The sequence below is a fragment of the Pseudogulbenkiania sp. AW2-16 genome (assembly GCF_056824575.1).
The window spans coordinates 1806420-1862522 of record NZ_CP157668.1 but is presented as its reverse complement, the minus strand read 5'-3'; the positions used below and the strand labels follow the sequence as shown (position 1 = coordinate 1862522).

The window sequence follows — 56103 nt, the reverse complement described above, 5'->3', positions numbered from 1 at the left end:
CCCTCAGCGGAGTGAAGAGCAGCCCGGACACCGCCATGCGCCGATCAGCGCAGCAGGATTCGAGTCGCGCTCCGCCCCGGTCAGGGACGCGCCGCCAGTTCGTGAGCAGGTTCCCACAAGGTGCGCTGGCATGGCACCCGGCCGCGATACAGCCACAATACGCAGAGGAGCTTCCTCATGGAAAACCAATACCCGTTCCTGCCCACCATTGCGCTGCCGTCCACCACCGACCTCATCCGGCTCGACGCGCGTCCGCGACGCTCGGTCACCCTGGACAGCGCCGCGCTCGAGGTGATGACCGACCTGAAATTGGTCGATCCGGTCAGCGTGCACGAAGACACCCCGCTCGACGACGCCCACCGCGCCATGATCGGCCGCGGCATCCGCCTGCTGTTCGTCACCGACGCCGCCGGCCACCTCACCGGCCTGGTCACGGCCACCGACCTGCTGGGCGAGCGGCCGATGCAGTGCATGCTCGGCCACGGCAAGCGCCGCGCCGACCTGCTGGTGCGCGACGTGATGACACCCCGTACCGAGCTCGAGGCGCTGAAGCTGGAAGACGTCGCCTCGGCCAAGGTCGGCCAGATGGTCGCCACCATGAAACAGCACGGCCGCCAGCACGCGCTGGTGGTGGAGCTCAACCCGGAGACCGGTCACTACGAGGTGTGCGGCCTGTTCTCGACCTCGCACATGGCGCGCCGCCTCGGCATCTCGCTCAACTTCATCCGCGTCCCGCAGGCGTTCTCCGAAATCCAGCACTCGCTGCTGCACGAAAGCTGAGCCGGCGATACACCTCCTACCCAGGCAGCCGCGAGCTGCCTTTTTCATGCCCGGTGCGCCGCCGCAGTGTGGCGCCGGCGCGGGTGCCCCCCTCCGCACTTCCCCAAAACCGCCCGGATCGCGCCCGCCAGCGTGCCGGACATAGGGCTAATCGGCATGAATTTATCTCATGCCCCAATGGCCATAAATCATTTGTTCCCGCGGACGAGCGTCCCTTAGCCTAACTGCATCGGCTGACACCGCCGACGACCAAGGGAGAAAACGATGTCCTGCAAAAAAGTACTCACGCTGACCCTGCTGTGCGCCCTGCCCTGGCTGGCCCAGGCCCAGACCGTGCGCATCGTGACCGACGCCAGCTACCCACCGTTCTCCAAGATGAACCCGGACGGCAGCATCACCGGCTTCGACCCGGACATCACCCGCGCGCTGTGCGCCGAAGCCAAGCTCGAGTGCGAGCTGAAGGCGATGGATTTCGACGGCATCATCCCGGCGCTGCAGGCCAAGAAGTTCGACGCGGCGATCGCCTCGATGAGCATCACGCCGGAGCGCGCCAAGGTGGTCGACTTCAGCGACATGTACTTCAAGATTCCCGGCCGCCTGATGGCCAAGGAAGGCACCCAGATCAACGACGCCTGGTTCAAGGGCAAGAAGATCGGCGTGCTGCGCAGCTCGACCCAGATGCAGGAAGCCAACGCCAAGTGGGCGCCGAAGGGCAGCCAGATCAAGGTTTACAGCAAGATCACCGACGCCTTCCTCGACCTGACCGGCCAGCGCCTCGACGCCGTCTACCTCGACGCCACCATCGGCGAGTCGGACTTCCTGCAAAAGCCGATGGGCAAGGGTTTCGCCTTCGTCGGCCCGGTCTACAACGACCCCAAGTACTACATGGGCGCGGCGATGGCGGTCGGCAAGGGCAACAAGGAACTGCGTACCAAGTTGAATGCGGCGCTGAAGCAGATTCTCGGCAACGGCACCTACAAGCAGATCCAGGCCAAGTACTTCAGCTACGACATCTACCCCTTCAAGTAATCCCGGGTTCCGTTCTTGACCTTGCGGCCGACGCCTGACCCGCGCCGGCCGCCGAAAGCCCTGCCATGACCAAGACCGCTTACGTTGAAATCCACCTGCCCGCGCTGCGCCGCAATTACGCCCTGGCCAAGACGCTGGCCGGCGCGGCGCGGGTCTGGGCCGTGCTCAAGTCGGACGCCTACGGCCACGGTCTGACGCGCGTGGCGCTGGCGCTGCCCGAGGCCGACGGCTTCGCCCTGATCCAGCCGGACGACGCCGTGACGCTGCGCCACGCCGGCATCGGCGCGCCGATCCTGCTGCTGGAAGGGGCGCTGGAGGAAGGCGATGTCGACATCGCCGCGCAGCACCGTCTCGAGCTGGTGCTGCGCTCGGAACACCAGCTGCAGTGGCTGCGCCAGAAGGCGCGGCCGGTCACGGTCTGGGTCAAGGTCAATACCGGCATGAACCGCTTCGGCTTCACCCCGGAGCGGGCGCTGGCGGTGGTGCGCCAGTTGCAGGCGACGCCGTTCTGCCGCGTCGCCGGGCTGATGACCCACTTCGCCTGCGCCGACCAGCTCGGCACGCCGCTGGACGAGCCGTGGCGGCGCTTCCTGCAGGTGGTCGAGGCCACCGGCCTGCCCTACACCGCCGCCAACAGCGCGGCGCTGCTGCGCGAAGCGCGCACCCACGGCGCGGTAGCCCGCGTCGGCGGGCTGCTCTACAACAACAACCCGTTCTACCCCGACACCCGGCTGTGGCCGATGGCGGCCGAGCCGGTGATGCGCTTCGCCGCGCGCATCGTGCACGTCAGCACGCTCCAGGCCGGCGACAGCATCGGCTACGGCGCCGCCTTCACCGCCCGCCACGACATGCGCATCGGCATCGTCGGCGCCGGCTACGGCGACGGCTACCCGCGCGCCGCCCCCAGCGGCACCCCGGTGCTGGTGGACGGCCGACGTGCCGCGCTGGTGGGCCGGGTGGCGATGAACGTGCTGGCAATCGACCTCTCCGCCCTGCCGGAGGCGCAGGTCGGCGACGAGGTCACGCTGTGGGGCGCGCCGGGGCTGAGTTGCGACGAGATCGCCTGGCGCTGCGGCACCATCAGCGAAGAACTGCAATGCGCATTGACGAGCCGGGTGCCGATCCGGCAGATTGTGGCGGACTCCATCGTATCCGCCATCCCTGATGAACAAACTGCCCCCGCTCAATGCCTTGCGCATCTTTGAAGCGGTCGCCCGTCTGCAAAGCTTCACCAAGGCCGCCGAGGCCCTCTACCTGACACAAAGCGCGGTCAGCCACCAGATCCGCAAGCTGGAAGAACACTTCGGCTTCCCGCTGCTGGTGCGCGGCCAGCGCGGCATCGACCTGACGCCGGAAGGCGCGATCCTGCAGCACAGCGTGCACGACGCCCTGCTGCAGATCGACCACACCTGCGACCAGCTCAGCCAGCGCCACCACGCCATCCGCATCAAGTCGCCGCCGTCGATCGCGGTGCGCTGGCTGGTGCCGCATCTGCAAGCCTTCAAGCAGCAGTTTCCCGATCTCGACATCAGCGTCAGCACGGTATGGGAGGAAAAGCCGGCGTTCGACTGGGGCCTGTTCGACCTCGCCATCCAGTACGGCATCGGCGACTGGCCCGGCGTCACGGTCGAGCTGCTGCACCGCGAGCGGCTGATCCCGGTCGCCGCGCCGGCGCTGCTGCAGGGCCGCCAGACCCTGACGCCGGACGATCTGGCCACGCAGACGCTGATCCACTCGACGCGCGACCGCCACGATTGGCGGCTGTGGCTGGGGCTGTCCGCGGGCGAGTGGCCCAAGGGGCAGAAGGAATTGCTGTTCGACGCCGACGTGATGGCGGTGGAAGCCGCCCGCTGCGGACTGGGCGTGGCGCTGATCGACCCCTTCCTGGTGCAGGATGCGCTGGACGACGGCAGCCTGCTGACGCCGCTGCAGCGCACCGTCCAGACCGGCAAGGCCTACTACCTGGTGCGCCCCCGCACCACCGCCACTCGCGCCGCCTGCAGCCGCTGGTGGAGTGGCTGCAGAACGCCGCCTGAGCCTGCCCGGCCCCGCCGCATATTGTGCTGCCGGCGCCGCCCCGGCTTGGTAAAATGCGCGCCAACCCGCCTTATTCTCAGGATTCCAGCGTGAGCGCCATCCCCGACATCAAGCCCGGGCAGTCGATCGAACTGCTCAAGGAACTGCACATCCTCACCCGCGACGGCAAGCTCAACCAGGACAGCCGCCGCAAGCTGAAACAGGTCTACCACCTCTACCAGTTCATCGAGCCTCTGCTGGCCGACGTACTGGCCGAGGGCGGGGAACTGACGCTGGCCGACCACGGCGCCGGCAAGTCCTACCTCGGTTTCATCCTGTACGACCTGTTCCTCAAGGAGAAGAACGCCGGCCACGTCTACGGCATCGAGACCCGCGCCGAGCTGGTGGCGCGCTCGCGCGAACTGGCCGAGCGCCTGGACTTCCCGCGCATGTCCTTCCTCGACCTGACGGTGGAGCAGTCGATCACCTCGCCGCTGCTGCCGGAGCGCATCGACGTGGTCACCGCGCTGCACGCTTGCAACACCGCCACCGACGACGCCATCAAGTTCGCGCTGGCCAAGCAGGCCCGCTTCATCGTGCTGGTGCCGTGCTGCCAGGCCGAGGTGGCCACGGTGCTGCGCAAGAACAAGAACCAGAGCTTCGGCCTGACGCCGCTGTCGGAAATCTGGCGCCACCCGATCCACACCCGCGAATTCGGCAGCCAGCTCACCAACGTGCTGCGCTGCCTGCAACTGGAGGCGCACGGCTACCAGCTGACGGTGACCGAACTGGTGGGCTGGGAACATTCGATGAAGAACGAGCTGATCATCGCCCGCTACACCGGCGCGCCACGCAAGAACGCCGAGCAACGCCTGGAAAGCATCCTGCACGAGCTGAACCTGGACGAGCTGCGCGAACGTTTCGTCTACTGAGACCGCCCCCCGTTCTTCGGCCAACCTTGAGCACGACCGACAAGGTTGGCCGAAGAACGTCCTCGCACGTCAAGGGTGCGCATCCTCCTGCGGCCCGCCCACCCTCTGCTTCAACACGCCCCCCACCCGAAACCCATGCACGATCGCCTCGCCAGCGTCAGTCCCTCCTGGCCATCGCGATGGTGTTGGACCTCCCCACGCCAGCTGCCATCCTCTCCGACAAAAAAATGGCCATCCGTGTGGATGGCCCAGTCTAGAGAGGAGGAGAAAACCCGGGGGGACACTCGCCTGTGCGCCGCGTCCCGAAATCGGTCGGGGTTACCGCTGCCAGTAGCGGTTCTGATCGTCGTGGCGCTGGTAGCGGATCGCCTCCGACAGCGCCTGTTCGCTGCGTTCCAGGTCGCGCTGCTCAGGGCGCGACAGATAACCGTCGGCCAGATAATCGCGCCGCTTGGCCCGCAGATCGTCCAGTTGGCGTTGCAGACGGCGTGCCTCCCAGCGCGTCAGCGAGCCATCCTGCACGCCACGCTCGATGCGTACCTGGTAAGGACGGTAAGACGGATAAGACTGGTAGTAGCCATGATCGGGCTGATTCCAGCGATCCCCCGCGCCATCCCTGGCAAACGCCGCCAGCGGCAACAGGGACAAAGCAACAAGCAAGGCACGTTTCATGATGGGGTTCCTTGGTAGTGAGAACGTGCTTGCAGTGTAGGAGGCAAGTTTGTCGGATCTGTGTCGCCCCGCGCCGTGCTTGTTAAAAGATGTTAAACATCCTCGCGCGATCCACAACGCCCGAACGGGCCCAGATCGACACCGCCGCCGGAGGAAAAGGAACGCAGGAGAATCCGCCTAACAGGCGTACGCCGCGGCAGCGGCACAGGGGAGAAGTACGGCGCCCTCATCCCGCGCACCGCGGCATGGCGAAGGGAAGGAAGGGCGCGACAAGAAGCGGCAGCAGGCGCGGACGCCCCCGCCAGCCTCAGCGCCGCCAGACCAGCCGACTGACGGTGCGCGAGACGTGGATGCTGGTATCGTCGACCCAGCGCGCGTAGGGCAGCGAGCACAGATAGATCGCCGCCACCGACGCCGCCAGGCTCGACAGCGAGGCGCCGGTGTAGGACAAGGTCGGGCGCAGGGCGTTGAACACCAGCGGCGCCACCGTGGCCAGCACCAGCATGTGCAGCAGGTAGGCCGAGAACGACATGCGGCCGAGCCAGGCCATGGCGCGCCCGGAAAGACGCTGCCCCAGCCACGGGCTCTTCAGCACCGCGCCGACGATCAGCATGCCGCCCAGCTCATTCGCCAGATCGTAATTGGCCAGCGACTCGCCGCGCCAGGACAGATCCAGGTTGCGCTCGATGAAATTGTAGGAACTGCTCGCTTCGTGATACCCCACGAGATACAGCCCGGCCAGCAGCGCCGACAGCGCCAGCACGCGGTTATCGACGGTCCACTCGCTCGCCGCCAGCCAGAGGCCGAACACGAACAGCGCGTAGTACACGCCATTGCCCGGCACCAGCAACAGGCAGCCCAGCGCCGCGACCGGCAACAGCCAGTCCGGACGCGGCCAGCGATCGAGCAGTGCGGCCAAGGCGTACACCAGCAGCGAACCGAAGAACTCGATGCGCATCGTCCACAACGCCCAGTTGTAGTCCGCCGCCCCCCACAGGATGGTATCCACCGAGCCCTGCTCCACGGCGTTCCCCAGCGAGAAATCAAAGGCGCCGAACAGGCGGATCCACTCGCCCAGCGCATGCCGGTCGACCCGCGGCAAGGCGAAGGCGAACACCGCCCAGGCCAGCAGGCAACTGATCAGGATCGGCAGCATCAAGCGGAAGTAGCGGCGCACCACCATGCCGGGTAGGGCCTGCAGCAGCCCGTCCCGGCCCAGCACGCTGCGCCCCAGCACGAAGCCGCTCAGGACGAAGAACACGCACACCGCGCCCGAGCCGGAATACACGAAGCCGAAAGGCGAATTGAACACCCAGCGCTCAAAACCCGAGCGCAGCTGGTCGAAATCACCGTGCAGGTAAGGCCAGAAAGTCAGGGATGCGTGGGAAAAAATCACTGCCAGCGCCGCCAAGCCTCGAACAGCCTCGACGGCCAAATTCTTGTTGCTCATGGATACAGAACGATCGGAGACATAAACAAAACAACACATTATAAGGCCTGCGCCCGCAAGCCACAGCGTAAACTTGATGCGACGGTGTCTGGCGTGGGGCCGGCACTTGCCCTGACCCGAGCATTACCCTACTCTTGCGCCAGTTCTCCAGCCTTACGAGTTCCTCATCGTGCCGAAACGCCGCTACGCCCTGTCCCTGCTGTTCACCGTCAGCCTGGCCGGTTGCGCCAGCCCCACCACTCCGGTGAGCCAGCCTTCCTCCGCCCCCATCGTCGTGCCACCGGATGGCTACCCGCAGCCGGACAACACGGCATCGGCACCGGTGGAACTGCCGCCAGTGGAAACCCCGCTGACCATCACGCCCCCGCTCATTGGCAAGCCGATCACGGTGCTACCGCGCGTGCCGCCGATCAGCGCAGCGCAAGGCCGCGCCACCCTGGACAAGGTCCTGCCCGCCAAGATACGCGACCGCGCCGGCTGGGCCGAAGACATCTTCGACGCCTTCACCGCCCTGAAGTTGCCTTATACCGCCGAAAACTTCTGCGCCGCCGCCGCCGTCATCGAGCAGGAATCGAGCTGGCAGTCCGACCCGACGGTGCCGGGGCTGCCCAAGATCGTCTGGGGCAAGATCGGGGAAAAGGCCGCCGGCTACCACATCCCCCTGCCGCTGGTGAAGACCGCCCTGCTCAAGCCCTCGCCCAACGGCCGCAGCTACAAGGAGCGCATCGACACGCTGCGCACCGAAAAGCAGATGAACGAACTGTACGAAGACATGTCGGCGGAGGCGGAGAAGATCGGCTTTCCCACCATCATGAAGAAGAACCCGATCCGCACCGGCGGACCGATGCAGGTCAGCGTGGAGTTTGCCGAAGCCCACGTCCGCGCCTGGCCCTACCCTTACTCGCGCAAGACCAGCCTGCGCAATGAAGTGTTCAGCCGCCGCGGCGGCGTGTATTTCGGCAGCGCCATCCTGCTGCAATACCCGGCCCCGTACAAGGACATGCTGTACCGCTTCGCCGATTTCAACGCCGGCCGCTACAGCAGCCGCAACGCGGCCTTCCAGGCGGTCATCAGCCGGCTCAGCGGGCGGCGCCTGGCGCGCGATGGCGACCTGCTGAGCTATGAAAACGGCCAAGCCAGCGGCGGCAGCACCTTGAACGCCCTGCAGGCACTCGACAACCGGCTGGGCATGAGCGACAACGCCATCATGCGCGATCTGAAACAGGAAAAACTGGCAACCTTCGGCCAGACCGAGCTGTACCGCAAAGTATATGCCTTGGCCGACCCGCTCTACGGCGGCCAGGCACCGCGCGAGCAGTTGCCGCAGATCGACCTGAAAAGCCCCAAGATCACCCGCAAGCTGACCACCGAGTGGTTTGCCGAGCGAGTGAACGGGCGCTATCAGACCTGCCTGCAGCGCGCTGCACATTAAGTGTCAGGAATACCGGGGCGCTAACGCGCCCTGGCTTGGTAGCGCACTCGATACCGGGTAAGACGCCCGGCCGCTGGCCGAGGGAAAAACAAAAAAGCCAACCCGAAGGTTGGCTTTTTTGTTGAAACTGGCGTCCCCACGGGGATTCGAACCCCGGTCGCCGCCGTGAAAGGGCAGTGTCCTAGGCCTCTAGACGATGGGGACAGTGGCGCATCCGGAGCGATTCGAACGCCCGACCCTCTGGTTCGTAGCCAGATACTCTATCCAACTGAGCTACGGATGCGCTGTCTGGCGGAGAAAGAGGGATTCGAACCCTCGATACAGGTTTAAGCCCGTATGCTTCCTTAGCAGGGAAGTGCCTTCGACCACTCGGCCATTTCTCCGTGAGAGAGACGCCATATTAAAGATGACGCCTCACCCTGTCAACCCCCTGCGATCAGGCTTCGACCGTCTGATCGAGGCCGAAGGCCTTGTGCAGCACGCGCACGCCCAGCTCGAGGTATTTCTCGTCGACCAGCACCGACACCTTGATTTCCGAGGTGGAGATCAGCTGGATGTTGATGCCCTCTTCGGCCAGGGTACGGAACATGGTCGAGGCGATGCCGCAATGCGAACGCATGCCGACTCCGACGATGGAGATCTTGGCAACCTTGTCGTCGGCGTCGATCTTGGCGGCGCCGATGTGGGTCTGCACGTCGCGCAGGATGCCCAGGGTGCGCTGGAACTCGCCGCGCGGCACGGTGAAGGAGAAATCGGTGGTGCCGTTCTCACCCACGTTCTGGATGATCATGTCCACTTCGATGTTGGCGTCGGCGATCGGGCCCAGGATCTGGTAGGCGATGCCCGGCTTGTCCGGCACGCCTTTCACGTTGATGCGCGCTTCGTTACGGTCAAATGCGATGCCTGCTACTACGGCCTTTTCCATGTTTTGGTCTTCCTCGAACGTGATCAGTGTGCCTTCCCCTTCCTCTTCGAAACTGGAGAGTACACGCAGCCGAACCTTGTACTTGCCGGCAAATTCTACCGAGCGGATCTGCAACACCTTGGAGCCCAGGCTCGCCATCTCGATCATTTCCTCGAAGGTAATGGTCTTGAGGCGGCGCGCTTCCGGCACCACGCGCGGGTCGGTGGTGTAGACGCCGTCGACGTCGGTGTAGATCTGGCACTCGTCGGCCTTCAGTGCGGCGGCCAGCGCCACGGCCGAGGTATCGGAACCACCACGGCCCAGCGTGGTGATGCTGCCCAGCTCGTCGACGCCCTGGAAACCGGCCACGATGACGACCTGACCGGCGTCGAGGTCGGCACGCATGGCAGCGTCGTCGATCGACTGGATGCGGGCCTTGCTGTGCGAGCTGTCGGTGACGACTGGCACTTGCCAGCCGCAGTAGCTCTTGGCCGGAACGCCGATTTCCTTCAGCGCCATGGCCAGCAGGCCGATGGTGACCTGTTCGCCGGTCGACACGAGCACGTCGAGTTCGCGCGCGTCCGGATACTCCTGGATGTCCTTGGCCAGACCGATCAGGCGGTTGGTTTCGCCGCTCATGGCGGAAACCACGATCACCAGATCATGTCCCTGAGCCTTCCATTTGGCGATGCGCCGGGCGACATTCTTGATACGCTCGGTGGTGCCCACCGAGGTGCCGCCGTACTTCTGTACGATGAGTGCCATGCTTGCTCTTACATATGGGAGATTAAAAATTCGAACCCCGATTCTGACCATATCTTGGGGCGAATTGCAAGGATGTTTTCGGGCGATATCCAGAACGCCCCCCGCAATGCAGCAAATCGAGCCGGGACGGGCGCTCGGGCCATGTACAATTTGACCAATAAAACCCGGAAAATCGCCACTTTCAGCCAATCAATGGCATGCGGCGGGTATTTGCTTGCCGGGCTCGCCGCAACGGCTTTTTCCGTGCCAAGGGTTACTCCGCATTGGCAAAGCCCTGCCGCGGGGCTTTAATGCAGCATGACACCCCTGCCCGCCGCGGAAAACAACTCGGAAGGTCCCCATGAAAGTCGGCTTGTTCATTCCCTGCTTCGTCAACGAACTGTATCCCCACGTCGCCATGGCCACGCTGGAACTGCTGGAAGGCTACGGCGTAGACGTGGCCTACCCCATGGAACAGTCCTGTTGCGGTCAGCCACTGGCCAATAACGGCGACAGCAGCGGCGCCTGCGAGGCCGCCCTGCGCTTCACCGGCGTGTTCAAGGACTTCGACTACGTGGTGGCGCCCTCCGGCAGCTGCGTCTCGCACGTGACCCACCACTACCCTTGGTACATCGCCGACAACGCCGACTTCCAGCGCCTGCAGCCACGGGTCTTCGAGATCGTCGAATTCCTGCAGGACGTGCTGAAGGTGGAGAAACTGCCCAAGCCGGTGCACTTCCCGCACAAGGTGTCGATCCACCAGAGCTGCCACGGCCTGCGCGAGCTGCACCACGCCAGCCCGAGCGAGCTGATGATCCCCTACCAGTCGCGCCTGGAGCGCATCCTGCAACTGGTGGACGGCATCGAGATCGGCCTGCCGGAACGACGCGACGAGTGCTGCGGTTTCGGCGGCACCTTCAGCGTGGACGAGGCCGACGTCTCGGTGGCGATGGGGCGCGACCGCGTGGCCCAGCACGAGGCCACCGGGGCTGAGTACATCGTCGGCGCCGACCCGTCCTGCCTGATGCACATGGGCGGCATCATCCGCCACAACGGACGCACCATCCGCCCGCTGCACGTGGTGGAAATCCTCACCGGTCGCGGAGGTGCGGCATGAAGGCCGACAACATTCATCACCCGGACGCCGCGCGCGAGTTCCTCGCCGACCGCGCCCGCGCCAGTTGGCACGACCGGGCGATCTGGTTCGTGCGCCAGAAGCGCGACGTCCAGGCCAAACAGCTGCCAGAGTGGGAAGAGCTGCGCAAGTTGGCCGAACAGATCAAGGCGCACACGCTGTCCAAACTCGACGACTATCTGGTCCAGTTCGAGGAGAACGCGCGCCGCAACGGCGTCACCGTGCACTTCGCCGCCGACGCCGCCGAGCACAACCGCATCGTGCACCAGCTCCTGGCCGCACGCCAGGTGAAGAAGCTGGTGAAGTCGAAGTCGATGCTGACCGAGGAATGCGGGCTCAACCCCTACCTGGAGGAGCGCGGCATCGAGGTGATCGACACCGACCTGGGCGAGCGCATCGTGCAACTGCGGCACGAACCGCCGAGCCACATCGTAATGCCGGCGATCCACCTCAAGAAAGAGCAGATTTCCGAGCTGTTTCATGAAGAGCTCGGCACCGAGGCCGGCAACAACGACCCGACCTACCTGACCCATGCCGCGCGCGCCAACCTGCGCCAGCACTTCCTGACGGCCGACGCCGGACTGACCGGGGTCAACTTCGCCGTCGCCGAGACCGGCGGCGTGGTGGTGTGCACCAACGAGGGCAACGCCGACCTCGGCACCGCGCTGCCGCCCCTGCACATCGCCTCGATGGGCATCGAGAAGATCATCCCCAAGCTGGAGCACCTGGGTGTGTTCACCCGGTTGTTGGCACGCTCGGCGATCGGTTCGCCGGTGACCACCTACACCTCGCACTTCCACCGCGCGCGGCCGGGCGGCGAGATGCACATCGTCATCGTCGACAACGGCCGCAGCGACATCCTCGGCAACCCGGACTTCTACGCCAGCTTGCGCTGCATCCGCTGCGGCGCCTGCATGAACACCTGCCCGGTGTACCGGCGCAGCTCCGGCCACAGCTACAGCTACGTCATACCGGGGCCGATCGGCTCGACGCTGGGCCCGAGCCGCGACATCAAGAAGCACGGCAGCATGGCCTTCGCCTGCACCACCTGCGGCTCCTGCTCCAACGTCTGCCCGGTGAAGATCAACCTGCACGAACAGCTCATCCTGCAGCGCAAGCGGGCCTTCGACGCCGGAACCCTGAAGCCGGCCAAGAAGATGGGGTTGTTGGCGATGCGCTTCCTGACCCAGCACCCGGCACTGATGGATGCCGGCGGCAAGGCGATGCGCAAGGTGGTGCCGATCCTGCCGGCATTCATCAAGGACGGCACGGCGTGGAGCCGGCCGGGACGCGAGCTGCCCGAGATGCCGGAACACAGCTTCAAGGAACTCTACCGCCGCCGCCAGGAGGACAAGCAATGAGCAGCAGCCGCGACGCCATCTTGGCCAAGATCCACCGCAACCGCCCCGGCGGGCCGGCGCTGCCGGACATCCACGCCGTGCCGTTCGTTACCTTCGACGACAAATTCGCCGCCTTCGCCGGCCTGATCCGCAACCTCGGCGGCGAGGCCATCTGGCTGGCCGACGGCCAGAGCGTGGCCGACGCGGTGGCGCAACGTTGGCCGAAGACCGGGCGCACCGTGGATCTGACCACGATACCGCACGAGGAAGCCTTTACCCCGCACGACTGGCACGACGTCGACGTCGCCATCGTGCCCGGCGAGCTCGCCGTGGCGGAAAACGCCGCGGTGTGGATCAGCCACCCCGACAACATCTTCCGCTCGCTGTATTTCCTGACGGAAAAGCTGGTGATGGTGGTGCCCAAGGACAAGCTGGTCGACACCATGCGCGACGCCTACGGTCAGATCGCCATCCGCGAGCATGGCTTCGGTGCCTTCATCTCCGGCTCGTCGCGCACCGCCGACATCGAGCAGAGCCTGGTCATGGGCGCACACGGCGCCATGGCGGCACTGGTGATCTTCTGCTGACAAGCCGTCCGTTTTCCCTTTTTGGTGTGTTGCTCTGATAGACCCCGCTTGCGGGGTCTCTTTTTTGTCGGCAACAAAAACCCCGCCGAGGCGGCGGGGTTGTCCAAGCGATCTTACTTGTAGCGCGGCGGCAGCAGCAGCGCCGGAATCTCGCGCTGACGCTTGCCAACGCGTGCCTTGAACACCTTGCGCGGTTCGCCGTTGTCGATGGGCTTGCGCAGCGGCTCGACCACGGGGGCCGCCACCGGGGCGCGCGATGCACTGCGGCTATTGCCGCGCCCATTTTCCGCCGAGCGGCGCGGCGGCGGCGCGATCTCGTCGGCCGGACGCTCCAGCCACGACGGCCAGAAGCCGGACACCGGCTGCGGCTTCAGCGTCTGCCGCGTCAGCTTCTCGATCGCCTCGAGCTGCTTGCCTTCGTCCTGCCCCATCAGCGAGATGGCCACGCCGGAGGCGCCGGCCCGGCCGGTACGGCCGATACGGTGCACATAGTCTTCCGGCGCGTTAGGCAGCTCGAAGTTGACCACGTAGGGCAGTTCGGAGATATCCAGACCACGCGCCGCCACATCGGTCGCCACCAACACCTTGACCTCGCCGTTCTTGAACGCGGTCAGGGTTTCCAGGCGGGCACCTTGCGCCTTGTCGCCGTGGATCGCCTCAGCGGCATGGCCGTCGCGCTTCAGATCGCGCGCCAGCTGGTCGGCGGACAGCTTGGTCTTGCAGAACACGATGACCTGGCCCATCTGGCGCTCGCGGATCAGGTGCGACAGCAGGTAGCGCTTGCGCTGGCTGTCCACCGAGAACACCAGCTGCTCGACCTGGGCGTTGGTCGAATTCTGCCGTGCCACTTCGACGGTCTGCGGGTCGTGCATGAACTCCTCGGCCAGGCGCTTGATCTCCGGCGCGAAGGTGGCGGAGAACAGCAGGGTCTGGCGCGTACGCGGCAGCATGCCGAGAATCTTGCGGATGTCGTTGATGAAGCCCATGTCCAGCATGCGGTCGGCTTCGTCCAGCACCAGCACGTCGACCTTGTTGAGCTGCACCGTCTTCTGGCCGACGTGGTCGAGCAGACGACCCGGCGTGGCGATCAGGATCTCGACGCCGCGACGCAGCTCCTGCGTCTGCGGGTCCATGTTCATGCCGCCAAACACCACGGTGGAGCGCAGCGGCAGGTACTTGGTATAGGCGGCGGCGTTGACCGCGATCTGGTCGGCCAGCTCGCGGGTCGGCGACAGGATCAGCGCGCGCACCGGATGCATGGCCGGCGAGGCGCTGGTACTGGCAAATTTCTTCAGGCGTTCCAGGATCGGCAGCATGAACGCCGCCGTTTTGCCGGTGCCGGTCTGCGCAGCAGCAAGGAGATCTCGCCCGGACAGCACCAGCGGAATGGCTTTGGCCTGGATCGGCGTGGGTTCGGAATAACCCTGCTCGTCGATGGCGCGGAGAATCTCCGGCGACAGCCCAAGCTCGGCAAATGACATGAACAATACTCCTGCGGTAAAGCCTGAGACGGCCGGCCGGCGGTCGGCTGTCTCGAAACGGATGTTGGTTTCAGTAACAAATAAAAAGGCCGACGCCGCCCGAAGGCGGCGCCAGCCGGTCGATCAGCTCAGTTGGGCGGCAACGCTGATCAACAGGATCACGAACAGCCAGAGCAAGGCGGAGCGCCACACCAGCCCCACCGCGCTCTTCAGGTAGTCGGGATCGGACTCCTCGCCCAGCCCCAGCTCCGGACGGAACTTGATGGTGTAGTCCTGCCGTACCGGGTCACCCAGCTTGACGCCCAGCGCACCGGCCGCCGACGCGAGCAGGATGCCGTGCGCGTAGTGGCCCCAGGTACGAGCCTGCGAGCGCCAGCAATAGAGCGCGTCCTCGAAGTCGCCCATGATGGCGAAGCTGATCGCCGTCAGGCGCACCGGAATCCAGTCCAGCCAGCTCATGGCCCGCGCGGCGAAGCGGCCAAACAGGTCGTCGCCCGAACTGCGCTCGCCCCACTTCTGCGACAGGATGTAGCTCAGCCGATACAGCACGGCCCCCGCCGGACCGGGCAGGATCAGGAACCAGAACATGGTGCCGAACACGTGGCGGTAACTGTCCACCACGCCCTGCTCGATCGACAGCCGGGAAATCTCGTTGACCGACAGTTCCGCCGTCGGCTGGCCGGTCCAGTGTGCCAGCGTCTGGCGCGCGTCGAAATCGCGCCCTTCCGTCAAGGCCACGGAAATCTCGGAGAACGAACTGGAGAAATGACGGAACCCCATGGTGAGATACAGCACCAGGACGTTCCACGCCAGCCCCAATACCGGGCTCACCGCCGCCAGCAGGTAGTAGCCGCCGAGGGCGATCAGCAACGGCGGCAGCATCGCCGCCAGCCAGGCCATCACGCCATGCCGGTTGTAGCCGGCGTTCAGGTTGCGCTCCAGGTGATTGGCGTAGCGGGTGAACAGCAGCCAGACCCGGTTGCGGTTACCCAGCGGGCGAAGTTGCTCGAGTGCGAGTGCGAAGATCAGGGATAGCAGGGTCATGGCTTATGGTCTTGAGGTGGTCTCTGGCCCAGACGCACGATACCACAAAGGCATCGTCGCGCCCACCCGACCCGCTCAGGCCAAGCCGAGATGACGGCCGCCGCCGGACAGGGTGGGCGGGGCCCCGTCCTTGCCGTAGCCGAGCGTGGAGATAGCGGCTTGGCGCAGCACCTCGAGCGTTTCCTCGGTCAGGGCGAGATGGCGCTGTACCAGCTCGCCGTTGAGGCGGTTGATCGCCTGCACCTGCTTGAGGGCCGCGTCGAGCTCGGCCCAGGCGCGGCGGGCCGCATTCTTGTCGGCAAGCCAGGCGTGCACCCGTTCGGCATCGATCAGGTCGAGCGACTGCATCAATGCGGCACGCCGCCGAGACGACTCGGCCAGCCGCTCCAGCAGACGCCTCTTCTCCTCGGCCAGGGGCTCGAGCGCGGCCACCTCGTTGCGCACCAGCACCGCCTGCTCGCGTTGCATCAGTTCCGCCAACGCCTTGAGCTGGGTGGTTTCCTCCTGGCACGAGGCGGTAAAGGTTTCGGCTTGCGGCATGGTTTAGTCGGAAAGGTTGGCGGGGCTCAACGGGACAGCAGGTCCTGCGCCGAGGCGATGAGCTGGTCGGCGATCTTGTCCGGGTTGATCTGGAACGAGCCGGAGGCGATGGCCTGCTTGATGGCGTCGACCTTGGCGGCATCGAAAGCCGGGGAGTTGGCCACCTCGCGCTCGACGGCCCCGATCTTGGGGTTGATGGCGACGTTATCGGACGCCGAAGCGGAAGCGCTGTCCGAGGTGCTGGGGGTGCTCTCCCGTCGCACGGGCTTGCTCTGGGCGCCGTACGCTCCAAGGGCCTTGCTCGTGTTGTCGATTTTCATGGCTAACGTCCTTCCACGAGAGAGTTTGGGGATTTGTACTTATTATCGACTGGAACAACACAATCTTGAGGATTTTATTTTTGCTTAGTACGACACCAACACGCTGCCGTCGGCCTGGGCCACGCCGCTGACCTCGCGGCCACTGGCCATCCTCACCCGCACCGACTCGCCGGCGGCGGCATTGCCTCGCGCCGTGCCTTCGGCCGTCGCGACAAAACCGTCGCCCTGCGCCAGCACCTTCACGCGCTGATTGGTCCGGATCACGTCCGGCTGCTGCAGCATGAAACTGCGCAGCCAGGCACCGGCCGGCACGCTGCTCCTCATGCTCTGGCCGATCGCCTGGTCGAGCCGGTTGAGCACGTTGCGGCTGAGCGCCGGCGAGGTCATTTCCGCCAGCCTGACGTCGTCCGGGGCCAGCAGCTCTCCGGCCTTGAGCGGACGGGTCGCCACCACGCCCATTCTCTTTTCGGCAATCGTCACCGGCAGCCGCAACGACCAGCCTGCCGCCGGGCAGGACAGGTCGAGCGAGGAGTTGCCACTGGGCACGGCCCCTGCCGACCAACTCACCTGGGGCTGCTCGCAGGCTGGCAACGCCAGACGCGGATCGAGCCGGCCGAGCGTGAAGGTCGCCGGCCGAAAGCGCAGCTCCTGCTCGACGAAGCGGCGCGCAGCCTGCTCCAGTGCCGCCAGATTCTGCGTGGCGGCCAAGAGCTCGAGCGGGTGGAGCAGGAGGCCCAGCAGGAGCGACAAGGCGATAAGGCGTTTTTGCATGTGCCTCATTCTACCCGAGAAATCGCCGGGTGGAGGGCGCGGCAGCGGATGAGAAATAACACAGGCGGAAACGACAAAGGCCCCTCACGGGGCCTCTGTCGAGTCATCGGGTCATTCCGGCTCTCAGGCCAGTGCGGCTTCGATGAAGCCTTTCACCGCAGCGGCGTCGGCGTCGAACACGGTGACACGCTGCGGCAGGTTCTCGATGCCGTCGAAACCGGCCGGGCGCGGCGGGTCACGGTCCAGCGCCTCGCGGATGGTGTCGGCAAACTTGGCCGGCAGAGCGGTTTCCAGGCAGACCACGGTCTCGCCCGGCCGGCGCACGTCGCGCGCCACCTTGATGCCGTCGGCGGTGTGGGTATCCACCACCACGCCGTCTTCACGATCGACCAGACGAATCGTTGCCAGGCGGTCGGCATGCGTGCTCTTGCCGGAGACAAAGCCGAAACGCTCGCGCACCGCGGCCAGCTCGGACGACAGGTCGAAGCCCTCGCCCGAATCCACCTTGGCCCACAGCTCGCGCACCTTGGCCGCGTCGCGGCCGACCAGGTCGAACACGAAGCGCTCGAAGTTGGACGCCTTGGAGATGTCCATCGACGGGCTGGAGGTGACCCAGGTGTTGGCGGTGCCGCGCGGACGGTAGATGCCGGTACGGAAGAACTCGTCGAGCACGTCGTTCTCGTTGGTGGCAACGATCAGGCGCTCGACCGGCAGGCCCATCTGGCGGGCGATGTGGCCGGCGCAGACGTTGCCGAAGTTGCCGGACGGCACACAGAAGCTGACCTGCTCGTCGTTGCTGGCGGTGGCGTTGAAGTAGCCCTTGAAGTAGTACACCACCTGCGCCACCACGCGCGCCCAGTTGATCGAGTTGACCGTGCCGACCTTGTGACGCGCCTTGAAGGCGTGGTCGTTCTGCACCGCTTTCACGATATCCTGGCAATCGTCGAACATGCCGCGAATGGCGATATTGTGGATGTTTTCGTCCTGCAGGCTGTACATCTGCGCACGCTGGAACGGGCTCATCAGGCCGTCCGGGCTCAGCATGAACACGTTGATGCCGGCCTTGCCGCGCATCGCGTATTCGGCCGCCGAGCCGGTGTCGCCGGAGGTGGCGCCGACGATGTTGAGCTCTTCGCCCTTCTTGGCCAGCACGTACTCGAACAGGTTGCCGAGGAACTGCATCGCCATGTCCTTGAACGCCAGCGTCGGGCCGTTGGACAGCTCCAGGATGACCAGGCCGTCCTTGAGGCGCTTGACCGGGGTGATCTCGGCCGAGCCGTACACTTCGGCGGTGTAGGTGCGGTCGAGCATATCCTTGAGGTCGGCCTCGGGGATATCTGTGGCGAACAGGCGGATCACCTCGAACGCCAGCTCGGCGTAGGAGAGGCCGCGCCAGGCATCGAGCTGTTCACGGCTGATCTGCGGGTAATGCTCCGGCAGCGCGAGACCGCCATCCGGGGCCGGGCCCATCAGGATGGTGTCGGAGAATTCCAGCGGCTGCATGCCGCCGCGGGTGCTGATGTAATGCATAGGGGTTCCGTTCAGCCGTTGAGTTCTTCCATGCGCAGACGCACCACCTTGCCTGCCACGCTATCCAGCGCCTCGATGGAGGCAATGGCACGGTTGACCTGTTTCTCCTGCACGCGGTGAGTCAGGATCACCACTTCGGCGGAGCCGTCGGCATCCGCGCCCTTCTGGATCAGTGCCTCGATCGAGATGCCGTTGTCGGCCAGGAGGCGGGTGATCTCGGCCAGCACGCCGGTACGGTCGGCCGCGGCGATGCGCAGGTAGTAGGAGCTGTGAATCTCGTCGATCGGCAGGATCGGGGTGTCCTGCAGGCGGTCCGGCTGGAACGCCAGGTGCGGCACGCGGTGCTCGGGATCGGCGGTCAGCAGACGGGCCACGTCGACGATGTCGGCCACCACGGCGGACGCGGTCGGCAGCGCGCCGGCGCCGGCGCCGTAGTACAGCGTCGGGCCGATGGCGTCGCCCTTGGCCATCACCGCGTTCATCACGCCGTTGACGTTGGCGATCAGGCGGTCTTCCGGGATCAGCGTCGGGTGCACGCGCAGCTCGATGCCGGCGTCGGTGCGGCGGGTCAGGCCCAGCAGCTTGACGCGGTAGCCCAGTTCCTCGGCGTACTTGATGTCGCGGCCGTCGAGCTGGCTGATGCCTTCCAGATAGCACTTGTCGAACTGCATCGGGATGCCGAAGGCGATCGATGCCATGATGGTGAGCTTGTGGCCGGCGTCGTGGCCCTCGATGTCGAAGGTCGGGTCGGCTTCGGCATAGCCCAGCCGCTGGGCCTCGGCCAGCACGTCGGCGAAGCTCGAGCCCTTGTCGCGCATTTCGGTCAGGATGAAGTTGGAGGTGCCGTTGATGATGCCGGCGATCCACTCGATGCGGTTGGCCGAAAGACCTTCGCGCAGCGCCTTGATGATCGGGATGCCGCCGGCCACGGCGGCTTCGAACGCCACCATCACGCCCTTCTCCTGGGCGCGGGCGAAGATTTCGTTGCCGTGCACGGCCAGCAGTTTCTTGTTGGCGGTGACCACGTGCTTGCCATTCTCGATGGCCTTGAGCACCAGCTCCTTGGCGATGGTGTCGCCGCCGATCAGCTCGACCACGATGTCGACGTCGGGGTGGTTGACGATCTGCATGGCGTCGTCGACCACCGGCACGTCCGGACCGACCACTTCACGTGCGCGTTCCAGCTCGCGGTTGGCCGCCATGAACAGGCGAATCTCGCGACCGGCGCGGCGGCTGATTTCCTCGGCGTTGCGTTTGAGTACGGTGGCGGTACCGCCACCGACTGTCCCTACTCCCATCAGACCAATGTTGATCGGCTGCATGGCATCTCCTGATATTGAATGGTGTCAGATTTTTTTATGTGTCCCCGGCTCAAGGCCTACCGGCAAGGACGTAACGCGCTTGCCGCTGGGTCCTGCGCCGATAAAAAAGGGAGCCTGCCGGCCCCCTGCTTTACTGCCGTACTGCGCGGTCCATTGTGCCACGATCGTGGCCGTTGTAACGCTAAAACTTGAGCTAGTCGGTGCCGTGACGTTTGCGGTAGCTTTCGAGGAAGCGGGCGATGCGGCCGATGGCCTCGATCAGGTCGTCGCTGTTGGGCAGGAACACCACGCGGAAATGGTCCGGGGCGATCCAGTTGAACCCGGAGCCCTGCACCAGCAGCACCTTTTCTTCCTGCAACAGTTCGAGGATGAACTGCTGGTCGTCGCTGATCGGGTAGATCTTGGGGTCGAGGCGCGGGAACAGGTAGAGCGCCCCCTGCGGCTTGACGCAGCTGACGCCGGGGATGGCGGTCAGCAGTTCGTGCGCCAGATCGCGCTGGCGCGCCAGCCGCCCGCCCGGGGCCACCAGGTCGTTGATGCTCTGGTAGCCGCCCAGCGCGGTCTGGATGGCGAACTGCGCCGGCACGTTGGCGCACAAGCGCATCGAAGCCAGCATGTTGAGGCCTTCGATGTAATCGCGGGCGTGCTTCTTCTCGCCCGACAGCACCATCCAGCCGGCACGGTAGCCGCAGGCGCGGTAGTTCTTGGACAGGCCGTTGAGCGTGACGCACAGCACGTCCGGCGCAAGGCTGGCGATCGAGGTGTGCTGTACCTCGTCGTACAGCACCTTGTCGTAGATTTCGTCGGCGTAGATGATCAGCTGGTGCTGGCGCGCCAGCTCGACGATTTCGGCCAGCAGCTCGGGCGGGTAGACCGCGCCGGTCGGGTTGTTGGGGTTGATGACGACGATGGCGCGGGTGTTGGCGTTGATCTTGGCGCGGATGTCCTCGATGTCGGGGAACCAGCCGGCTTGCTCGTCGCACACGTAATGCACCGCCTTGCCGCCGGCCGGGCTGACCGCAGCGGTCCACAGCGGGTAGTCGGGCGCCGGCACCAGCACTTCGTCGCCAGTGTCGAGCAGCGCCTGCATCACCATCACGATCAGCTCGGATGCGCCGTTGCCGATGTAGATGTCTTCCATCGCCACGTTCGGCAGCTGCTTCTGCTGGGCGTAGTGCATGATCGCCTTGCGCGCGGCGAACAGGCCCTTGGAGTCGGAATAGCCCGAGGCGTCCGGCAGGTTGGCGATCACATCCTCGATGATCTCGTCCGGAGCGAAGAAGCCGAACGGCGCCGGGTTGCCGATGTTGAGCTTGATGATGCGGTGGCCTTCGTCTTCCATTTTCTTGGCGTGCTCGAGGACCGGTCCGCGGATGTCGTAACAGACGTTGGCGAGTTTTTGTGATTTGTGTACAGGCTGCATGGCAGTGTCGTTTACCGTGGCATTCCGCCCGCCGGAACCCTTGGCCCGTTTGCGGCGACGCGGTGAGTGTTCGTTCAAGATTCATCCCCTGGGTGCGGCAAACACGACGGCACCGGCGCGATACCGGCGGTCGTCCTTGGCGGCGGGTCAAGGTATAATCCTATCCCAATACGTGGTGCACTGCACTAGCAGCAAAACCCCGCCCAGGAAGCTCTCCATGAAACTGCATCAAGCCAGCGGCCAAGGCCGCAACCTGTTCACCGGCTACGGCGAAGGCCATGTCCTGATCAACCAGGTCCGCCACGACGGCAACCTCGTCGTCACCCCGGACGAGGTGCTGCCGTGGGCGCCGGCCAGCTTCGAGGAACTGGCGAGCGAGCATTTTGCCCTGCTGCTCGACCTCACGCCGGAGGTAGTGTTGTTCGGCAGCGGCGCGCGCCTGCGCTTCCCCCACCCGCGCCTGACCGCGGTCCTGACCAACGCCGGCATCGGGGTCGAGGTAATGGACACCCAGGCCGCCTGCCGCACCTACAACATTCTGCTGGCGGAAGACCGCCGCGTGATCGTCGCGCTGTTCAGCTGACTCACACCCCGCTCCGCAACACAGCAAAACGCCGCTCCCCGTCTAAAGGAGCGGCGTTTGCCATTGGGTCATCCGGCGGTGGCCGGCGCGGTCACAGTACGGCAGCCTCCCGCTCCGGCTGCACGGCGCGTTGCCCGCCGAACGACTCGTAGGCCATCAGCGCCTCGGCCGCCGTCATCAGCGACGGTCCCCCTCCCATGTACACCGCCACCTGCAGCATTTCCAGAAACTCGCCACGGCTGCAGCCCAGCTCGACCAGTGCCTTGGCGTGAAAAGCCGGGCAGCCCTGGCAGCGGCTGGCGATGCCGATCGCCAGCGCGATCAGCTCCTTGTTCTTGTTGGACAGCGCGCCATCGTTATGCGCGGCGCGACTCATCTGGCCGAAGCCCTTCATGGTTTCCGGGATTTCGCGGCGCAGTTCCGCCACCTTGCTGCCGATGGCCGAAGCCAGTTCCTGGTAATTGTGACTCATGATCCATCCATTCGTTTAAGTAAATTACATTATATAATTTACTTAAACGAATAGCGAAAAACAAGTCCTTCGGCCAACCTCCCAACGGCAGGCAGCAGAAGGACCGTTCAAGCAGGGTCAGGCCATCAAGAATCGATTCCCCACCTTGAAGACATCAGGCTCACAGAAAATTGTGCAGCAGCAGCGCCCCCAGCAGCAGCGCGATCAGCGACAGCCGGAAATTCTGCTTTTTCTGCTCGCGCATCAGGTGCATGTAACCCTCGATCAGCAGTTCGCCGCGGCTGGCCGAGAGCGCCTCGTTGAGGCGGCGCGGCAGCGTCGGCAGCGTGGTGGCCCACTGCGGCGCCTCGTGGCGCAGCGTCTTGATCAGACCGCGCCAGCCGATCTGCTCGTTCATCCATTTGGTCAGGAAGGGCTTGGCGGTATCCCACAGGTCGAGGTGAGGGTCGAGCTGGCGCCCCAGCCCTTCGATGTTGAGCAGCGTCTTCTGCAGCAGCACCAGCTGCGGCTGGATCTCGACGTTGAAGCGGCGGCTGGTCTCGAACAGGCGCAGCAACACCAGACCGAACGAAATCTCGGACAACGGCTTCTCGAAGATCGGTTCGCACACGGTGCGCACCGCCGCCTCCAGTTCCTCGGCGCGGGTGTCTTTCGGCACCCAGCCCGACTCGATGTGGGCGGTGGCGACACGGTGGTAGTCGCGGTTGAAGAAGGCGAGGAAGTTGACCGCCAGGTAGTGCTTGTCGACGTCGGTGAGCGAGCCGACGATGCCGAAGTCGAGCGCGATGTAGCGCCCGTCCGGCGCCACGAAGATGTTGCCCGGGTGCATGTCGGCGTGGAAGAAGCCGTGGCGGAACACCTGAGTGAAGAAGATTTCGACGCCGAAACGGGACAGCTTCTTGAGATCGATGCCCTGCTCGCGCAGCCGCTCGATCTGCGAGATCGGCGTGCCGTGCATCCACTCCAGCGTCAGCACCTCGCGCGTGGTGTAGTCGTAGAACACCTCCGGCACGATCAGCTGGTCGGAGCCGGTGAAGTTGCGCCGCAGCTGCGAGGCGTTGGCGGCCTCGTGCATCATGTCGAGCTCGTCGTGCAGGTACTTGTCGAACTCGCCCACCACCTCGCGCGGCTTGAGACGCTTGCCGTCGACGAAGAAGCGCTCGACCCAGCCCGCCAGCGTGCGCATCAGCGCCAGATCCTGCTCGATCACCGGCTGGATGCCGGGGCGCAGCACCTTGACCGCCACTTCCCTGCCCTTGCTGCCATCCGGTAGTTTCAGCCAGGCCTTGTGCACCTGCGCCACCGAGGCGCTCGCCACCGGCACGTCGTTGAAGTCGGCGTACAGGCTGTCGACCGTGCGGCCGAAGCTCTGCTCGATGACCTGGCGCGCCAATGCACCGTCGAACGGTGGCACCTTATCCTGCAATCGCGCCAGCTCGTCGGCGTAGTCCGGCGGCAACAGGTCGCGCCGGGTGGACAGCACCTGGCCGAACTTGACGAAGATCGGCCCCAGGCTCTCCAGCGTCTCGCGCACGCGTTGCGGCAGCGGCGCCGAGGTGTCGCGCCGCAGCGGGCAGAAGCGGAACAGGGTATGGACGAAACCGAGCCGGGAATGGCCCTCGAAGAAGTCGTCGAGGCCGTAACGGTAGAAGGTGGAAACGATCTTGATGAAACGCGAAATCCGCATGATCGGCAGGGAGCCTTATGAATTCTTGGGGTTAACGGCGGCTTCCAGCGCCGCCAGGCGCTTCTCCAGCCGCGCGGCGTCGTCGCGCAGCGTGTCGACGGCGTGGACGAAGGTATCGACCTGAGGTTTCTTGGCCAGCAGCGGCGCTTCCTCGCGCAGGTGCTCGATCCAGTTTTCCGCCAGGCGCCAGGCGATCTCGCCCTTGACGCCCAGCATGCCGCGCGCCAGCTTTTCCAGGCGGCTGGCGGCGACGTCGCCGACCACGCGCGACAGGTCTTCGGCGGCGTCCCACTTGAGCCCGCCGACCAGCCGTGCCACCGCGGTGGCGAGGTCGGTGTCGCCCTCCAGCGCGATGTCGGCGAGATCCGGCTGGCGACCGCTGAGCGTGGCCAGCGCCACGCTGTGCTTGAGACGGATCACCGCCTCCGGCTCGCCTTCGCAGGCGGCGAGCCAGCCGTCCTCGGTGAACACGCCGCTCAACGCGAGCGGCGGCAGCTGGATGGCCACGCGCCGGCCGGAGAAGCGGGCGAGTTCGTCGCGCACCGCCGGGTGCTGGTTCAACACGTGGTTGAAGGCGGCAATCTGGAGCTTCATCTCACTATCCTTGTATTTACACCTCGATGCCGGCCAGGCTCCGGCGCTTGGACACGACAGCCCCGCGACATCGCCGGACGACGCTGGGGCCGGCCGGACTCAGGCTTTCAACCGGGCAAACAACAGGTTCACCCCCAGCGCCATGAACAACCCGCCACAGACCCGGTCGAGCCAGCGCGATACGCCACTGCGCCGCAGCCACGCCCCCAGGCGCGCCGCCAGCAGTGCCAGGCCGCAGCACCACACCAGCCCGGTGGCCACGAAGGCGAGGCCCAGGATCACGAACGACATGGCACCGGCGCCCGGCTTGACGAACTGCGGCAGGAAGGCGAGGAAGAACAGCGCCACCTTGGGGTTGAACAAGTTGGTCAGGCAGGCCTCGCGCAGCACGCGCCAGCCGTCGGCCGCAGCGGGCGCCGGCAGCGCGGCGACACCGCCGCCGCTCTTCAGCATCTTCAGCCCCAGCCACATCAGGTACGCGGCCCCCAGCAGTTTCACCAGCAGGAAGGCCGTAGCCGAGGTCGCCAGGATCGCCGACAGCCCGAACGCCGCCAGCAGCGTGTGACCCACACTCCCCAGGCCGATGCCCAACGCCGACAGCAGCCCGGCCGCCCGGCCCTGCGCAGTGCTGCGCCCGAGGATGTAGAAGGTGTCCGGCCCCGGCGTGACGTTGAGCAGAAAACCGGCTGCAACGAACGCCCACAGGTTGGTAATGCCGTCCATGGCGCTCAGAACTTGTAGCCCTTGTGCAAGGCGACCACGCCGGCCGACAGGTTGTGGTAGTCGACCTTGCCGAAACCGGCATCGAGCATCATCTGCTTCAGGGTTTCCTGGTCCGGATGCATGCGGATCGACTCGGCCAGGTACTGGTAGCTCTCGGCATCGTTGGCGACGAGCTTGCCCATGATCGGCAGCGCCTTGAACGAGTACAGGTCGTAGAACGGCGATAGCGGCTTCCACACCTTGGAGAACTCCAGCACCAAGAGCTTGCCGCCCGGTTTCAGCACGCGGTGCATCTCCTTCAGCGCCGCATCCTTGTGCGTCATGTTGCGCAGACCGAAGGCAACCGACACCAGGTTGAAGTAGTTGTCCGGGAACGGCAGCTTCTCGCCGTCGGCCAATGACACCGGCAGCACGATGCCCTCGTCGAGCAGGCGGTCGCGCCCCACCGTCAGCATCGAGCTGTTGATATCGGTCAGCCACACCTCGCCGGTCTTGCCGACGCGCTGGTACCAGCCGCGCGACAGGTCGCCGGTACCGCCGGCGATGTCCAGCACCTTGTCGCCCGGCTTGACGCCGGCGGTATTCAGGGTGAAGTGCTTCCACACCCGGTGCAGCCCGCCGGACATCAGGTCGTTCATCACGTCGTACTTCTTGGCCACCGAGTGGAACACCTCGGCCACCTTGCCGGCCTTCTCGCTCTCGTCGACCGTCTTGAAACCGAAATGCGTCTGCTTGTCCATGCTTACTCCCTGCTCGCGCCAGCGGCGGCGAGTCGATCAAGATAATCCTGCCAGTACTGGTCGTGCTTGACGCCCAGCTCGTATAAATAGGCCCAGCTGTAGAGCCCGCTGTCGTGACCGTCGTCGAACACGATCTTCAGCGCGTAGTGGCCGACCGGCTCCAGCGCGGTGATCGCCACGTGACGCTTGCCGACCTGCAGCACCTCGTTGCCGACGCCGTGGCCGCGCACCTCGGCCGACGGCGAATGGACGCGCAGGTACTCGCACGGCAGCTCGAAGCGGGCGCCGTCGTCGAAGGTGATCTCCAGCCGTTTCGACTGGGTGTGCAGTTTGATTTCCGTCGGAAGCGGCGTCGGGTGGGCTGCGGCCATGCTGTACTCCATCGTGCAAAAATGGGCCTCAAGGTTGGCCGAAGCGTCTTCGGCCAACCTTGATCCGGGTCAGTCGGCTTGCTTCTCCAGCAGCATGGCGTCGCCATAGCTGAAGAAACGGTAACGGTGTGCCACCGCGTGGCGGTAGGCGTTGCGGATGGGTTCCACCCCGGCGAAGGCCGACACCAGCATCAACAGCGTCGACTTGGGCAGGTGGAAGTTGGTGAGCAGGCGATCCACCACCCGGAAGCGGTAGCCCGGGGTAATGAAGATGTCGGTCTCGCCGCGCCCGGCCACCAGCGCCCCGCCCTGCGCCGCCGATTCCAGCGCGCGCATGCTGGTGGTGCCTACCGCCAGCACCTTGCGTCCGGCAGCGTGCGCCGCGGCGATGGCGTCCACGGTGGCCGGCGGAATCTCGTAGATTTCGCTGTGCATCTTGTGCTCGGCGATGTTCTCGACCCGCACCGGCTGGAAGGTGCCGGCACCGACGTGCAGCGTCACGTAGGCCAGGATCACACCCTTGGCCCGCAACGCGTCCAGCATCGCCTCGGTGAAGTGCAGACCGGCGGTCGGCGCCGCGACCGCCCCGCGCTCGCGGGCGTAAACGGTCTGATAGCGGCTGTCGTCGTCGCTGTGGGTATCGCGCTCGATATAAGGAGGCAACGGCAGCTTGCCCGAAGCCTCGAGGATGTCGAACACGTTCTCGGCGTCGAGAAAGCGCAGCTTGAACAGCGCATCGTCGCGCTCCACCATTTCGGCCTGCCAACGGCCGGCAAAGGTGATCCTGCTGCCCGGCTTCGGCGACTTGCTGGCGCGCACGTGCGCCCACACCGTGTGCTCGTCGAGCACCCGTTCGACCAGCGCCTCGACCTTGCCGCCGGACGCCTTCTCGCCGAACAACCGCGCCTTGATCACCCGGGTATCGTTGAACACCATCACGTCACCCGGCTGGATACGCTCCAGCACCGCGCCGAACGACAGGTCGGCGAGCGCCATGCCATCCACGTGCAGCAGGCGGCTGGCACCGCGGTGCTCGGGGGGATGCTGGGCAATCAGTTCGTCGGGCAGGTGGTAATCGAAATCGGATAACTGCATAAGCTCGTTCGCGCGGGTAAACCACCCGATTATACCCTCCATCGCCCCCCGCTGGCAGCGGTCAGAAGACGCGAACCGCCGACCGCGTCGCTACCGCCTCGTCATGCGGCTGGACATTCCGCCACAGGCGACTACAATTGACCGGTTGTCGCCAGCCATACCCACCCACGCGGCATTTTCCCCACACTCCCGCCGCTATCACACACGAGTTAAAAACTGCAAAAGCTGGACATCTTGCAGCGAATTACGGCAAACTCGCGCCCATGATGAAGAACGGGACGTAAGTCTTGACCCTAAAAATCCTTGTTTTGCACGGCCCCAACCTGAACCTGCTAGGGGTTCGGGAGCCCGCACATTACGGCCGCGAAACGCTCGACGCCATCAACCAACGCCTGAGCGAACAAGCCCAGGCCGCCGGTTTTGCGCTGGAAGCGCTGCAAAGCAATGCCGAGCACGTGTTGATCGAACGCGTGCACCAGACCCTGCACGACGGCACCGCGTTCATCCTGATTAATCCGGCCGCGTTCACGCACACCAGCGTGGCCTTGCGGGACGCGCTAGCCGGCGTCAAAGTCCCTTTCATCGAAATCCACCTATCCAACGTCCACGCCCGCGAACCTTTCCGCCAGCACTCGTATTTTTCCGATCTGGCGGTCGGCGTCATCTGCGGGCTGGGTGCACACGGCTACGAACTGGCCCTGGCGCATGCTGTGAAGCAGCTTGTCGCCCGGAACTGAGTTCCTGCCCCAAACAGAACATCCCATTCGAAGGATCGCCATGGACCTGCGCAAACTGAAAAAACTGATCGATCTCGTCGAGGAATCCGGCATTGCCGAGCTCGAAGTGACCGAAGGCGAAGAAAAAGTCCGCATCACCCGCGTATCGGCCAATGCCAACATCACCTACGCCCAGCCGATGCACGCCATTCAGATGCCGGCAGCGGCGCCGGTCGCGGCCCCTGCCGCCGTGGTCGACGCGGCGCCGGCCGCCATCGACAGCAAGAACGCACTGAAGTCGCCGATGGTCGGCACCTTCTACCGCTCGCCGAGCCCGGGCACCAAGGCTTTCGTCGAAGTCGGCCAGAGCGTCAGCGCCGGCGACACCCTGTGCATCATCGAAGCCATGAAGCTGATGAACGAGATCGAAGCCGACCGCTCCGGCGTGATCAAGGCCATCCTGGCCGAAGACGGTCAGCCGGTCGAATACGGCGAGCCGCTGTTCATCATCGAGTAAGTCCCAATATCGAGGAACGTGAAATGGGAAAAGTGATCGGCCCGCCCGCACTTTTCGCGTTTCACGTTTCGCTTTTCACGGGTGTTCCCCATGTTTGAAAAAATCCTCATCGCCAACCGCGGCGAGATCGCCCTGCGTATCCAGCGCGCCTGCCGCGAAATGGGCATCAAGACCGTGGTCGTGCACTCCGAAGCCGACCGCGACGCCAAGTACGTCAAGCTGGCCGACGAGTCGGTCTGCATCGGCCCCGCCCCGTCCGGCCAGAGCTACCTCAACGTGCCGGCGCTGATCGCCGCGGCCGAAGTCACCGACGCCCAGGCCATCCACCCCGGCTACGGCTTCCTGTCGGAAAACGCCGACTTCGCCGAACGCGTCGAGCAGTCCGGTTTCGTCTTCATCGGCCCGCGCTCGGAAACCATCCGCCTGATGGGCGACAAGGTCTCGGCCAAGCAGGCGATGATCGAAGCCAAGGTGCCGACCGTGCCCGGTTCCGCCGGCGCGCTGCCTGACGATCCGGTCGAAATCACCAAGATGGCCAAGAAGATCGGCTTCCCGGTGATCATCAAGGCCTCTGGCGGCGGCGGCGGACGCGGCATGCGCGTGGTGCACACCGAGGCGGCGCTGATCAATTCGGTCAACATGACCCGCACCGAAGCGGCGGCCGCCTTCGGCAACCCGACCGTGTACATGGAGAAATTCCTCGAGCAGCCGCGCCATATCGAGATCCAGGTGCTGTCCGACGAATACGGCAACGCCATCTACCTCGGTGAGCGCGACTGCTCGATGCAGCGCCGCCACCAGAAGATCATCGAGGAAGCGCCGGCCCCGGGTATCACCGACGCCCAGCGCAAGAAGATCGGCGAGGCCTGCGCCGACGCCTGCCGCCGCATCAGCTACCGCGGCGCCGGTACCTTCGAATTCCTCTATGAGAACGGCGAGTTCTACTTCATCGAGATGAATACCCGCGTGCAGGTCGAACACCCGGTGACGGAAATGATCACCGGCATCGACATCGTGCAGGAACAGATCCGTATTGCCGCCGGCGAGAAACTGCGCTACAAGCAAAAGGATATCGTATTCAAGGGGCACGCCATGGAGTGCCGCATCAACGCCGAAGATCCGTTCACCTTCGTGCCGAGCCCGGGCAAGATCGAGAGCTACCACCCGGCCGGCGGCCCGGGCATCCGCATCGACTCGCACATCTACCAGGGTTACACTGTTCCGTCGCACTACGATTCGATGGTCGGAAAACTGATCGCCTTCGGCGACACCCGCGAGCAAGCTATGGCGCGCATGCGCGTGGCGCTGTCCGAAATGGCGATCACCGGCATCAAGACCAACATCCCGCTGCACCAGGAACTGTTCATGGACGGCGCCTTCCAGAAGGGCGGCACCAGCATCCACTACCTGGAAGAGCGTCTGGCCCAGATGAAGAAGGGAGCGCCTGATGGCCTGGCTGCAAGCCACCATTGACACCGACTCCGTGGTGGCCGAGCAGCTGGCCGACGCCCTGATGGACGCCGGCGCACTGTCGGCCGCCATCGAGGACGCGCTGGCCGGCACCGAGCTGGAGCAGCCGATTTTCGGCGAACCGGGCGAACCGGTCGACAAGCTGTGGAGCCAGAGCCGCATCATCGCGCTGTTCGACGAAGCCGCCGACGTCGCGCTGATCATCGCGGCCGCCAGCACCCAGTGCGGGATCGCGTTGCCGCACTATGCCGAGGAGCGGGTCGAAGAACAGGACTGGGTGCGACTGACCCAGGCCCAGTTCGAGCCGATCCGCATCTCGGAACGGCTCTGGATCACGCCAACCTGGCACGAGAGCCCGGACCCCGCCGCCGTCAACCTGCAGCTCGACCCCGGCCTCGCCTTCGGCACCGGCAGCCACCCCACCACCCGGCTGTGCCTGCAATGGCTCGACGCCAACATCAAGGGCGGCGAGAGCGTGCTGGATTACGGCTGCGGCTCGGGCATCCTGGCCATCGCCGCGCTCAAGCTCGGCGCGGCCTCAGCGGTCGGTATCGACATCGACCCGCAAGCGGTGCGTGCCAGCCAGGACAACACCGCCCAGAACCAGGTGGTCGCCCGTTTCTACCTTCCCGACGCCACCCCGCCAGCGCAGTACGACGTGGTGCTGGCCAACATCCTGGCCAACCCGCTGCGCCTGCTGGGTGAACTCCTTTCCGGCCACGTCAAGGCCGGCGGCAAGATCGTCCTGTCCGGTATCCTGCAGGAGCAGGCGGAAGAGCTGTCCGCCATCTACGCGACCTGGTTCGACATGGAACCGCCGGTATTCGACGAAGGCTGGACCCGACTCACTGGAACCCGACACGCCACGGTATGACGCATACGACACAGTGCCCCGGCTGCCAGACCCGCTTCAAGGTTAGCGATGCCCAGCTCGCCGTTGCCAACGGCCTGGTTCGCTGCGGGCGCTGTGCGCATGTCTTCAACGCCACCGAACACATGATCGTGGCGGAGCCACCGCTGCTCACGCCGACGCCGCCGGTACCGCCCCCACTCGCCCCTGCCGTGCCAGCCAGCCGCCCCGACCCGGGTGACGACTTCGAGCTGGAGTTGCCCGACTTCGACCCGCTGGGCAGCCCCCCGGCCACCGAGACGGCGCCGCCGGTAGAGACGGCTGCAGCAGCCACCGCCAGTGCACCGGCCACCGACGCCAATGACATGGCCACGTTCCAGCGCGCCCTGTCCGAGGCGATGCAGCACCGTGATGCCACGGCGCCGATCGGCGACCCGTTCGCGGCGCCGGAAGCGCCGCCGCGTCCCGCCGCCGACCCCTTGCAAGCACTGCTGGAAGAGACGCTGTCGGAACACGCCGCCCCCGCCACGCGTGGTACCCACAACGAAACCGAAACACGGGAAGAACGTGGCCAGCCAAAGGGGGCCACGGTGATGGTGATGCCGGAGGCGGACTCCGCGGAACCCGCCTTCGACCCGGGCGCAGATATCCCCGGCTTCGAGCCGCCGCCGCAAGCGGTGCGCCGGGCTGGGAACTGGCAAACCTGGCTGATGGCCGGCGTGGCGTTGATCGGCGTGCTGGCCCTGGCGCTGCAACTGGTCTACCTCAACCGTACCCGCATTGCCGCCGAGGTGCCGGAACTGCGCCCGACGCTGGAAAAACTGTGCCAGGGCGTCGGCTGCAGCGTGCCGCTGCCAACCGACAGCGCGCTGATCCGAACCGAATGGTCGGAACTGTCCTTCGTGCCCGATCAGCAGAACCTGATCCAGCTGGCTGCCACGCTGAAGAACCACGCCGCGTACCCGCAGGCTTATCCGATGCTGGAGGTCACGCTGAAGGATGCCGAGGACCAGGTGGTGATCCGCAAGGTGTTCTCGCCGCAGGAATATCTCAAGCCCGACGACTACAAGGTCATGCAGTTCAAGGGCAACAGCGAGATACGCATCGCCATGCGCTTCGACGTCGGCAAGGTCCGCGCGATGGGCTACAGCCTGCTCTGGTTCTACCCCTGAACCTGAGAGGCTGTTCATCAGGCGGCCACGCCTTCTCATCTTGAGCGCCGGCAGTACGGCGTGCCGATCTCCGATTGTCTCCGCGACGCGGAATTTTCCTGTACTCGGTATACAGTCCGGTTTCTGAACGCTGGCGGCACTCAAGCTGCTTTGGCTCGCTCACCCACTGCCATCGGTGCTGTGTTCCATGCCTCTCCGACAAGCCGCCATCTGGCGGCTTTTTCGTTTCCCACCCTGATTTCCGCTTGTTTTCTGCCCGATCTCGTCCACCATGAGTAGATAACGCAGGAGAAAACAGGACATGAACATGTTTACACTGCAGCACCGTGACGACGCCTTGCAGGTACTTGGCGACTTTCCCCAGGTCGGCAATCCGCTGCACAGTTTCATGCTGGTCGACGAAAACCTGAACGACGTCTCACTCGAGCAATTCCATGGCTCGCCCAAGGCGATCATCACCTTGCTGTCGCTCGACGAGCAGGAATACGGCGGGATCGAACTGCTGCAGGAGACGCGGCGCTTTCTGGAGCAATGGCCCGGCCTGCGGCTGTTTGTGATCTCGGTGGATTCGCCCTCGACCCTGCGTCGCGCGCGCCGCGAGCACGGCCTGCCCGGGGTGACGCTGCTCTCGACGCTGCGCGGGCGCGATTTTCACAAGTTCTACGGTGTGCTGATCGCCGATTATCCGCTGGCGGGCTACACCGCCCCGTCGCTGATCCTGACCGATTCGCGGGATCAGGTGATCTACGCCGAACGCCTGCGCGGCACCGAAGACCTATTTGACTTCGCCGGTATCGCCAAGACCATCGAAGGGCGCTGAGGCGGGTTGCACCTGACAAACAAAAAGCCACCCTAGGGTGGCTTGCTGCCCGCGTGGCGAGCTTTCAGTCCAGGCGCTCGCCGGATTCCGACTTCGGCTCGCGTCCCAGCAGTTCCTCCACCACCTTGTGCGGATCGCTGCCGTGATAGAGCAGGCCGCACACCGCGGCAGTGATCGGCATGTCGACCTCGAGCCGCTCGGCCATGGTCAGCACCTCGCGTGCGGTCGGCACCCCTTCGGCAACGTGGCCCAGTTCCTGCAGGATCTGCTCCAACGACTTGCCTTCGGCCAGCTTGAGGCCGACCTGACGGTTGCGCGACAGCGCGCCGGTGCAGGTAAGGATCAGATCCCCCATGCCGGCCAAACCCATCATGCTCTGCTGGCTGCCTCCCAGCGCCAGCGCCAGCCGGGTGATCTCGGCCAGGCCACGGGTGATCAGCGCGGCGCGGGCGTTCATGCCGAACTGCAGGCCGTCGGCGACGCCGGTGGCGATCGCCATGACGTTCTTCACCGCCGCCCCCACCTCGACGCCGACCAGGTCGTCGTTGGCGTAGAGCCGCAGCCGCGGGCTGTTGAGCGTCCGCGCCATGCGCTTGGCGAAGGCGTAGTCGTCCGAGGCCACGGCGAGCGCGGCCGGCAGCCCCATCGCCACCTCGCGCGCGAAGCTCGGGCCGGACAGCACCCCGCACGGCACGCCGGGCGGCAGCTCCTCCGCCACCACCTGGTGCGGCAGCAGGCTGGAGCCCACCTCGAAGCCCTTGCAGGCCCACAATAGCGGCGGCAACCCGGAAGACAGGGCGGTCAGCGCGCGCAGGGTCGGGCGCAGCCCGGCCATCGGCGTGACGATCAGGATCAGGTCGGCGCCGTCAACGGCATGCGACAGCTCGGCGCTCAAGGCCAGCTCGTCGGGCAGAGGGCAGCCCGGCAAATAGCGGGTATTGAGACGCTCCGCCGCCATCTGGGCCACCTGGTCGGCGTCGCGCGCCCACAGGGTGACATGGTGATGGCGCGCGTAGGCGATCGCCAAAGCGGTGCCCCAGGCACCCGCTCCCAGCACAGCCAGTTTCATGCGATCTCCCGTTTACAGGCCCCAGAGGTCGGTGATGCGGGCGTAGCCTTCGCTGCCGTCGCGATGGCGCACCTTGACCCAGCCGGCCTGGGGCGGCTCGAGCAGTTCGAGCACGCCGTCGCGCGGCACGCTGAAGCGCAACGGCGAGGCGGCGTCGGCCTCGGCGCGCACTTCGCTCTTGTCGACCACCACCAGCAGCATGCGCTGCGTGGACAAGGCCGCCGCCGGAATCCAGGCGATGCCGCCGGTGGCGTCGCGCACGCGCGACCACTCCTTCTGGCTCGTCAGCACTTCGACCGGGTAGTAGCGGCTGACCACGAACAGCTTCTTCGCATTCAGCGCCGGCGCTTCGTACAGCGCCACGCCGGTCTCCTTGACGGAGCGGAACTCCAGTGCCTTGGCCAGCGGGGCGGCAAGCCCGGCGGCCAACAGCAGCGAGACGACGAGGGACTTCTTCATACGGATCAGGCGTTGCCGGCTTCGGCCAACTGGGCGCGCTGCTGCATGTACAGCGACTCGAAGTTGATCGGCGACAGCAGCACCGGCGGGAAGCCGGCGCGGTTCACCAGGCTGGACACGGTTTCGCGCGCATACGGGAACAGGATGTTCGGGCAGGCCACGCCGAGGATCGGCTCGATGTCATCGGCCGGCACGTCGCGGATCTGGAAGATGCCGGCTTGCGCCACTTCGGCCAGGAACATGGTCTTTTCCGGCAGCTTGGCGGTCACGGTGACGGTCAGCGTGCACTCGTAGAAGCCGTCTTCGATCAGCTTGCCTTCCGAGGCGAGCTGCATGTCGATGTCCGGCTGGGCCTGCTCGAGGAACACCTGCGGGGCGTTCGGCACTTCGAGGGACAGGTCCTTAACGTAGATCTTTTCGATGGAGAAAACCGGTTGCACGTCTTGTTGTTCGCTCATGTTCAATCTCGCCTGACACCCGCCATGGGGTGGAATCAAATAAGGGGAAAATCAGCCGGCATCATCGCATGAAAGCGCGGCTGGAGCCACCGTCAGTCCGCCAGCAGCACGTCGAGCTTGCCGGCGTGCTCGAGCGCCGCCAGATCGTCGAAGCCGCCGACGTGGCTGTCGCCGATGTAGATCTGCGGCACGGTGCGGCGGCCGGTGCGGCTCATCATCTTCTCGCGCTCGGCCGGTTCCAGGTCGACGCGGATTTCGGTGATGCCGGCCACGCCCTTGCGTGCCAGCAGTTGCTTGGCACGGATGCAGTAGGGGCAGACGGCGGTGGTGTACATGGTTACGGGTTTCATCGGGGTTCCACAGGAAGGCTTGGAGGTACCGGCAAATTATACTCCGGCGGCACGCCGGCGGCGGGATCAAAACGCGTCACCAGGTCACTCACCACCCGGTCCAGCGCCGGCACCAGTTCGGCGGCGCGCGGGCTGTTGACGATGGCGACGATGGCAAGCCGGCGGCCGTCGACCGCCTGCCAGTAACCGGCCAGGGCGCGTACGCCGTCGAGCGTGCCGGTCTTCAGCCGCAGGCGCGGTCCCAGGTTGGCAAAGCGCTTCTTCAGCGTGCCGTCCGCCGCGGCGATCGGCAGGCTGGCCAGGAACTCGCCGGCGTAGGGACCACGCGCCGCGCTCCTTAGCACTTCACCCAGCAGCCTGGCCGAGACGCGTTCCTGGCGCGACAGCCCGGCGCCGTTCTCCAGCGCCAGCGGTGCGGCGGGAATGCCGGCTTCGGCCAACGTTTCCCGCACGGCGCGCTCGGCGTCGGCCACGGTGTCGCCGCTGCCGCCGGCCACCCGCCCCAGCGTCAGGAAGAGCGCGCGCGCCATGGTGTTGTTGCTGTACTTGTTGATGTCGGCCAAGGCGGCCGGCAAGGGGTCGGAGTCATGGCTGGCCAGCACACGCGCCCCAGACGGCGCCGTGCCACGGCCGCTGGCCGCCGGTCCGCGCCCGCCCAGCTCGCGCCACAGCGCGGCGAAGGCCTGGGCGGCGTACTGGTCGTGGTCGAGCACGTTGACGTAGCTCTGCGCCCCGTCGCAGCTTCTTGGCAAGGCACCGCTGACGCTGACCTGCTCGTTCTCGACCTGAATGCTGACGCTCCGCCGCACGTCGTCGCAAGGGCCCTCGCCGCCGTCGCTCAGGGCGCTGCTCAGGCGCACCCCGGCCAGCGGCGGATCGAGCGTGACGCGGGCGCCGTTGCCGTCGTTGAAGAAGCGCAGCCAGGCCACCTTGAGCCCGGTGAGGTGGGTGTCGGGATCGACCATGAATACGCGCCCGACATCGCCACCGAAATCGCTGGCGCTGCCGATGCGGCTGAAGGCTCGCTTGTCGAGCAGCAGCCGGCCCTGGATGCGCTCGATGCCGCGCGCGCGCAAGGTGCGCAGCATGCCCTGCAGGTCACGGTTGGCAAAGCGCGGGTCGCCTGAGCCGATCCAGTACAGATCGCCCTGCAGCACGCCGTGCCGCAATGGCGCCGCCGACACCAGCTCGCTGTGCCAGCGGTAGTCGGGCGTGAGCCGGGTCAGCGCGCTCCAGCCGGTCAGCAGCTTCATGGTGGAAGCCGGGTTGACCGGCTGCTCGGCGCGGTACGCCTCAAAGACACCTTTTCCTTCCACCGGCGCCGCCCACAGCGCGATGTCGTCGGCCGGGATGCCGTACAGTTCCAGCGCGCAGGCCGGCAGCGTCCAGTAGGCCAGCATCAGCAGCGCCACGGCGCGTAATCGTTTCATCACATCTCCTGCGGGTCGACGTCGAGCGACCAGCGCAAGGCTCGGCCGTGCGCCTTGGCCAGCCGTTCGGCCAACGGGACGAGTCGTTCGAGCAGGGCGTGCAGCGCGGCGCGGCTGCCGCTCTCGAACACCAGTTGGGCGCGCTCGCGGTTGGCGAGACGCACCATCAGCGCCGGCGCCGGGCCGGATACCAGCACGCCGTCGGCGTGCGGCTCGGCCTCGACGCGCAGCGCGGTCAGGAAGGCGGTGGCCGTGGCGATTTCGTAGGCGTCGGCACGCAGCAGGGCCTGGTACACCGCCGGCGGGAAGCCCGCCATGCGCCGCTCCTCGAGCAGGGTCTGGGCGTAGCCGTCGAAGTCGTGGCGCAGCAGCGCCTGGTACAGCGGGTGCTCCGGCCATTGCGTCTGCACCAGCACCTCGCCCGGCGCCTCGGCGCGGCCGGCGCGGCCGGCCACCTGCATGAGCTGGGCGAACAGGCGCTCGGCGGCGCGGTAGTCGGCGGAGTACAGCCCGCCGTCGGCGTTCAGCACCGTGACCAGCGACAGCGCGCCGAAGTCGTGCCCCTTCGCCAGCATCTGCGTGCCCACCAGCACGTCCACCTCGCCGGCGTGCACCTTGCGGTAGACCTCGTCCCAGGCCGCCTTGTGGCGCGTGGTGTCGCGGTCGATGCGCAGCAGGCGCGCTTCCGGCAGCAGCCGCGCCAGCGCCGCCTCCAGGCGCTGCGTGCCCTGCCCCAGCGGCTTGAGGTCGACGTTGCCGCAGTCGGGGCAGACCGGCGGCACCGCTTCCTCCCAGCCGCAGTGGTGGCAGCGCATCTTGCGCTCGGCGAGATGCACCACCAGCTTGGCCGAACAGCGTGGGCAACCCGACAGCCAGCCGCAGTCGGTGCAGGCGACCACCGGGGCGAAGCCGCGCCGGTTGATGAACACCAGACTCATCTCGCCGCGCGCCACGCGCGCCTTGAGCGCCGCGATCACCACTTCGGCCAACCCTTCCACCAGCTTGATCCGGCGCGTGTCCACCAGCCGGATCGTCGGCAGCCGCGCCGCGTCGTGGGCGCGCCGGCTCAGGGTCAGGCGCCGGTAACGTCCGGCCGCGACGTTGGCCATGGTCTCCAGGCTGGGCGTGGCGCTGCCCAGCACGATCGGCACCCGCTCCTGACGCGCGCGCCACACCGCCAGGTCGCGGGCGTGGTAGCGCAGGCCGTCCTGCTGCTTGAACGAGCCGTCGTGCTCCTCGTCGACCACGATCAGCCCCAACCGCGGCAGCGGCGTGAACACCGCCAGCCGGGTACCGATGACGATGCCGGCGCGCCCTTGCCAGGCGTCGACCCAGCCCTTGAGGCGCTCGCCGTCGGCCAGATGGCTGTGCAGCATCACCACCCGCGTGGCGGGAAAGCGCCCGGTGAAGCGCTCGATCAGCTGCGGCGTCAGGTTGATTTCCGGCACCAGCAACAGCACCTGGCGCCCGGCCGCCAGCACCCGCTCGATCAGCCGCAGGTAGACTTCGGTCTTGCCGCTGCCGGTAATGCCATGCAGCACGTAGGGAGCGAAGTCGTCACGCGTTTCCGACAGGGCCTCCAGCGCCCGCTGCTGTTCGTCGTTCAGGCTCGGCGCCGGGGCGACGCGCAACGGCGGCGCTTCCGGCGCCACGCGTTCAGCCCAGCCCTGCTGCAGCCAGTCGGCCAGGATGCGCCCGGCCTGGGCGCTGACGCCACGCACCGCCGCGTTGGTCAGCGGGCCGTCCTGCAGGGCCTGCCACAGCGCCCGGCGCGCCTTTTGCCGTGCCGGGGGTTCTTCGGCCAACCCTGCCCCGGTCAGCTGCCACAGGCGCTCGTCCTCGAGCCGTACCGCGCGGTCGGTGCGCAGCGCCCCCGGAAGCGCGGTAAACAGGGCCTGGCCGATGGGATGGTGGTAATAGTCGGCGGCGAAACGCACCATCGCGAGCAGCGTGGCCGGCAGCGGCGGCAACTCGTCGAACAGTTCCTCGACCCGTTTCAGGCGTCCGGTCTCGATACCCTCGGCAGGTATATCGTTGGTAATGAAGCCACACACCCGGCGCGGACCGAACGGCACCCTGACCCGCTGTCCCGCGCGCAACGGCAGATGGGTCAAGTAGCTGAACGTTCCAAAAAGGGGCACGTCCACGGCCACCTGAACCGCGTACTCCTCCGCCATCATTCGCTCCCCCGCGCAAACCCTGTCCAGGCAAGGCTTTAAGCCACCTGCCCACAGAAGCTGTGGATAACTTTGTGCACAACTGCCTTGCGGCGATGCCGAATGGCTGATACAGGCCATTGCAGTCAGGTTGCACAAAAATTAATCAAATTATATTTATCAATTAATTCAACGACTTAATTACTTTGCTCCAAGCTGGGTCAAACCCGGCTCACGTCTCATTCGCGGGCCACGCCGGTGTGCATAAGTCATGGAACAACTGTTGGAAACCCTGTCAATCCCTTGACAGCAAAAACCCGCAAAGTAAAACGGCCACTGGAAAACCAATGGCCGCATGGGCATATATACCCCCGGTTGGCTATGACAACGTCTCAACCGTGGTAATGGTAGGGAACCGACAACCGATGCACCGCCTCGACCAGCACCGCGGCGTGATCGGGGTTCACGAACTGGGAAATGCCGTGGCCCAGGTTGAACACGTGGCCGCTGCCCTGGCCGTAGGAGGACAGGATGCGGCTGACTTCCTTCTCGATGCCCTCCGGGCTGGCAAACAGCACGTTGGGGTCGAGGTTGCCCTGCAGCGCCACCTCGGCGCCGACACGGCGACGGGCATCGGCGATGTCGGTGGTCCAGTCGAGCCCGATGGCGTCAGCACCGATCGTGGCGATGTCTTCCAGCCACTGACCGCCGCCCTTGGTGAACACGATCACCGGCACCCGCCGTCCGTCCGCCTCGCGCTTGAGGCCGGCGATGATCTTCTGCATGTAGGCCAGCGAGAAAGTCTTGTAGGCCGCGTGGGTCAGCGCTCCGCCCCAGGTATCGAAGATCTGCACCGCCTGCGCCCCGGCATCGATCTGGGCGTTGAGGTAGTCGGTGACGGTACGCGCGTTGATGTCGAGGATGTGATGCAGCAGTTCCGGGCGGCTGTACAGCATCGCCTTGACGTTGCGGAAGTCGTCCGAGCCACCGCCTTCGATCATGTAGCAGGCCAGCGTGAACGGACTGCCGGAGAAGCCGATCAGCGGCACCCGGCCGTCCAGCGCCTTGCGGATGCTGGCCACGGCGTCGAACACGTATTGCAACTTCTCCATCGGCGCCACGGAAAGCGCCTTGATGGCGGCCTCGTCACGCAGCGGGTGCTGGAACTTGGGCCCCTCGCCCTCGGCGAAGTAGAGTCCCAGCCCCATCGCATCCGGCACGGTGAGGATGTCGGAGAACAGGATGGCGGCATCCAGCGGGAAACGCTCCAGCGGCTGCAGCGTCACCTCGGTGGCGAACTCCGGGCTGGTGCACAAGCCCATGAAGCTGCCGGCGCGCGCGCGCGTGGCGCGGTACTCCGGCAGGTAGCGGCCGGCCTGGCGCATCATCCAGATCGGGGTGTATTCAACGGGCTCCTTGAGCAGGGCCCGCAGGAAAGTATCGTTCTTGAGCGTGGTCATGATGAATGGCAGTGATTGGTTTCGCTTTTCATTATACCCCGCCTTCATCTCTGCCGGCTCGTAGCCATCGAGCCCGATTTCATACCAGCCCCAGCCAGCCCAGCAAGGCCCCCGCGCCCAACAGCCACAACGGATTGAGCCGGCTCTTCCACGCCGCCGTGGCGCTCGCCCCGCACAGCAACCAGGAAGCCCAGCTATCATTGGCGGAACGGCTCAACAGCCAGGCGCTGCCCAGCACCAGGCCGATCGTCACCGGCGCCAGACCGCGTTCGATCACCCGGCGCCACGGCGAGGTACGAAATCGCTGCCACAACCGCGCCACGTAGAAACTCAGCAGCGACGACGGCCCGCACATGCCCAGCGTGCTCACCAGCGCCCCCGGGACGCCCGCCACCTTCCAGCCGATCAGGCTGACCACCAGCACATTGGGCCCGGGCGCTGCCTGGGCGATGGCGAACAGGGCGGCGAACTCCGTTCCGGTCATCCAGCCATTCGACTCCACCACGTAACGGTGGATTTCCGGCAGCAGCGCATTCGCGCCCCCCACCGCCATCAGCGAAAACAGCGAGAACGTCCCCAGCAGCGACAGCAGCACGCTCATGACCGCCGCTCCCTTGTCCGCCACGCCAGCGCGATCGCCAGCGGTGCCAGCACCAACAGCACCGCCAAGAGCGGCAGGCGCCATAGCCCGACCGCGACCAGGGTGAGCAGCGCGATCGCCAGGCACCAGCCGCGGCGCTCCAGCTTTTCGGCCAACCTCAGTCCCATCGCCACCACCAGCCCGGCCCCCGCCGACGCCAGGCCCGCCAGCACCCCGCGCAAGGCCGGCACGGACTGGTAATGCCCATACAGCGTGGCGAGCGACAGCACGATCACCAAGGGCGCCAGCATCAGCCCGCCCACCGCCGCCAGCGCACCGCTGACACCGTGAAAGCGCGAGCCGACCGCCACCGCCACGTTGACGATATTGGGCCCGGGCAGCACCTGTCCCAGCCCCAGCACCTCGGTGAATTCGGCATCGGACAGCCAACGTCGCTGCATCACCAGCATGCGATGCGCCAGCGGCAGCACGCCGCCGAAGCCGGACAGCCCGACAGAAAAGAAACCGGCAAACAACTCCTGCCGGCGGGGGGTATGCAGAGTGGTATCCATGGCGCAAGGCTACCCCTGCGGCCGGCACGGCACAAACGAGTTTTTATGGCGACGCTGGTGAGATAAACTCAACTGCATGTCCCGCCGCCTACCCCCGCTCAACGCCCTCAGAGCCTTCGAATCCGCCGCTCGTCTCGGCAGCTTCAGCGCCGCCGCCGAAGCCCTGCATGTGACCCACGGCGCCATCAGCCGCCAGGTGCAGCAACTCGAAGACTGGCTCGGTTTCACCCTGTTCGAGCGGCGCGGCCGCCGCGTCACGCTCAACGCCGCCGGCCAGGCCTATCTGCCGGCGCTGCAGACGGCGTTCGACGGCATTGCCGGCGCCACCGAGGCCCTCACCGCGCGCCGCCAGGGCCGCCGCCTCCAGATCAACGTCACGCCGACGCTCGCCATGCACTGGCTGCTGCCGCGCCTCACCCGCTTCCAGCTGCGCTACCCTGGCGTCGAACTGCGCCTAGCCACCTCCGACGCCGCCATCAACAACCAGAACGCCGACTTCGACATCGCCATCCGCCGCAGTCAGGAGCACTGGCGCGGCTTCGTCGCCCATGCCTTTCTTGCCGAGCGTGAACTGCCGGTGTGCAGCCCGGCACTGCTCGCACGCCACCCCATCGCCAGCGTGGCCGACCTCGCCCAGCACACACTACTGCACTCGGAAACCCGGCCGGTAGCCTGGGAACGCTGGCTCGCCGCCGCCGGGGCACCGGCCCTGCAGCCCGCCGCCACCCAGCATTTCGACCACTACTACCTGGCACTGCAGGCCGCCATCGACGGTCTCGGCGTCACGCTCGGTCCACTGCCGGTGATCGAGGAAGAACTCGCCTCCGGCAAACTGGTGGCCCCGCTGCCGGGACCGGAAGTGGTGGTCAAGGGCTATTGCTGGGTGGTGCCGCAAAGCCTGGTGGGAGACGAACTGGTGTCGGCCTTTTGTGCCTGGCTGGAAGAAGAGGCCACCGGCAGCGAATGAGCCGAGCGGCGCCCCCCCATCGGCACCGCAGCGCAGGCCTGCAGAGCGGCCGGGCCTACGTGCCCGGTCATTCCGGCCGCCCAAACGGCGTTGGCCGCCAGCCCGTTACCAAGCTGGCGGCCAACTCGCGTCTTGCCGATCCTGCCGACCAGCGCCGGGCTTAGATATCCGCCTCGACCTCGTTGCCCTTGGCCTCCATCCAGCCGCGCCGGCTCGCCGCCTCGCCCTTGCCCATCAGCATGGTGAACATGCGGCGCGTATCGGCCTCGGCCTCGGGCCGCACCCGCACCTGGGTCAGGCGGCGCGTGTCCGGGTGCATGGTGGTGTCCTTGAGCTGCTCCGGGTTCATCTCGCCCAACCCCTTGAAGCGGCTGATGCTCCAGGCGTTCTCGCGCACGCCTTCGCTGCGCAGGCGGTCGAGGATGGCCTCCAGCTCGCCCTCGTCCAGCGCGTACAGCTTCTTCGGGGGACGGTGCTTGCCCTGCCCCGGCACGTCGACGCGGAACAGGGGCGGCTGCGCGATACAGATATGGCCGTTGGCCAAGAGCGCCGAGAAGTGACGATAGAACAGCGTCAGCAACAGCACCTGGATGTGTGAACCGTCGACGTCGGCGTCCGACAGGATGGCGATCTTGCCGTAGCGCAGCCCCGACAAGTCGGCCTTCTCGCCCGGCGCATGCGGGTCGACGCCGATCGCCACCGAGATGTCATGAATCTCGGCGTTGGAGAACAGCTGATCGCGGTCGGTCTCCCAGCTGTTGAGCACCTTGCCGCGCAACGGCAGAATGGCCTGGTATTCCTTGTCGCGCGCCAGCTTGGCCGAACCGCCGGCCGAATCGCCCTCGACCAGGAACAGCTCGTTGCGCTCGATGTCCTCGCTCTCGCAGTCGGTCAGCTTGCCCGGCAACACCGCCACGCCGGAGCCCTTCTTCTTCTCGACCTTCTTCACCGACTTCAGACGCGACTGCGCCTGGCGGATCGCCAGCTCGGCGATCTTCTTGCCGGCTTCGACGTGCTGGTTCAGCCACAATTCCACCGGGTCGCGAGCCGTGCCCGAGATCAGCTTCAGCGCATCGCGGCTGGTCAGCTTCTCCTTGGTCTGCCCCTGGAACTGCGGATCGAGCACGCGTGCCGACAGCACGAAACGCACCCGGCTCCATACATCCTCGGCCATCAGCTTGACGCCGCGCGGCAGCAGGTTGTGGTGATCGACGAAGCTCTTCACCGCGTCGAATACCCCGGCGCGCAGGCCCGCCTCGTGCGTCCCCCCAGACGGGGTCGGGATCAGGTTGACGTAGCTCTCGCCGCCGGCACCGTCCTCGAACCAGGCCAGTGCCCACTGCACCCCCTCGCCCTTGGCGAACTGCTCGTGGTCGTCGCCGATATAGGCCTCGCCGGAGAACAGCGGAGCCACCGGTTCGTCACCGTTGCACAGCTCAGCCAGATAACTCTTCAGTCCCTGCGGATACTGCCACACCTTGACCTCGTCGCCGCTCGGGCGCTCGATGGTCAAGGTCACTGCCACTCCGGGCAGCAGCACCGCCTTGGCACGCAACAGCCGCTCCAGCTCGGGCAGCGAATAGCGCGGACTCTCGAAATACTTCCCATCCGGCCATACCCGTACCCGCGTGCCGCTGGTACGGGCACCGCAATCGCCAACGCGAGCCAGCGGCTCGATCACGTCACCGCCGGCGAACGCCATGCGGTACACCCCGCCCTCACGCTTGACCTCGACCTCGAGCCGCGTCGACAGCGCATTGGTCACCGACACGCCAACACCGTGCAAGCCGCCGGAAAACGCGTAGGCGCCGCCATCCTTCTTGTTGAACTTGCCACCCGCATGCAGCCGGGTGAACACCAGTTCCACTACCGGCACCCCTTCCTGTGGATGCAGGCCCACGGGGATACCGCGCCCGTCGTCCTCCACGGACAGCGAGCCGTCCTGGTGCAGTGTCACCGCGATCTTGCGCGCGAAGCCGCCCAAGGCCTCGTCGGCGGCGTTGTCGATCACTTCCTGGCAGATGTGGGTCGGGTCGGTCGTCCGGGTATACATGCCCGGACGCTCCTTCACCGGCTCCAGTCCCTTGAGGACCCGGACCGAGGATTCGTCGTACTGTTGAGTCATAGCGTGTCAATGGTTAACGCGCTCAGTCGGCCGATCTGGCGTTCGTGAACGCGGGCAAAAAACAATTGGGAAACGAGAGCACCGCACAGCGCCAGGAACATGTCCCACTGGGTATCCCATGGATCGCCCTGCGTCGCCAGGAAGGCATCGGCGGCGGCGCCGATGGCCAGCGCGGTCCACCACTCCACCAGCTCGTAACAGGCGGACAGCGCCATGCAGAAGCACACCACCATAAATGTCAGCCAGCCCCCCTGCAGCGGAGTCTGCCGGCGCAGCACCTCTCGCGCCAGTATGGCCGGGAAAAACCCCTGGGCCAGGTGGCCGATGCGGTCATAATGATTACGGGAAAAATCGAACAGCTCCTGCAGCCAGAAGCCGAGCGGGGTAAGCGCATAGGTATAGTGCGCTCCTACCAGCAACACAATGGCGTGCAGTGACATAGCCCATACCGCCAGCGGGCTCCAGGCAAAACGCGGCCACAGCCGCCAGACCAGCGGCAAGCCCAGCACGGCCGGAATCGCCTCCAGCCACCAGGTCGCCGCATCATGCGCACCTAACGCCGACCACAGCACGACCACGCCCACCAGCCCGAAAGGCAACCAGGGACGAGGAAGAGCCGTGGTTATCGGCATGCGCATCAGCTCTCGTCGGTCTTTTCCGGTGCCGAATGGCGGCGCTGCAGGTAGGCCTCGTAGCTTTCCATCCCCCGCAGAAAGCGGGACAACTCACCCAGGGCACGCTGGTAGACATCGCGTTTGAACTCGATCACCAGATCAACCGGCGCCCAATAATCGTTCCAGCGCCAGCCGTCGAACTCGGGGTGGTTGGTCGCCCTCAGGCAAACATCACAATCGCGACCGACCAGCTTCAGCAAAAACCAGATCTGCTTCTGGCCCTTGTAGCTACCGCGCCATTCGCGCCGCACCCAGTTGGTCGGAACGTCGTAGCGCAGCCAGTCGCGCGTACGGCCGAGAATTTTGACATGTTGTGGCAAGAGGCCGACCTCTTCGAGCAGCTCACGGTACATCGCCGCTTCCGGACTCTCACCAGGCTTGATGCCCCCTTGCGGAAACTGCCACGAGTGCTCGCGCACGCGCTTGCCCCAGAACACCTCGTTACGGGCGTTGATGAGGATGATTCCGACATTGGGGCGGTATCCGTCCCGGTCCAGCATGGAGAAACCTGCAATTCGTCTAGTTAGTCGAATTTTTGCACATTTCGTCAACCCATGCCATTCGGCCTTCCGTCCAAAGAGGGCTCCACCCTAGCTGACAAGGAGTGGCGCGCGCTCCGTCGACCCAAGCGGTGAACACGTCCGACGCCCTCGTCCAATCCGTGCCCGGCCCGAGACAAAGGTCTTGCCCGTGCCCGGCAGAGCAGGTTAAATGACAGACTGCTGATCAGCTGAACTATGATGAAGCGTTGATCTATACAAGCGTTTTACCGACACGGCAATCCGGGTGTCGGCTCGTGCCTACTTGACTCAAGATCGTAACCCCCGTCGAAGGAGTTTCCTATGAAACGTAAGGCTGTCATTCTTGTTGCCAGTGCTCTGGCTACGGCCGCCTCGGCCAGCCATGCCGCCAGCAGCGTGCTGAACGTCTACAACTGGTCCGACTACATCGCCGAAGACACCATTCCCAATTTCCAGAAGCAGACCGGCATCAAGGTGCGCTACGACGTCTATGACAGTAACGAAATCCTTCAGGCCAAGATGCTCACCGGCAAGTCGGGTTACGACATCGTAGTTCCCACCAACCAATTCCTCGCCAAGCAGATTCAGGCCGGCATCTACCAACCGATCGACAAATCCAAGCTGAGCAATTACAAAGAGCTGGACCCTGAACTGCTCAAGCTCATGACCAAGTTCGACCCGGACAACAAGTACGCGGTGCCCTACTTCTGGGGGGTCAACACCATCGGCATCAACACCGACAAGGTCACCAAGGCACTGGGCGGCAAACTCCCGGAAAAACAGTGGGACATCCTGTTCAAGAAGGAAAACGTTTCCAAGCTCAAATCCTGCGGCGTCAGCGTGCTGGACTCGCCGGGCGAAGTGTTCCCGATGGTGCTGAAATACCTCGGCAAGGACCCCGCCAGCAAGAATGAGGCCGACTACAAGGAAGCCGCAGCCCTGCTGAAAACCATCCGCCCCTACATCACCCGCTTCTCCTCCTCCGGCTACATCAATGAACTGGCCGGCGGCAACCTGTGCCTGGTCTACGGCTACGGTGGCGACCTCAATATCGCCCGCGTGCGTGCCGAAGAAGCCAAGAACAAGGTCAAGATTACCCCGCTGGTACCGAAAGAAGGCGTCGCCATCTGGGTCGATAGCATGGTCATCCCGAAAGATGCCAAGAACGTCGACAGCGCCTACAAGTTCATCGACTACAACATGAGCGCCAAGGTAGCGGCTGCCAACGCCAACACCGTGAACTATGCACCGGGCAGCCTGGCGGCACGCAAGTTCATCAAGAAGGAAAACCTCAGCAACCCGTCGATTTTCCCGACTCCTCAAGACATTCAGCACAGTTTCGTAATGCTGCCGATGGATCCGAAATTGCAGCGCCTGACTACCCGTCTGTGGCAGGAAATCAAGACCCAGAAGTAACCTTCGGGCTGGCATGGCAGCACCAAGGCCGGTAATCCGGCCTTTTTCTTGCCGTCTGCGGAGAGGGGGAAGGTGGACGCGGTGGAGGATGCATTCTGCCGGCGCAAAGCACAAAGCCCAGCTCGGATGAGCTGGGCTTTCTTGAGGGGAGTCTGGCGGTGTCCTACTTTCACACGGCAATGCCGCACTATCATCGGCGCTAAGGCGTTTCACGGTCCTGTTCGGGATGGGAAGGGGTGGGACCACCTCGCTAAGGCCGCCAGACATAAACTGTCAACAAACTGGAAGAAGCCTGGAAGCCTCTCAGCTTCCATTTCGAATTGGGTAATCGATTGTACGTCGCACACTCTATTCACCGCGTGGCCCAAGCCACTCAAATGATAGGATCAAGCCTCACGAGCAATTAGTATCGGTTAGCTTCACGCCTCACAGCGCTTCCACACCCGACCTATCAACGTCCTGGTCTCGAACGACTCTTCAGGAGGGTCAAGCCCTCAGGGAAGTCTCATCTTCAGGCGAGTTTCCCGCTTAGATGCTTTCAGCGGTTATCTCTTCCGAACTTAGCTACCCGGCAATGCCACTGGCGTGACAACCGGTACACCAGAGGTTCGTCCACTCCGGTCCTCTCGTACTAGGAGCAGCCCCCGTCAAACTTCCAACGCCCACTGCAGATAGGGACCAAACTGTCTCACGACGTTTTGAACCCAGCTCACGTACCACTTTAAATGGCGAACAGCCATACCCTTGGGACCGGCTACAGCCCCAGGATGTGATGAGCCGACATCGAGGTGCCAAACTCCGCCGTCGATGTGAACTCTTGGGCGGAATCAGCCTGTTATCCCCGGAGTACCTTTTATCCGTTGAGCGATGGCCCTTCCATTCAGAACCACCGGATCACTATGTCCTGCTTTCGCACCTGCTCGACTTGTCGGTCTCGCAGTTAAGCCACCTTATGCCATTGCACTATCAGCACGATTTCCGACCGTACCTAGGTGACCTTCGAACTCCTCCGTTACACTTTGGGAGGAGACCGCCCCAGTCAAACTGCCTACCATGCACTGTCCCCGATCCGGATCACGGACCAAGGTTAGAACCTCAAACACACCAGGGTGGTATTTCAAGGACGGCTCCACCAGAACTAGCGTCCTGGTTTCATAGCCTCCCACCTATCCTACACAAGTCTGTTCAAAGTCCAATGCAAAGCTACAGTAAAGGTTCACGGGGTCTTTCCGTCTAGCAGCGGGGAGATTGCATCTTCACAAACATTTCAACTTCGCTGAGTCTCAGGAGGAGACAGTGTGGCCATCGTTACGCCATTCGTGCGGGTCGGAACTTACCCGACAAGGAATTTCGCTACCTTAGGACCGTTATAGTTACGGCCGCCGTTTACCGGGGCTTCGATCAAGAGCTTGCACCCCATCACTTAACCTTCCGGCACCGGGCAGGCGTCACACCGTATACGTCCACTTTCGTGTTGGCACAGTGCTGTGTTTTTGATAAACAGTCGCAGCCACCGATTCTCTGCGACCTCTCGAGGCTTCGAACGCGAGGTCCTACACCTTAAGAGGCATACCTTCTCCCGAAGTTACGGTATCAATTTGCCGAGTTCCTTCTCCTGAGTTCTCTCAAGCGCCTTAGAATTTTCATCCTGCCCACCTGTGTCGGTTTGCGGTACGGTTCTCGTATAGCTGAAGCTTAGTGGCTTTTCCTGGAAGCGTGGTATCAGTCACTTCGGTTCCGTAGAACCTCGTTATCACGTCTCGGTGTTAACAAAGGAGCGGATTTGCCTACTCCTTCCACCTACCGGCTTGAACCAGGGCATCCAACACCTGGCTGACCTAACCTTCTCCGTCCCCACATCGCACTATACGAAAGTACGGGAATATTGACCCGTTTCCCATCGACTACGCTTTTCAGCCTCGCCTTAGGGGCCGACTCACCCTACGCCGATGAACGTTGCGTAGGAAACCTTGGGCTTTCGGCGAGCGGGCTTTTCACCCGCTTTATCGCTACTCATGTCAGCATTCGCACTTCTGATATCTCCAGCATGCCTTACGACACACCTTCACAGACCTACAGAACGCTCCCCTACCATCTGCACCTACGTGCAAATCCGCGGCTTCGGTTATCAGTTTGAGCCCCGTTACATCTTCCGCGCAGGACGACTCGACCAGTGAGCTATTACGCTTTCTTTAAATGATGGCTGCTTCTAAGCCAACATCCTGGCTGTCTAGGCCTTCCCACTTCGTTTACCACTTAACTGATCATTTGGGACCTTAGCCGGCGGTCTGGGTTGTTTCCCTCTTGACGATGGACGTTAGCACCCACCGTCTGTCTCCCATGCTCGCACTTTCCGGTATTCAGAGTTTGCCATGGTTTGGTAAATCGCAATGACCCCCTAGCCATAACAGTGCTTTACCCCCGGAAGTGATACATGAGGCACTACCTAAATAGTTTTCGGGGAGAACCAGCTATCTCCGAGTTTGTTTAGCCTTTCACCCCTATCCACAGCTCATCCCCTAGTTTTGCAACACTAGTGGGTTCGGACCTCCAGTGCGTGTTACCGCACCTTCATCCTGGCCATGGATAGATCACTCGGTTTCGGGTCTACGCCCAGCAACTAAAGCGCCCTATTCGGACTCGGTTTCCCTACGCCTCCCCTATTCGGTTAAGCTCGCTACTGAACGTAAGTCGCTGACCCATTATACAAAAGGTACGCAGTCACCCCTTGCGAGGCTCCCACTGTTTGTATGCATCCGGTTTCAGGTTCTATTTCACTCCCCTCCCGGGGTTCTTTTCGCCTTTCCCTCACGGTACTGGTTCACTATCGGTCGATCACGAGTATTTAGCCTTGGAGGATGGTCCCCCCATCTTCAGACAGGATTTCGCGTGTCCCGCCCTACTTCTCGTACGCCTAGTCCTTGGAATGCGTTTTCGTGTACGGGGCTATCACCCACTATGGCGGCCATTTCCAGGGCCTTCCACTAACACAATCCATAACACGTACAGGCTGTTCCGCGTTCGCTCGCCACTACTGACGGAATCTCGGTTGATTTCTATTCCTGCGGGTACTTAGATGTTTCAGTTCTCCGCGTTCGCTCTACCTTGCCTATGTGTTCAGCAAGGAGTACCTATTGCTAGGTGGGTTTCCCCATTCGGATATCTCCGGATCATCGCTCTATTGCCAGCTCCCCGAAGCTTTTCGCAGGCTTACACGTCCTTCATCGCCTGTGATCGCCAAGGCATCCACCAGATGCACTTAGTCGCTTGACCCTATCATTTCAGTGACCTGGGAGTCCCTTGCGGTTCTCTCAAGCACGTCCACGACAGTGAATGTTTGTGCGACGTACCACACCGCCCCTTTTGATATGGCGACATGGCACAGATACAATCAAATTACCCAAAGTCAGCAAGTCACTCGATGAAGAGTTAACTTCATCTCATTTCTCGCCGTCTTGTTAATTCGGCTTCTTCAGTTTGTTAAAGATCGGGCGTTTTTGCTGAGCCGCTTGCGCGGCACGCGAACAACGCAAACAGAACCAAACTCATCGAGTTCGTTTTTGTTTGCACTGTCGAGTGGTGGAGGATGACGGGATCGAACCGACGACCCCCTGCTTGCAAAGCAGGTGCTCTCCCAACTGAGCTAATCCCCCAACAGGTCAAATGGTGGGTCTGGTTGGACTCGAACCAACGACCCCCGCCTTATCAAGACGGTGCTCTAACCAGCTGAGCTACAAACCCAGTTGCCTTCGTCGATCCGCTTTCGCAAACCAACTATGCCCTTAACGCGAATAACCGATAGGCTGTGAGTACTCGACTCGGCCCTTCTCTAGAAAGGAGGTGATCCAGCCGCAGGTTCCCCTACGGCTACCTTGTTACGACTTCACCCCAGTCATGAAGCATACCGTGGTAACCGGACTCCCGAAGGTTATCCTAGCCACTTCTGGTATCCCCCACTCCCATGGTGTGACGGGCGGTGTGTACAAGACCCGGGAACGTATTCACCGCAGCATGCTGATCTGCGATTACTAGCGATTCCGACTTCACGCACTCGAGTTGCAGAGTGCGATCCGGACTACGATCGGTTTTATGAGATTGGCTCCACCTCGCGGCTTGGCGACCCTCTGTACCGACCATTGTATGACGTGTGAAGCCCTGCTCATAAGGGCCATGAGGACTTGACGTCATCCCCACCTTCCTCCGGTTTGTCACCGGCAGTCTCATTAGAGTGCCCAACTAAATGATGGCAACTAATGACAAGGGTTGCGCTCGTTGCGGGACTTAACCCAACATCTCACGACACGAGCTGACGACAGCCATGCAGCACCTGTGTTCCGGCTCCCTTTCGGGCACCCTCGCGTCTCTGCGAGGTTCCGGACATGTCAAGAGCAGGTAAGGTTTTTCGCGTTGCATCGAATTAATCCACATCATCCACCGCTTGTGCGGGTCCCCGTCAATTCCTTTGAGTTTTAACCTTGCGGCCGTACTCCCCAGGCGGTCAATTTCACGCGTTAGCTACGCTACCAAGGATTCAAACCCCCAACAGCTAATTGACATCGTTTAGGGCGTGGACTACCAGGGTATCTAATCCTGTTTGCTCCCCACGCTTTCGTGCATGAGCGTCAGTGTCATCCCAGGGGGCTGCCTTCGCCATCGGTATTCCTCCACATCTCTACGCATTTCACTGCTACACGTGGAATTCTACCCCCCTCTGACGCACTCTAGCTGTGCAGTCTCCAATGCCGTTCCCAGGTTGAGCCCGGGGCTTTCACATCAGACTTACACAACCGCCTGCGCACGCTTTACGCCCAGTAATTCCGATTAACGCTTGCACCCTACGTATTACCGCGGCTGCTGGCACGTAGTTAGCCGGTGCTTATTCTTCCGGTACTCTCAGCTCCAGTGGATATTAGCCACCGGCATTTGCTCCCGGACAAAAGTCCTTTACAACCCGAAGGCCTTCTTCAGACACGCGGCATGGCTGGATCAGGCTTGCGCCCATTGTCCAAAATTCCCCACTGCTGCCTCCCGTAGGAGTCTGGGCCGTGTCTCAGTCCCAGTGTGGCGGATCATCCTCTCAGACCCGCTACTGATCGTCGCCTTGGTGGGCCTTTACCCCACCAACTAGCTAATCAGACGTCGGCCGCTCGAATAACGCAAGGTCTTACGATCCCCTGCTTTCCTCCTCGGAGCGTATGCGGTATTAGCACAGCTTTCGCTGCGTTATCCCCCATTACTCGGTGCGTTCCGACGCATTACTCACCCGTTCGCCACTCGTCAGCGGGCCGAAGCCCCTGTTACCGTTCGACTTGCATGTGTAAAGCATGCCGCCAGCGTTCAATCTGAGCCAGGATCAAACTCTTCAGTTCAATCTCATAGCAATTTTTGGCACGCAAGATCAAAGAAATATCAGGTATTTCCTGTCTTGCAGTGCAAGTGTCGGCTTTGCCGAGCACTCACACCTATCGGTTATTCTGTTTGTTAAAGAGCGGGGCTGACTGCGTCGTTTCCGTCGCTGCGTCAGCTGAGGAGGCGAACTATACGCCCCGACCCCCACCCCGTCAACGCCTTTTTGCAGAAAAATCACGGAAAATCGGCACGAAGGCCGCAAACTATTGATACACAAGCGAAACCCATCCGAAAACAAAAAGGGTTGGCCGAAGCCAACCCTGCTTTTCTACATCAGTGGACCGCTCATGCACGGTGCTGCAGTCGATAACAGACGTGGATTTTCTTATTGCGGAAGTCTTCCGGTACCGACTGGGCGCTGATATCGCGCACGTCGTAACTCTCGGCCAGCCGTGGATCGAGTGCGAACGAGCGCAGGTTGTTGGAGAAGTACAGCGTACCCCCCGGCGCGAGCAGCGCCATGGCATCGTCGATCAGCCGCACGTGGTCGCGCTGGACGTCGAGGATGTCGAGCATCTTCTTGGAGTTGGAGAAGGTCGGCGGGTCCATGACGATAAGGTCGAACTGTTTGCGCTGGTAGATGGCGTCGTCGAGGTACTGGAACACGTCGGCACGCACGAGCTGGTGACGGTTGAGATCCAGGCCGTTGAGTTCGAAGTTGCGGCGTGACCAGTCCAGGTAGGTATTGGACAGGTCGACCGTTTCCGAACTGATCGCACCGCCGGCACCGGCGTAGACGGTGAAGCTGCCGGTGTAGGCGAACAGGTTGAGGAAACGCTTACCGGCGGCTTCTTCACGCACACGCTTGCGGGTGTTGCGATGGTCGATGAACAGGCCAGTGTCGAGATAGGCCTCGAGATTGACGATGAAACGTTGGCCGAACTCTTCGATTATGAAGTCGTCGCCCAACTCGCCGAGCTTTTCGTACTGGCTTTCACCCTTTTGACGACGACGGGTCTTGAGCGCGATGTGCTCACGCGTCACGCCGGTGACCTGCCGGATGGCGTCCAAGCAGGCGTCGAGCCAGACTTCGCGCTCGCTGTCGTCCATTTCCCAGCCGGTATCGTATTCCTGCACGTGGACACGCTGGCCGTAGATGTCCACCGCCAGCGGGAACTGCGGCACGTCGCGGTCATAAGCGCGCCAGGCTTCGATGCCATGGCGGCGAGCCCATTTGGCGTAATGCTTGAAATTCTTGCCGAGTCGATTGGCGAACGGTGTCACATCCACCATGGCGCTATCCTTCTTCTGACCGGCCTGGAGCCGGAGTCCATCAAAAAAGCAAAACGCGCCAGTTTCGGACTCTGACGCGCGGGGTGTTTCGGCCAGGCGGATGGCCGAGCGGGAGATATTATGACTCGTTATGGCTTGTGGTGCATTTCCACCAGCTTGAGACAGACCGGTTCCGGCAGGTATTGGCGGATGACCAGTTCCCAGCCTTGCGGCCCGACCAGTCCCTTGACCATGGTGGAGGAGACTTCGGCGTATTCACGCGGCGGCAGCAGGAAGATGGTGGTGATGTCCGGGTGCAGGTCGGTATTGATGTAGCGCATGGTGCGCTCGTACTCGTAGTCGCTGGCGGTACGGATGCCGCGGATGATGTAGTTCGCGCCGACCGACTGAGCGTAATTGACCAGAAACTGGTTCTCGAAGACTTCGACGCGCAGATTGGGAAATTCCTGCGTGACGGCCAGCAGCATCTCGAGGCGTTCTTCGACACTGAAGCTGCAGTGCTTGTCCGGATTGACGCCAATGGCGACGATCACTTCGTCAAACAGCTCGACGGCCTTGCGAATGATCCACAGATGTCCATTGGTGACCGGGTCGAAACTCCCGGCGTACACGGCTCGCTTCAATTTGCGCTTTCCTGTTTTAATCGTCTGCACCATGGTCGAATCTATCCTGCAAAACGGGCAAGGTAAAGTTATTTTTGCTGCATAGCAAAAAACCCCGCCTCAAGCGGGGTTTCAGGCCGGGCGCTGGTTTCAGTCTATCAAACGTTGATTTCCTCCGCGCGATGACACGCCACCAGATGACCTTCCACCGGGCGCAATGGCGGCACCTCGCTGCGGCAGCGTTCGACGGCGTGCGGACAGCGCTTGTGGAAGGCGCAGCCGGTCGGCGGATTGAGTGGGCTCGGCAGCTCGCCGACGATCTTGATCTTGGCGTGCCGATCTTCCGGGCGGATCGACGGCGTGGCCGACAACAGCGCCTGGGTGTACGGGTGCAGCGGCCGCGAGTAGATCTGCTCCTTGCTGCCGCTTTCCACCGCGCGCCCGAGGTACATCACCATCACGTCGTCGGCGACGTGCTCGACCACGGCGAGGTTGTGCGAGACGAACACGTAGGCAGTCTTGAACTCGTCCTGCAGGTCCATGAACAGGTTGAGCACCTGCGCCTGGATCGACACGTCGAGCGCCGAGGTCGGCTCGTCGGCGATGACGATCCTGGGGTTGAGCATCATCGCGCGGGCGATGGCGATACGCTGGCGCTGGCCGCCGGAGAACATGTGCGGGTAGCGGTAATAGTGCTCCGGGCGCAGGCCGACCTTGGCCATCATGGCGCGCACCTTGGCCTGGCGCTCGGCCGCCGACAACGCGGTATTGATCAGCAACGGTTCGGCCAACTGGTCGCCGATTTTCTGGCGCGGGTTGAGCGAGGCGTACGGGTTCTGGAACACCATCTGCACCCGGGTGCGCATGGTTTTCAGGGTGGCACGGTCGGCCTTGGCGGCATCGACGCCGTCGAGCAGCAGCGAACCGGAGGTCGGCGGCTCGATCAGGGTCAGCTGGCGCGCCAGCGTGGACTTGCCGCAGCCGGACTCGCCCACTACGGCCAGCGTCTTGCCCGCCTGGAGCGAGAACGAGACGCCGTTGAGCGCCTTGACGGTGGCGGCGGGTTTGAGGAAGCCCTGCGACACGTCGTAATAGCGGGTCAGCTCCCGCGCTTCGAGAACGGTAGTCATCGGGACTCCTTGTCATACAGCGGAAAATGGCAACGCACGGCGCCCTGAGGCAGCGGGGTCAACGCCGGCCGCTCGGCACGGCAACGCTCCTGCACGTACGGGCAGCGCGGCGACAGCAGACAGCCCGACGGCCGGTCGTACTGGCCCGGCACGATGCCCGGCAGCGTGGAGAGGCGGTGCGCGCCCTTGCTGTGTTCCGGGATCGACTTCAGCAGCGCTTCGGTATACGG

52 protein-coding genes, 5 tRNA genes and 3 rRNA genes (1 of these 60 cut by a window edge) are annotated in these 56103 nt (G+C 64.1%); 18 read left to right on the top strand and 42 right to left on the bottom strand.

Annotation, left to right across the window (positions count from 1 at the left end; genetic code table 11):
* The first annotated feature begins 177 nt into the window (after positions 1-177).
* The 5 genes from ABKF58_RS09050 to ABKF58_RS09030 all read left to right on the top strand — a co-directional run bounded on the left by ABKF58_RS09050 (position 178) and on the right by ABKF58_RS09030 (position 4757).
* The gene (locus ABKF58_RS09050) at positions 178-780 is read left to right on the top strand and encodes a CBS domain-containing protein (protein ID WP_482584188.1); all 603 of its coding nucleotides are present in this window, start codon (positions 178-180) and stop codon (positions 778-780) included.
* A 264-nt stretch (positions 781-1044) separates the two neighbouring features.
* Positions 1045-1809, top strand: coding sequence for a transporter substrate-binding domain-containing protein (locus tag ABKF58_RS09045; RefSeq protein ID WP_482584187.1), 765 nt, complete (start codon positions 1045-1047; stop codon positions 1807-1809).
* Between the two features lie 65 nt (positions 1810-1874).
* Positions 1875-3014, top strand: coding sequence for an alanine racemase (alr, locus tag ABKF58_RS09040; RefSeq protein WP_482584186.1), 1140 nt, complete (start codon positions 1875-1877; stop codon positions 3012-3014).
* Positions 2974-3939, top strand: a complete 966-nt coding sequence (locus ABKF58_RS09035) for a LysR substrate-binding domain-containing protein (protein ID WP_482584185.1) — start codon at positions 2974-2976, stop codon at positions 3937-3939. The genes alr and ABKF58_RS09035 overlap by 41 nt, the downstream gene beginning before the upstream one ends.
* A complete protein-coding gene (locus ABKF58_RS09030) occupies positions 3936-4757 on the top strand; it encodes a class I SAM-dependent methyltransferase (RefSeq protein WP_482584184.1) in 822 nt (273 codons plus the stop codon). Before ABKF58_RS09035 ends, ABKF58_RS09030 begins: the two co-directional genes overlap by 4 nt.
* 318 nt (positions 4758-5075) lie before the next feature.
* Here the strand turns inward: ABKF58_RS09030 and ABKF58_RS09025 are convergent, their stop codons facing one another.
* Both ABKF58_RS09025 and ABKF58_RS09020 read right to left on the bottom strand, forming a co-directional pair.
* Positions 5076-5429 (bottom strand): hypothetical protein, encoded by a 354-nt coding sequence (locus ABKF58_RS09025; RefSeq protein WP_482584183.1) that lies wholly within the window; start codon positions 5427-5429, stop codon positions 5076-5078.
* A 307-nt stretch (positions 5430-5736) separates the two neighbouring features.
* On the bottom strand, positions 5737-6879 hold the full coding sequence (locus tag ABKF58_RS09020) for an acyltransferase family protein (protein ID WP_482584182.1): 1143 nt from the start codon (positions 6877-6879) through the stop codon (positions 5737-5739).
* A gap of 169 nt (positions 6880-7048) precedes the next feature.
* Between ABKF58_RS09020 and ABKF58_RS09015 the strand changes: the two genes are divergently transcribed.
* A complete protein-coding gene (locus ABKF58_RS09015) occupies positions 7049-8311 on the top strand; it encodes a DUF1615 domain-containing protein (RefSeq protein WP_482584181.1) in 1263 nt (420 codons plus the stop codon).
* 128 nt (positions 8312-8439) lie between these two features.
* On the opposite strand, the gene ABKF58_RS09010 is transcribed toward ABKF58_RS09015, so the two are convergent.
* From ABKF58_RS09010 to ABKF58_RS08995, 4 genes are all read right to left on the bottom strand, one after another.
* Positions 8440-8515 (bottom strand) — tRNA-Glu (locus ABKF58_RS09010).
* A gap of 2 nt (positions 8516-8517) precedes the next feature.
* Positions 8518-8594, bottom strand: a tRNA-Arg gene (locus tag ABKF58_RS09005).
* A 6-nt stretch (positions 8595-8600) separates the two neighbouring features.
* Positions 8601-8694: transfer RNA gene (locus ABKF58_RS09000), tRNA-Ser, on the bottom strand.
* Between the two features lie 53 nt (positions 8695-8747).
* Positions 8748-9980, bottom strand: coding sequence for an aspartate kinase (locus ABKF58_RS08995; protein ID WP_008954876.1), 1233 nt, complete (start codon positions 9978-9980; stop codon positions 8748-8750).
* 340 nt (positions 9981-10320) lie between these two features.
* Here ABKF58_RS08995 and ABKF58_RS08990 point away from each other — a divergent pair, with 340 nt between their 5' ends.
* From ABKF58_RS08990 to ABKF58_RS08980, 3 genes are read left to right on the top strand one after another with little or no spacing between them, the layout of a single operon-like run.
* Positions 10321-11076, top strand: coding sequence for a (Fe-S)-binding protein (locus ABKF58_RS08990; protein WP_008954875.1), 756 nt, complete (start codon positions 10321-10323; stop codon positions 11074-11076).
* Positions 11073-12455 (top strand): lactate utilization protein B, encoded by a 1383-nt coding sequence (locus tag ABKF58_RS08985; RefSeq protein WP_482584180.1) that lies wholly within the window; start codon positions 11073-11075, stop codon positions 12453-12455. The genes ABKF58_RS08990 and ABKF58_RS08985 overlap by 4 nt, the downstream gene beginning before the upstream one ends.
* Entirely contained in the window at positions 12452-13021 is a 570-nt protein-coding gene (locus ABKF58_RS08980; RefSeq protein ID WP_482584179.1) for a LutC/YkgG family protein, read from the top strand. Before ABKF58_RS08985 ends, ABKF58_RS08980 begins: the two co-directional genes overlap by 4 nt.
* Positions 13022-13134: 113 nt before the next feature.
* Here the strand turns inward: ABKF58_RS08980 and ABKF58_RS08975 are convergent, their stop codons facing one another.
* The 8 genes from ABKF58_RS08975 to ABKF58_RS08940 all read right to left on the bottom strand — a co-directional run bounded on the left by ABKF58_RS08975 (position 13135) and on the right by ABKF58_RS08940 (position 21452).
* Positions 13135-14502, bottom strand: a complete 1368-nt coding sequence (locus tag ABKF58_RS08975; RefSeq protein ID WP_482584178.1) for a DEAD/DEAH box helicase — start codon at positions 14500-14502, stop codon at positions 13135-13137.
* 123 nt (positions 14503-14625) lie between these two features.
* Positions 14626-15546 carry a CobD/CbiB family protein gene (locus ABKF58_RS08970; RefSeq protein WP_008954871.1) on the bottom strand — a complete coding sequence of 307 codons (921 nt, stop codon included), beginning with the start codon at positions 15544-15546 and terminating at the stop codon, positions 14626-14628.
* 75 nt (positions 15547-15621) lie between these two features.
* Positions 15622-16086, bottom strand: a complete 465-nt coding sequence (locus ABKF58_RS08965) for a flagella synthesis protein FlgN (RefSeq protein WP_482584177.1) — start codon at positions 16084-16086, stop codon at positions 15622-15624.
* A 26-nt stretch (positions 16087-16112) separates the two neighbouring features.
* On the bottom strand, positions 16113-16406 hold the full coding sequence (gene flgM, locus ABKF58_RS08960) for a flagellar biosynthesis anti-sigma factor FlgM (protein ID WP_482584176.1): 294 nt from the start codon (positions 16404-16406) through the stop codon (positions 16113-16115).
* Between the two features lie 84 nt (positions 16407-16490).
* Positions 16491-17177 carry a flagellar basal body P-ring formation chaperone FlgA gene (gene flgA / locus ABKF58_RS08955; protein WP_008954868.1) on the bottom strand — a complete coding sequence of 229 codons (687 nt, stop codon included), beginning with the start codon at positions 17175-17177 and terminating at the stop codon, positions 16491-16493.
* 123 nt (positions 17178-17300) lie between these two features.
* Positions 17301-18707 (bottom strand): threonine synthase, encoded by a 1407-nt coding sequence (gene thrC / locus ABKF58_RS08950; protein ID WP_482584175.1) that lies wholly within the window; start codon positions 18705-18707, stop codon positions 17301-17303.
* Positions 18708-18718: 11 nt separating this feature from the next.
* Positions 18719-20029, bottom strand: coding sequence for a homoserine dehydrogenase (locus tag ABKF58_RS08945; RefSeq protein WP_008954866.1), 1311 nt, complete (start codon positions 20027-20029; stop codon positions 18719-18721).
* Positions 20030-20222: 193 nt separating this feature from the next.
* Positions 20223-21452, bottom strand: a complete 1230-nt coding sequence (locus ABKF58_RS08940; RefSeq protein ID WP_482584174.1) for a pyridoxal phosphate-dependent aminotransferase — start codon at positions 21450-21452, stop codon at positions 20223-20225.
* A 217-nt stretch (positions 21453-21669) separates the two neighbouring features.
* On the opposite strand from ABKF58_RS08940, the gene ABKF58_RS08935 reads away from it, so the two are divergent.
* Complete coding sequence (locus ABKF58_RS08935; protein WP_008954864.1) at positions 21670-22035, top strand: Mth938-like domain-containing protein; 366 nt, start codon at positions 21670-21672, stop codon at positions 22033-22035.
* Between the two features lie 91 nt (positions 22036-22126).
* On the opposite strand, the gene ABKF58_RS08930 is transcribed toward ABKF58_RS08935, so the two are convergent.
* The 7 genes from ABKF58_RS08930 to queA form a co-directional block, all read right to left on the bottom strand.
* A complete protein-coding gene (locus ABKF58_RS08930) occupies positions 22127-22507 on the bottom strand; it encodes a carboxymuconolactone decarboxylase family protein (RefSeq protein WP_482584173.1) in 381 nt (126 codons plus the stop codon).
* 160 nt (positions 22508-22667) lie between these two features.
* A complete protein-coding gene (ubiB, locus tag ABKF58_RS08925; RefSeq protein WP_482584172.1) occupies positions 22668-24194 on the bottom strand; it encodes a ubiquinone biosynthesis regulatory protein kinase UbiB in 1527 nt (508 codons plus the stop codon).
* Between the two features lie 15 nt (positions 24195-24209).
* A complete protein-coding gene (locus ABKF58_RS08920) occupies positions 24210-24788 on the bottom strand; it encodes a ubiquinone biosynthesis accessory factor UbiJ (protein ID WP_482584171.1) in 579 nt (192 codons plus the stop codon).
* A 99-nt stretch (positions 24789-24887) separates the two neighbouring features.
* Positions 24888-25511, bottom strand: a complete 624-nt coding sequence (locus tag ABKF58_RS08915; protein WP_294866909.1) for a LysE family translocator — start codon at positions 25509-25511, stop codon at positions 24888-24890.
* Between the two features lie 5 nt (positions 25512-25516).
* Positions 25517-26251: a bifunctional demethylmenaquinone methyltransferase/2-methoxy-6-polyprenyl-1,4-benzoquinol methylase UbiE gene (gene ubiE / locus ABKF58_RS08910; RefSeq protein ID WP_482584170.1), complete on the bottom strand. Its 735-nt coding sequence runs from the start codon at positions 26249-26251 to the stop codon at positions 25517-25519.
* 2 nt (positions 26252-26253) lie between these two features.
* Positions 26254-26622 (bottom strand): gamma-butyrobetaine hydroxylase family protein, encoded by a 369-nt coding sequence (locus tag ABKF58_RS08905; RefSeq protein WP_008954858.1) that lies wholly within the window; start codon positions 26620-26622, stop codon positions 26254-26256.
* A 69-nt stretch (positions 26623-26691) separates the two neighbouring features.
* Positions 26692-27717: a tRNA preQ1(34) S-adenosylmethionine ribosyltransferase-isomerase QueA gene (queA, locus tag ABKF58_RS08900; protein ID WP_482584169.1), complete on the bottom strand. Its 1026-nt coding sequence runs from the start codon at positions 27715-27717 to the stop codon at positions 26692-26694.
* A 287-nt stretch (positions 27718-28004) separates the two neighbouring features.
* Here queA and aroQ point away from each other — a divergent pair, with 287 nt between their 5' ends.
* From aroQ to ABKF58_RS08870, 6 genes are all read left to right on the top strand, one after another.
* Positions 28005-28454, top strand: coding sequence for a type II 3-dehydroquinate dehydratase (gene aroQ / locus ABKF58_RS08895; protein WP_482584168.1), 450 nt, complete (start codon positions 28005-28007; stop codon positions 28452-28454).
* 40 nt (positions 28455-28494) lie between these two features.
* Positions 28495-28950: an acetyl-CoA carboxylase biotin carboxyl carrier protein gene (gene accB / locus ABKF58_RS08890; RefSeq protein ID WP_014088264.1), complete on the top strand. Its 456-nt coding sequence runs from the start codon at positions 28495-28497 to the stop codon at positions 28948-28950.
* Positions 28951-29040: 90 nt separating this feature from the next.
* Positions 29041-30423 carry an acetyl-CoA carboxylase biotin carboxylase subunit gene (accC, locus tag ABKF58_RS08885; RefSeq protein WP_482584167.1) on the top strand — a complete coding sequence of 461 codons (1383 nt, stop codon included), beginning with the start codon at positions 29041-29043 and terminating at the stop codon, positions 30421-30423.
* Positions 30398-31294 carry a 50S ribosomal protein L11 methyltransferase gene (gene prmA, locus ABKF58_RS08880; protein ID WP_482584166.1) on the top strand — a complete coding sequence of 299 codons (897 nt, stop codon included), beginning with the start codon at positions 30398-30400 and terminating at the stop codon, positions 31292-31294. Before accC ends, prmA begins: the two co-directional genes overlap by 26 nt.
* Positions 31291-32442 carry a DUF3426 domain-containing protein gene (locus ABKF58_RS08875; RefSeq protein ID WP_482584165.1) on the top strand — a complete coding sequence of 384 codons (1152 nt, stop codon included), beginning with the start codon at positions 31291-31293 and terminating at the stop codon, positions 32440-32442. The genes prmA and ABKF58_RS08875 overlap by 4 nt, the downstream gene beginning before the upstream one ends.
* A 301-nt stretch (positions 32443-32743) precedes the next feature.
* Complete coding sequence (locus tag ABKF58_RS08870; protein ID WP_008954851.1) at positions 32744-33262, top strand: redoxin domain-containing protein; 519 nt, start codon at positions 32744-32746, stop codon at positions 33260-33262.
* Between the two features lie 64 nt (positions 33263-33326).
* Here the strand turns inward: ABKF58_RS08870 and ABKF58_RS08865 are convergent, their stop codons facing one another.
* From ABKF58_RS08865 to ABKF58_RS08825, 9 genes are all read right to left on the bottom strand, one after another.
* On the bottom strand, positions 33327-34331 hold the full coding sequence (locus ABKF58_RS08865; protein ID WP_014088268.1) for an NAD(P)H-dependent glycerol-3-phosphate dehydrogenase: 1005 nt from the start codon (positions 34329-34331) through the stop codon (positions 33327-33329).
* A 12-nt stretch (positions 34332-34343) separates the two neighbouring features.
* Positions 34344-34790 (bottom strand): SH3 domain-containing protein, encoded by a 447-nt coding sequence (locus ABKF58_RS08860; protein WP_482584164.1) that lies wholly within the window; start codon positions 34788-34790, stop codon positions 34344-34346.
* Between the two features lie 5 nt (positions 34791-34795).
* The gene (gene secB / locus ABKF58_RS08855) at positions 34796-35248 is read right to left on the bottom strand and encodes a protein-export chaperone SecB (protein WP_482584163.1); all 453 of its coding nucleotides are present in this window, start codon (positions 35246-35248) and stop codon (positions 34796-34798) included.
* Positions 35249-35340: 92 nt separating this feature from the next.
* On the bottom strand, positions 35341-35598 hold the full coding sequence (grxC, locus tag ABKF58_RS08850; protein ID WP_008954847.1) for a glutaredoxin 3: 258 nt from the start codon (positions 35596-35598) through the stop codon (positions 35341-35343).
* A complete protein-coding gene (gene dacB / locus ABKF58_RS08845; RefSeq protein ID WP_482584162.1) occupies positions 35595-37028 on the bottom strand; it encodes a D-alanyl-D-alanine carboxypeptidase/D-alanyl-D-alanine endopeptidase in 1434 nt (477 codons plus the stop codon). Before dacB ends, grxC begins: the two co-directional genes overlap by 4 nt.
* Entirely contained in the window at positions 37028-39205 is a 2178-nt protein-coding gene (locus tag ABKF58_RS08840; protein ID WP_482584348.1) for a primosomal protein N', read from the bottom strand. Before ABKF58_RS08840 ends, dacB begins: the two co-directional genes overlap by 1 nt.
* Before the next feature lie 371 nt (positions 39206-39576).
* Positions 39577-40644, bottom strand: coding sequence for a uroporphyrinogen decarboxylase (gene hemE / locus ABKF58_RS08835; protein WP_482584161.1), 1068 nt, complete (start codon positions 40642-40644; stop codon positions 39577-39579).
* Positions 40645-40723: 79 nt separating this feature from the next.
* Positions 40724-41245 carry a chromate transporter gene (locus tag ABKF58_RS08830; RefSeq protein WP_482584160.1) on the bottom strand — a complete coding sequence of 174 codons (522 nt, stop codon included), beginning with the start codon at positions 41243-41245 and terminating at the stop codon, positions 40724-40726.
* On the bottom strand, positions 41242-41796 hold the full coding sequence (locus ABKF58_RS08825) for a chromate transporter (protein ID WP_014088275.1): 555 nt from the start codon (positions 41794-41796) through the stop codon (positions 41242-41244). Before ABKF58_RS08825 ends, ABKF58_RS08830 begins: the two co-directional genes overlap by 4 nt.
* Before the next feature lie 76 nt (positions 41797-41872).
* On the opposite strand from ABKF58_RS08825, the gene gcvA reads away from it, so the two are divergent.
* The gene (gene gcvA, locus ABKF58_RS08820) at positions 41873-42763 is read left to right on the top strand and encodes a transcriptional regulator GcvA (protein WP_014088276.1); all 891 of its coding nucleotides are present in this window, start codon (positions 41873-41875) and stop codon (positions 42761-42763) included.
* Positions 42764-42923: 160 nt separating this feature from the next.
* On the opposite strand, the gene parE is transcribed toward gcvA, so the two are convergent.
* The 3 genes from parE to ABKF58_RS08805 are packed head-to-tail and all read right to left on the bottom strand — an operon-like array spanning position 42924 to position 46062.
* Positions 42924-44888: a DNA topoisomerase IV subunit B gene (gene parE, locus ABKF58_RS08815; protein WP_482584159.1), complete on the bottom strand. Its 1965-nt coding sequence runs from the start codon at positions 44886-44888 to the stop codon at positions 42924-42926.
* Entirely contained in the window at positions 44885-45526 is a 642-nt protein-coding gene (locus ABKF58_RS08810) for a DUF2238 domain-containing protein (protein ID WP_482584158.1), read from the bottom strand. The genes parE and ABKF58_RS08810 overlap by 4 nt, the downstream gene beginning before the upstream one ends.
* Positions 45526-46062: an RNA pyrophosphohydrolase gene (locus tag ABKF58_RS08805; protein WP_014088279.1), complete on the bottom strand. Its 537-nt coding sequence runs from the start codon at positions 46060-46062 to the stop codon at positions 45526-45528. Before ABKF58_RS08805 ends, ABKF58_RS08810 begins: the two co-directional genes overlap by 1 nt.
* A 342-nt stretch (positions 46063-46404) precedes the next feature.
* Between ABKF58_RS08805 and ABKF58_RS08800 the strand changes: the two genes are divergently transcribed.
* Positions 46405-47499 (top strand): polyamine ABC transporter substrate-binding protein, encoded by a 1095-nt coding sequence (locus ABKF58_RS08800; protein ID WP_482584157.1) that lies wholly within the window; start codon positions 46405-46407, stop codon positions 47497-47499.
* 150 nt (positions 47500-47649) lie between these two features.
* Here ABKF58_RS08800 and rrf read toward each other — a convergent pair.
* The 9 genes from rrf to ABKF58_RS08755 form a co-directional block, all read right to left on the bottom strand.
* Positions 47650-47763: ribosomal RNA gene (gene rrf / locus ABKF58_RS08795) — 5S ribosomal RNA — on the bottom strand.
* Positions 47764-47881: 118 nt separating this feature from the next.
* Positions 47882-50772, bottom strand: a 23S ribosomal RNA gene (locus tag ABKF58_RS08790).
* A 304-nt stretch (positions 50773-51076) separates the two neighbouring features.
* A tRNA-Ala gene (locus ABKF58_RS08785) sits at positions 51077-51152 on the bottom strand.
* 11 nt (positions 51153-51163) lie between these two features.
* Positions 51164-51240 (bottom strand) — tRNA-Ile (locus ABKF58_RS08780).
* Positions 51241-51332: 92 nt separating this feature from the next.
* Positions 51333-52868: ribosomal RNA gene (locus ABKF58_RS08775) — 16S ribosomal RNA — on the bottom strand.
* The 16S, 23S and 5S rRNA genes sit together here with 2 tRNA genes alongside, the layout of an rRNA operon.
* Positions 52869-53193: 325 nt before the next feature.
* Positions 53194-54141: a class I SAM-dependent methyltransferase gene (locus ABKF58_RS08770; protein WP_482584156.1), complete on the bottom strand. Its 948-nt coding sequence runs from the start codon at positions 54139-54141 to the stop codon at positions 53194-53196.
* 128 nt (positions 54142-54269) lie between these two features.
* Complete coding sequence (coaD, locus tag ABKF58_RS08765) at positions 54270-54797, bottom strand: pantetheine-phosphate adenylyltransferase (protein ID WP_014088282.1); 528 nt, start codon at positions 54795-54797, stop codon at positions 54270-54272.
* 104 nt (positions 54798-54901) lie between these two features.
* The gene (locus ABKF58_RS08760; protein ID WP_482584155.1) at positions 54902-55873 is read right to left on the bottom strand and encodes a peptide ABC transporter ATP-binding protein; all 972 of its coding nucleotides are present in this window, start codon (positions 55871-55873) and stop codon (positions 54902-54904) included.
* Positions 55870-56103: the end of an ABC transporter ATP-binding protein gene (locus ABKF58_RS08755; protein WP_294867943.1), read on the bottom strand. 741 nt of this gene lie beyond the right edge of the window; only the last 234 of its 975 coding nucleotides appear in the window; its start codon lies beyond the right edge, outside the window; its stop codon occupies positions 55870-55872. The genes ABKF58_RS08760 and ABKF58_RS08755 overlap by 4 nt, the downstream gene beginning before the upstream one ends.

Excerpts from the sequence above, each read along its gene's own strand:
- ABKF58_RS09050 (WP_482584188.1), top strand. The coding sequence starts at position 178 with ATGGAAAACCAATACCCGTTCCTGCCCACCATTGCGCTGCCGTCCACC.
- ABKF58_RS09045 (WP_482584187.1), top strand. The coding sequence starts at position 1,045 with ATGTCCTGCAAAAAAGTACTCACGCTGACCCTGCTGTGCGCCCTGCCC.
- alr (WP_482584186.1), top strand. The coding sequence starts at position 1,875 with ATGACCAAGACCGCTTACGTTGAAATCCACCTGCCCGCGCTGCGCCGC.
- ABKF58_RS09035 (WP_482584185.1), top strand. The coding sequence starts at position 2,974 with ATGAACAAACTGCCCCCGCTCAATGCCTTGCGCATCTTTGAAGCGGTC.
- ABKF58_RS09025 (WP_482584183.1), bottom strand. The coding sequence starts at position 5,429 with ATGAAACGTGCCTTGCTTGTTGCTTTGTCCCTGTTGCCGCTGGCGGCG.
- ABKF58_RS09020 (WP_482584182.1), bottom strand. The coding sequence starts at position 6,879 with ATGAGCAACAAGAATTTGGCCGTCGAGGCTGTTCGAGGCTTGGCGGCG.
- ABKF58_RS08995 (WP_008954876.1), bottom strand. The coding sequence starts at position 9,980 with ATGGCACTCATCGTACAGAAGTACGGCGGCACCTCGGTGGGCACCACC.
- ABKF58_RS08990 (WP_008954875.1), top strand. The coding sequence starts at position 10,321 with ATGAAAGTCGGCTTGTTCATTCCCTGCTTCGTCAACGAACTGTATCCC.
- ABKF58_RS08985 (WP_482584180.1), top strand. The coding sequence starts at position 11,073 with ATGAAGGCCGACAACATTCATCACCCGGACGCCGCGCGCGAGTTCCTC.
- ABKF58_RS08980 (WP_482584179.1), top strand. The coding sequence starts at position 12,452 with ATGAGCAGCAGCCGCGACGCCATCTTGGCCAAGATCCACCGCAACCGC.
- ABKF58_RS08975 (WP_482584178.1), bottom strand. The coding sequence starts at position 14,502 with ATGTCATTTGCCGAGCTTGGGCTGTCGCCGGAGATTCTCCGCGCCATC.
- ABKF58_RS08970 (WP_008954871.1), bottom strand. The coding sequence starts at position 15,546 with ATGACCCTGCTATCCCTGATCTTCGCACTCGCACTCGAGCAACTTCGC.
- ABKF58_RS08965 (WP_482584177.1), bottom strand. The coding sequence starts at position 16,086 with ATGCCGCAAGCCGAAACCTTTACCGCCTCGTGCCAGGAGGAAACCACC.
- flgM (WP_482584176.1), bottom strand. The coding sequence starts at position 16,406 with ATGAAAATCGACAACACGAGCAAGGCCCTTGGAGCGTACGGCGCCCAG.
- flgA (WP_008954868.1), bottom strand. The coding sequence starts at position 17,177 with ATGCAAAAACGCCTTATCGCCTTGTCGCTCCTGCTGGGCCTCCTGCTC.
- thrC (WP_482584175.1), bottom strand. The coding sequence starts at position 18,707 with ATGCATTACATCAGCACCCGCGGCGGCATGCAGCCGCTGGAATTCTCC.
- ABKF58_RS08945 (WP_008954866.1), bottom strand. The coding sequence starts at position 20,029 with ATGCAGCCGATCAACATTGGTCTGATGGGAGTAGGGACAGTCGGTGGC.
- ABKF58_RS08940 (WP_482584174.1), bottom strand. The coding sequence starts at position 21,452 with ATGCAGCCTGTACACAAATCACAAAAACTCGCCAACGTCTGTTACGAC.
- ABKF58_RS08935 (WP_008954864.1), top strand. The coding sequence starts at position 21,670 with ATGAAACTGCATCAAGCCAGCGGCCAAGGCCGCAACCTGTTCACCGGC.
- ABKF58_RS08930 (WP_482584173.1), bottom strand. The coding sequence starts at position 22,507 with ATGAGTCACAATTACCAGGAACTGGCTTCGGCCATCGGCAGCAAGGTG.
- ubiB (WP_482584172.1), bottom strand. The coding sequence starts at position 24,194 with ATGCGGATTTCGCGTTTCATCAAGATCGTTTCCACCTTCTACCGTTAC.
- ABKF58_RS08920 (WP_482584171.1), bottom strand. The coding sequence starts at position 24,788 with ATGAAGCTCCAGATTGCCGCCTTCAACCACGTGTTGAACCAGCACCCG.
- ABKF58_RS08915 (WP_294866909.1), bottom strand. The coding sequence starts at position 25,511 with ATGGACGGCATTACCAACCTGTGGGCGTTCGTTGCAGCCGGTTTTCTG.
- ubiE (WP_482584170.1), bottom strand. The coding sequence starts at position 26,251 with ATGGACAAGCAGACGCATTTCGGTTTCAAGACGGTCGACGAGAGCGAG.
- ABKF58_RS08905 (WP_008954858.1), bottom strand. The coding sequence starts at position 26,622 with ATGGCCGCAGCCCACCCGACGCCGCTTCCGACGGAAATCAAACTGCAC.
- queA (WP_482584169.1), bottom strand. The coding sequence starts at position 27,717 with ATGCAGTTATCCGATTTCGATTACCACCTGCCCGACGAACTGATTGCC.
- accB (WP_014088264.1), top strand. The coding sequence starts at position 28,495 with ATGGACCTGCGCAAACTGAAAAAACTGATCGATCTCGTCGAGGAATCC.
- accC (WP_482584167.1), top strand. The coding sequence starts at position 29,041 with ATGTTTGAAAAAATCCTCATCGCCAACCGCGGCGAGATCGCCCTGCGT.
- prmA (WP_482584166.1), top strand. The coding sequence starts at position 30,398 with ATGGCCTGGCTGCAAGCCACCATTGACACCGACTCCGTGGTGGCCGAG.
- ABKF58_RS08875 (WP_482584165.1), top strand. The coding sequence starts at position 31,291 with ATGACGCATACGACACAGTGCCCCGGCTGCCAGACCCGCTTCAAGGTT.
- ABKF58_RS08870 (WP_008954851.1), top strand. The coding sequence starts at position 32,744 with ATGAACATGTTTACACTGCAGCACCGTGACGACGCCTTGCAGGTACTT.
- ABKF58_RS08865 (WP_014088268.1), bottom strand. The coding sequence starts at position 34,331 with ATGAAACTGGCTGTGCTGGGAGCGGGTGCCTGGGGCACCGCTTTGGCG.
- ABKF58_RS08860 (WP_482584164.1), bottom strand. The coding sequence starts at position 34,790 with ATGAAGAAGTCCCTCGTCGTCTCGCTGCTGTTGGCCGCCGGGCTTGCC.
- secB (WP_482584163.1), bottom strand. The coding sequence starts at position 35,248 with ATGAGCGAACAACAAGACGTGCAACCGGTTTTCTCCATCGAAAAGATC.
- grxC (WP_008954847.1), bottom strand. The coding sequence starts at position 35,598 with ATGAAACCCGTAACCATGTACACCACCGCCGTCTGCCCCTACTGCATC.
- dacB (WP_482584162.1), bottom strand. The coding sequence starts at position 37,028 with ATGAAACGATTACGCGCCGTGGCGCTGCTGATGCTGGCCTACTGGACG.
- ABKF58_RS08840 (WP_482584348.1), bottom strand. The coding sequence starts at position 39,205 with ATGGCGGAGGAGTACGCGGTTCAGGTGGCCGTGGACGTGCCCCTTTTT.
- hemE (WP_482584161.1), bottom strand. The coding sequence starts at position 40,644 with ATGACCACGCTCAAGAACGATACTTTCCTGCGGGCCCTGCTCAAGGAG.
- ABKF58_RS08830 (WP_482584160.1), bottom strand. The coding sequence starts at position 41,245 with ATGAGCGTGCTGCTGTCGCTGCTGGGGACGTTCTCGCTGTTTTCGCTG.
- ABKF58_RS08825 (WP_014088275.1), bottom strand. The coding sequence starts at position 41,796 with ATGGATACCACTCTGCATACCCCCCGCCGGCAGGAGTTGTTTGCCGGT.
- gcvA (WP_014088276.1), top strand. The coding sequence starts at position 41,873 with ATGTCCCGCCGCCTACCCCCGCTCAACGCCCTCAGAGCCTTCGAATCC.
- parE (WP_482584159.1), bottom strand. The coding sequence starts at position 44,888 with ATGACTCAACAGTACGACGAATCCTCGGTCCGGGTCCTCAAGGGACTG.
- ABKF58_RS08810 (WP_482584158.1), bottom strand. The coding sequence starts at position 45,526 with ATGCGCATGCCGATAACCACGGCTCTTCCTCGTCCCTGGTTGCCTTTC.
- ABKF58_RS08805 (WP_014088279.1), bottom strand. The coding sequence starts at position 46,062 with ATGCTGGACCGGGACGGATACCGCCCCAATGTCGGAATCATCCTCATC.
- ABKF58_RS08800 (WP_482584157.1), top strand. The coding sequence starts at position 46,405 with ATGAAACGTAAGGCTGTCATTCTTGTTGCCAGTGCTCTGGCTACGGCC.
- ABKF58_RS08770 (WP_482584156.1), bottom strand. The coding sequence starts at position 54,141 with ATGGTGGATGTGACACCGTTCGCCAATCGACTCGGCAAGAATTTCAAG.
- coaD (WP_014088282.1), bottom strand. The coding sequence starts at position 54,797 with ATGGTGCAGACGATTAAAACAGGAAAGCGCAAATTGAAGCGAGCCGTG.
- ABKF58_RS08760 (WP_482584155.1), bottom strand. The coding sequence starts at position 55,873 with ATGACTACCGTTCTCGAAGCGCGGGAGCTGACCCGCTATTACGACGTG.